This window comes from Streptomyces sp. ME19-01-6 (assembly GCF_033793745.1).
Taxonomy (GTDB): domain Bacteria; phylum Actinomycetota; class Actinomycetes; order Streptomycetales; family Streptomycetaceae; genus Streptomyces.
Window position 1 is genome coordinate 57,251 of record NZ_JARAXF010000012.1, and the last position, 57,671, is coordinate 114,921.

33 protein-coding genes and 2 pseudogenes (2 of these 35 running past the window's edge) are annotated in these 57,671 nt (G+C 73.2%); 20 read left to right on the top strand and 15 right to left on the bottom strand.

Annotated features, from left to right (window positions below; all coding sequences use genetic code 11):
• Positions 1 to 323 (bottom strand): annotated as a pseudogene (locus tag PV419_RS25765) (pectate lyase family protein); its annotated part reaches 766 nt to the left of the window's first position; the annotation flags it as partial.
• 283 nt (positions 324 to 606) lie between these two features.
• On the opposite strand from PV419_RS25765, the gene PV419_RS25770 reads away from it, so the two are divergent.
• The 7 genes from PV419_RS25770 to PV419_RS25800 all read left to right on the top strand — a co-directional run bounded on the left by PV419_RS25770 (position 607) and on the right by PV419_RS25800 (position 8,812).
• Positions 607 to 1,788, top strand: a complete 1,182-nt coding sequence (locus PV419_RS25770) for an ROK family transcriptional regulator (protein ID WP_319692662.1) — start codon at positions 607 to 609, stop codon at positions 1,786 to 1,788.
• Between the two features lie 191 nt (positions 1,789 to 1,979).
• Positions 1,980 to 3,518: a sugar ABC transporter ATP-binding protein gene (locus tag PV419_RS25775; RefSeq protein ID WP_319692663.1), complete on the top strand. Its 1,539-nt coding sequence runs from the start codon at positions 1,980 to 1,982 to the stop codon at positions 3,516 to 3,518.
• On the top strand, positions 3,512 to 4,600 hold the full coding sequence (locus PV419_RS25780; RefSeq protein WP_415925382.1) for an ABC transporter permease: 1,089 nt from the start codon (positions 3,512 to 3,514) through the stop codon (positions 4,598 to 4,600). Before PV419_RS25775 ends, PV419_RS25780 begins: the two co-directional genes overlap by 7 nt.
• The gene (locus PV419_RS25785) at positions 4,590 to 5,660 is read left to right on the top strand and encodes a substrate-binding domain-containing protein (RefSeq protein WP_319692665.1); all 1,071 of its coding nucleotides are present in this window, start codon (positions 4,590 to 4,592) and stop codon (positions 5,658 to 5,660) included. The genes PV419_RS25780 and PV419_RS25785 overlap by 11 nt, the downstream gene beginning before the upstream one ends.
• Positions 5,661 to 5,736: 76 nt before the next feature.
• Positions 5,737 to 6,951, top strand: coding sequence for a Gfo/Idh/MocA family oxidoreductase (locus tag PV419_RS25790; RefSeq protein WP_319692667.1), 1,215 nt, complete (start codon positions 5,737 to 5,739; stop codon positions 6,949 to 6,951).
• 11 nt (positions 6,952 to 6,962) lie between these two features.
• Complete coding sequence (locus PV419_RS25795; protein WP_319692669.1) at positions 6,963 to 7,970, top strand: sugar phosphate isomerase/epimerase family protein; 1,008 nt, start codon at positions 6,963 to 6,965, stop codon at positions 7,968 to 7,970.
• A gap of 173 nt (positions 7,971 to 8,143) precedes the next feature.
• Positions 8,144 to 8,812, top strand: a complete 669-nt coding sequence (locus PV419_RS25800) for a response regulator transcription factor (RefSeq protein ID WP_319692670.1) — start codon at positions 8,144 to 8,146, stop codon at positions 8,810 to 8,812.
• On the opposite strand, the pseudogene PV419_RS25805 reads toward PV419_RS25800, so the two are convergent.
• Positions 8,812 to 9,753, bottom strand: a pseudogene (locus tag PV419_RS25805) (alpha/beta hydrolase family esterase); the annotation flags it as partial. The gene PV419_RS25800 and the pseudogene PV419_RS25805 sit on opposite strands and share 1 nt — an antisense overlap.
• Positions 9,754 to 9,816: 63 nt before the next feature.
• On the opposite strand from PV419_RS25805, the gene PV419_RS25810 reads away from it, so the two are divergent.
• Complete coding sequence (locus PV419_RS25810; RefSeq protein WP_319692672.1) at positions 9,817 to 11,046, top strand: PucR family transcriptional regulator; 1,230 nt, start codon at positions 9,817 to 9,819, stop codon at positions 11,044 to 11,046.
• 19 nt (positions 11,047 to 11,065) lie between these two features.
• Here PV419_RS25810 and PV419_RS25815 read toward each other — a convergent pair whose 3' ends face one another.
• Positions 11,066 to 12,022, bottom strand: coding sequence for an alpha/beta hydrolase (locus PV419_RS25815; protein ID WP_319692674.1), 957 nt, complete (start codon positions 12,020 to 12,022; stop codon positions 11,066 to 11,068).
• A gap of 187 nt (positions 12,023 to 12,209) precedes the next feature.
• On the opposite strand from PV419_RS25815, the gene PV419_RS25820 reads away from it, so the two are divergent.
• Positions 12,210 to 14,222: a hypothetical protein gene (locus PV419_RS25820; protein WP_319692676.1), complete on the top strand. Its 2,013-nt coding sequence runs from the start codon at positions 12,210 to 12,212 to the stop codon at positions 14,220 to 14,222.
• A 168-nt stretch (positions 14,223 to 14,390) separates the two neighbouring features.
• Here PV419_RS25820 and PV419_RS25825 read toward each other — a convergent pair whose 3' ends face one another.
• From PV419_RS25825 to PV419_RS25845, 5 genes are all read right to left on the bottom strand, one after another.
• Positions 14,391 to 16,457: a glycoside hydrolase gene (locus PV419_RS25825; protein WP_319692678.1), complete on the bottom strand. Its 2,067-nt coding sequence runs from the start codon at positions 16,455 to 16,457 to the stop codon at positions 14,391 to 14,393.
• 77 nt (positions 16,458 to 16,534) lie between these two features.
• Positions 16,535 to 18,604 carry a beta-galactosidase gene (locus tag PV419_RS25830; protein ID WP_319692680.1) on the bottom strand — a complete coding sequence of 690 codons (2,070 nt, stop codon included), beginning with the start codon at positions 18,602 to 18,604 and terminating at the stop codon, positions 16,535 to 16,537.
• 128 nt (positions 18,605 to 18,732) lie between these two features.
• Positions 18,733 to 20,073: a sugar ABC transporter substrate-binding protein gene (locus PV419_RS25835; protein ID WP_319692682.1), complete on the bottom strand. Its 1,341-nt coding sequence runs from the start codon at positions 20,071 to 20,073 to the stop codon at positions 18,733 to 18,735.
• A gap of 31 nt (positions 20,074 to 20,104) precedes the next feature.
• Positions 20,105 to 21,046 carry a carbohydrate ABC transporter permease gene (locus PV419_RS25840; RefSeq protein ID WP_319692684.1) on the bottom strand — a complete coding sequence of 314 codons (942 nt, stop codon included), beginning with the start codon at positions 21,044 to 21,046 and terminating at the stop codon, positions 20,105 to 20,107.
• Between the two features lie 3 nt (positions 21,047 to 21,049).
• Positions 21,050 to 21,973: a sugar ABC transporter permease gene (locus PV419_RS25845; RefSeq protein ID WP_319692685.1), complete on the bottom strand. Its 924-nt coding sequence runs from the start codon at positions 21,971 to 21,973 to the stop codon at positions 21,050 to 21,052.
• Positions 21,974 to 22,174: 201 nt separating this feature from the next.
• Here PV419_RS25845 and PV419_RS25850 point away from each other — a divergent pair, with 201 nt between their 5' ends.
• Positions 22,175 to 23,293: a LacI family DNA-binding transcriptional regulator gene (locus PV419_RS25850; protein ID WP_319692687.1), complete on the top strand. Its 1,119-nt coding sequence runs from the start codon at positions 22,175 to 22,177 to the stop codon at positions 23,291 to 23,293.
• Here PV419_RS25850 and PV419_RS25855 read toward each other — a convergent pair.
• Positions 23,290 to 24,744, bottom strand: a complete 1,455-nt coding sequence (locus tag PV419_RS25855) for a PLP-dependent aminotransferase family protein (RefSeq protein ID WP_319692688.1) — start codon at positions 24,742 to 24,744, stop codon at positions 23,290 to 23,292. The two genes, PV419_RS25850 and PV419_RS25855, sit on opposite strands and share 4 nt — an antisense overlap.
• Before the next feature lie 120 nt (positions 24,745 to 24,864).
• Between PV419_RS25855 and PV419_RS25860 the strand changes: the two genes are divergently transcribed.
• The 3 genes from PV419_RS25860 to PV419_RS25870 are packed head-to-tail and all read left to right on the top strand — an operon-like array spanning position 24,865 to position 27,898.
• Entirely contained in the window at positions 24,865 to 26,181 is a 1,317-nt protein-coding gene (locus PV419_RS25860) for a four-carbon acid sugar kinase family protein (RefSeq protein WP_319692689.1), read from the top strand.
• On the top strand, positions 26,178 to 27,221 hold the full coding sequence (gene pdxA, locus PV419_RS25865) for a 4-hydroxythreonine-4-phosphate dehydrogenase PdxA (protein ID WP_319692691.1): 1,044 nt from the start codon (positions 26,178 to 26,180) through the stop codon (positions 27,219 to 27,221). The genes PV419_RS25860 and pdxA overlap by 4 nt, the downstream gene beginning before the upstream one ends.
• Entirely contained in the window at positions 27,218 to 27,898 is a 681-nt protein-coding gene (locus tag PV419_RS25870) for a hypothetical protein (protein ID WP_319692693.1), read from the top strand. The genes pdxA and PV419_RS25870 overlap by 4 nt, the downstream gene beginning before the upstream one ends.
• A gap of 49 nt (positions 27,899 to 27,947) precedes the next feature.
• Here PV419_RS25870 and PV419_RS25875 read toward each other — a convergent pair whose 3' ends face one another.
• From PV419_RS25875 to PV419_RS25885, 3 genes are all read right to left on the bottom strand, one after another.
• Positions 27,948 to 32,912: a polyketide synthase gene (locus tag PV419_RS25875; RefSeq protein ID WP_319692695.1), complete on the bottom strand. Its 4,965-nt coding sequence runs from the start codon at positions 32,910 to 32,912 to the stop codon at positions 27,948 to 27,950.
• Positions 32,905 to 45,177: a non-ribosomal peptide synthetase gene (locus PV419_RS25880; RefSeq protein ID WP_319692697.1), complete on the bottom strand. Its 12,273-nt coding sequence runs from the start codon at positions 45,175 to 45,177 to the stop codon at positions 32,905 to 32,907. The genes PV419_RS25875 and PV419_RS25880 overlap by 8 nt, the downstream gene beginning before the upstream one ends.
• Before the next feature lie 90 nt (positions 45,178 to 45,267).
• On the bottom strand, positions 45,268 to 47,052 hold the full coding sequence (locus PV419_RS25885) for an acyl-CoA dehydrogenase family protein (RefSeq protein ID WP_319692699.1): 1,785 nt from the start codon (positions 47,050 to 47,052) through the stop codon (positions 45,268 to 45,270).
• 520 nt (positions 47,053 to 47,572) lie between these two features.
• Between PV419_RS25885 and prcB the strand changes: the two genes are divergently transcribed.
• The gene (prcB, locus tag PV419_RS25890; protein WP_319692700.1) at positions 47,573 to 48,418 is read left to right on the top strand and encodes a proteasome subunit beta; all 846 of its coding nucleotides are present in this window, start codon (positions 47,573 to 47,575) and stop codon (positions 48,416 to 48,418) included.
• 63 nt (positions 48,419 to 48,481) lie between these two features.
• A complete protein-coding gene (locus PV419_RS25895) occupies positions 48,482 to 50,098 on the top strand; it encodes an FAD-binding oxidoreductase (RefSeq protein ID WP_319692702.1) in 1,617 nt (538 codons plus the stop codon).
• 5 nt (positions 50,099 to 50,103) lie between these two features.
• Here PV419_RS25895 and PV419_RS25900 read toward each other — a convergent pair whose 3' ends face one another.
• Entirely contained in the window at positions 50,104 to 50,709 is a 606-nt protein-coding gene (locus tag PV419_RS25900) for a phosphatase PAP2 family protein (RefSeq protein WP_319692703.1), read from the bottom strand.
• Between the two features lie 123 nt (positions 50,710 to 50,832).
• Between PV419_RS25900 and PV419_RS25905 the strand changes: the two genes are divergently transcribed.
• Together PV419_RS25905 and PV419_RS25910 are read left to right on the top strand one after the other, a co-directional pair.
• The gene (locus PV419_RS25905) at positions 50,833 to 51,210 is read left to right on the top strand and encodes a BlaI/MecI/CopY family transcriptional regulator (RefSeq protein ID WP_415925383.1); all 378 of its coding nucleotides are present in this window, start codon (positions 50,833 to 50,835) and stop codon (positions 51,208 to 51,210) included.
• Positions 51,207 to 52,130, top strand: a complete 924-nt coding sequence (locus PV419_RS25910; RefSeq protein WP_319692706.1) for a M48 family metalloprotease — start codon at positions 51,207 to 51,209, stop codon at positions 52,128 to 52,130. The genes PV419_RS25905 and PV419_RS25910 overlap by 4 nt, the downstream gene beginning before the upstream one ends.
• 14 nt (positions 52,131 to 52,144) lie before the next feature.
• Here the strand turns inward: PV419_RS25910 and PV419_RS25915 are convergent, their stop codons facing one another.
• Positions 52,145 to 52,426 carry a DUF1876 domain-containing protein gene (locus PV419_RS25915; RefSeq protein ID WP_319692708.1) on the bottom strand — a complete coding sequence of 94 codons (282 nt, stop codon included), beginning with the start codon at positions 52,424 to 52,426 and terminating at the stop codon, positions 52,145 to 52,147.
• A 93-nt stretch (positions 52,427 to 52,519) separates the two neighbouring features.
• The gene (locus PV419_RS25920) at positions 52,520 to 52,750 is read right to left on the bottom strand and encodes a hypothetical protein (protein WP_319692709.1); all 231 of its coding nucleotides are present in this window, start codon (positions 52,748 to 52,750) and stop codon (positions 52,520 to 52,522) included.
• Between the two features lie 326 nt (positions 52,751 to 53,076).
• On the opposite strand from PV419_RS25920, the gene PV419_RS25925 reads away from it, so the two are divergent.
• From PV419_RS25925 to PV419_RS25935, 3 genes are all read left to right on the top strand, one after another.
• Positions 53,077 to 55,293 (top strand): MMPL family transporter, encoded by a 2,217-nt coding sequence (locus tag PV419_RS25925; RefSeq protein WP_319692711.1) that lies wholly within the window; start codon positions 53,077 to 53,079, stop codon positions 55,291 to 55,293.
• Between the two features lie 123 nt (positions 55,294 to 55,416).
• The gene (locus PV419_RS25930; protein ID WP_319692713.1) at positions 55,417 to 56,604 is read left to right on the top strand and encodes a sensor histidine kinase; all 1,188 of its coding nucleotides are present in this window, start codon (positions 55,417 to 55,419) and stop codon (positions 56,602 to 56,604) included.
• A 135-nt stretch (positions 56,605 to 56,739) separates the two neighbouring features.
• Positions 56,740 to 57,671 carry the 5' portion of an FtsK/SpoIIIE domain-containing protein gene (locus PV419_RS25935; RefSeq protein WP_319692715.1) on the top strand. The gene runs 3,403 nt beyond the window's last position, so the window shows 932 of its 4,335 coding nt (coding positions 1-932); it begins with the start codon at positions 56,740 to 56,742; the stop codon falls past the right edge of the window.

Genomic DNA, 57,671 nt, shown 5'->3' on the forward strand with positions numbered 1-57,671 from the left:
GCCACCACGATGACGTACGGCTCGGCGGCTGTGGCGTACTTCTCCAGATCGGCGAGCGTCCGGACGGTCACGGTCGCCCCGCCGCGGCCGCCGTATGTGCCGTTCTGTCCGAGCGCGTTGACCGAGGCGAAACCGTCGGCGGCGTCATCGGCCCACGCCGCCGCGCTCGTCGCCGGCTCCGCCCGCGTCCCGGTATCCGCCCGTGCGAAGGTCCCGCCGTCCGCGAGACCGGCCGCGGCGCCCAGGGCCAGGACCAGTCCGGCCGTCAGGCCCAGCCTGCTCCGGCCCCTGCTCCGGCGCGCATTCTGCCGCTCGGCTTCCATCGCTACCTCTTCCACAGCTCGGGGGATGTCGTCCATGCCCCTGTCGCCGCCGCGGGCCGAGAGGTTGCCCGGTCGGGTCGGCGCCGCTCACGCGTACCGGGCGAGACAGCCACCCCCGCAGAGGGCACGGCCGCAAGGTCGGCGAGGCTTTGTCCTGAGGCAGGAGAAAGTCCGCATCGATTGCGGCGTAAGTTCTTCCCACACTGGACAACCGCTGCTACGTTCCCCGTGAAAGCCCGGCCAGTGGCATGCCGATGACGGCGGGAGGGGCAGTGTGAGGCGCATGACGGCACGACCCGCGAACGCCCATCAGGCGCGTCTGCTGCGCTTGCTGCGCGACGGAGGACCCACCTCCCGGGCGCAGCTGGGCGACCGGATGGACCTCTCGCGCTCCCGGCTGGCCGTGGAGGTCGACCGGCTGCTCGACACCGGGCTCGTGATCGCCGACGGGTTCGCCGCCTCCCGCGGCGGGCGCCGCTCTCACAACGTCCGTCTGGCGCCCACGCTGCACCTCCTCGGCGTCGACATCGGCGCCACCTCGGTCGACGTGGCCGTCACCAACGCGGAGCTGGAGGTGCTCGGCCACCTCACGCAGCCCATGGATGTGCGAGAGGGCCCGGTCGCGGTCTTCGAGCAGGTCCTGGCCATGGCGGCGAAGCTCCGGGGATCCGGTGTGGCCGAGGGGTTCGACGGGGCCGGGATCGGGGTCCCGGGCCCGGTGCGCTTCCCCGAGGGGGTGCCCGTCGCGCCGCCGATCATGCCCGGGTGGGACGGCTTCCCCGTACGGGAGGCGCTCAGCCAGGAGCTGGGCTGCCCCGTCATGGTCGACAACGACGTGAACCTGATGGCGATGGGAGAGCAGCAGGCGGGCGTCGCCCGCTCCGCGAAGGACTTCCTCTGCGTCAAGATCGGCACGGGCATCGGCTGCGGCATCGTGGTCGGCGGCGAGGTCTACCGCGGTACGACCGGCAGCGCGGGCGACATCGGCCATATCCAGGCCGAGCCCGACGGCCGACCCTGCGCCTGCGGCAACCGCGGCTGCCTGGAGGCGTACTTCGGCGGCGCGGCGCTCGCCCGCGACGCCGAGGCGGCCGCGCGGGAGGGCCGGTCCGCCGAGCTCGCCGCCCGGCTGGAGGCCGCCGGGAGCCTCGCCGCCACCGATGTCGCCGCCGCGGCCTCGGCGGGCGACGCCGCCGCGCTCGACCTCATCCGCGACGGCGGCACCCGCACCGGCCAGGTCCTCGCCTCGCTCGTCAGCTTCTTCAATCCCGGTCTGGTGGTGATCGGCGGCGGGGTGACCGGCCTCGGCCACACCCTGCTCGCCGCCATCCGCACCCAGGTCTACCGCCAGTCACTGCCGCTGGCGACCGGCAACCTCCCCATCGTGCTGGGCGAGCTCGGCCCCGTGGCCGGGGTCACCGGGGCGGCCCGCCTGATCAGCGACCACCTCTTCTCCCCGGCCTGACCCGACGCACCACACGCACGCACCACACGCACGCACCACACCGTACGCACCACACGCACCGCACACGCGTGAACCGCGCGACGCGCGCCACGCCCCGCACTCAGCACGACGCACCGCGCGCACCACACCACCCCCCGCCGCTCCGCGATCAGCCCTGCCCACTCACCGGCGCACCGCCGAGGAGGCCCGCCATGGCACCGCCCGCACCGCCACCACTGCTCACCATGTCCGCGATCGCCAAGTCCTTCCCCGGCGTACGGGCCCTCGACGGGGTCGACCTCGACGTCGAGGCGGGCGAGGTCCACTGTCTGCTCGGCCAGAACGGCGCGGGCAAGTCCACCCTCATCAAGGTGCTGGCCGGGGCCCATCAGCCCGACCGCGGCGAGATCCGCTGGCAGGGCCGCCCGGTGCGGCTCAAGTCGCCGGTCGCCGCCATGCGCCTGGGCATCGCCACCATCTACCAGGAACTCGACCTGGTGGAGGGGCTGTCCGTGGCCGAGAACGTCTTCCTCGGCCATGAGCTCGCCGCCGGCGGATTTCTGCGCCCCCGCTCGGCCCGCGCCGCCACGGCCGGCCTCCTCGCCCGCCTCGGCCACCCGGAGATCGACCCGGACGCGCTGGTCGGCACGCTCTCCGCGGCCGGACAGCAGATCGTCTCCATGGCCCGCGCCCTCTCCCATGACGTGGCCCTGATCGTCATGGACGAGCCGTCCGCCGCCCTGGACCCCGACGAGGTGGACAACCTCTTTCGCATCGTCGCCGACCTGACCGCGGACGGCGTCGCCGTCGTCTACATCTCCCACCGGCTGGAGGAGATCCGCCGCATCGGCGACCGCGTCTCCGTCCTCAAGGACGGCCGTGTCGCCGCCCGCGGACTGCCCGCCCGTACCACCCCGACCCGCGACATCGTCGCCCTGATGACCGGCCGCGACGTGGAGTACACCTTCCCGGAGCGGGCCGAAGGGGCCGCCGGGACCGCGGACCCCGGCGGCGGCGCGCCCGTGCTGCGGCTGGAGGGGCTGGCCAGGGCGGGCGAGTTCGAGCCGTTCGACCTGGAGCTGCGCCCCGGCGAGATCGTGGGTCTGGCCGGCCTCGTCGGCTCCGGCCGCTCGGAGATCCTGGAGACCGTCTACGGAGCCCGGCGGCCGACCGCCGGCCGCGTGCTCGTCGACGGGCGCCCGCTGCGCCCCGGCAGCGTCACCGCCGCCGTGCGCGCCGGGCTCGGCCTCGCCCCCGAGGAGCGCAAGGCGCAGGGCCTGCTGATGCTGGAGTCCGTCACCCGCAATGTCTCGGTGTCCTCGCTGTCCCGCTTCTCGCGCGCCGGGTGGCTGGACCGCAGGGCCGAACGGACCGCGGCCCGGGAGGCCGTACGGGATCTGTCGCTGCGCCCGGACGACCCCGAGCGCCCGGTACGGACCCTGTCCGGCGGCAACCAGCAGAAAGCCGTGCTCGCCCGCTGGCTGCTGCGCGGCTGCCGCGTGCTGCTGCTGGACGAGCCCACGCGCGGCGTCGATGTGGGCGCCCGCGCCGAGCTGTACGCCCTGATCCGCCGCCTCGCCGACGACGGCGTGGCCGTCCTGCTCGTCTCCAGCGAACTGCCCGAGGTCCTCGGCCTGGCCGACCGGGTGCTGGTGCTCCGCGAAGGCCGTGTCGTGCACACCGCGCCGGCGCGGGAGCTGGACGAACACCGCGTCCTCGACCTCGTGATGCAAGGGAGCCCGTCGTGCTGAATCAACCCGGGGGGCGGCCGGGGTCCGCCGCCCCCGCAGATGCCGTGCCCGAGCCCACCGCCACGCTCACCAAGGAGAGCCCGCCCGGAGCGCCCGCCGACCGTCCGGCGGCCGGCGGGGCCGCGGCGCGCGGCCGGCTGCGGGCGCTCGCCGACCTGCGCAACCTGTCCCTGGTCGGGGTGCTCGCGGTGCTGGTCGCCGTGGGCGGATTCACCAAGCCGGCGGAATTCCTGACCACCGGCAATCTGCAACTCGTGCTCATCCAGGCGTCCGTCATCGGCGTCGTCACCGTCGGCATGACCTTCGTCATCACCAGCGGCGGCATCGACCTGTCCGTCGGCGCGATGGTCGCCCTCGCCTCCGTATGGGCCACCACACTGGCCACCCAGGACTTCGGACTCGGCGGCATCCTGATGTGCGCCGTCCTCGTCGGCCTCGGCTGCGGTCTGGTCAACGGCGTGCTCATCGCGTACGGCGGCATGGTCCCCTTCATCGCCACCCTTGCCATGCTCGCCTCCGCCCGCGGCCTCTCGCTGCACATCAGCGACGGCAAAACGCAGGTCGTCACCGTGCAGCCGGTTCTGGACCTGGGGCTGCCCGACGCGTATGTGCTGGGCATCCCGCCGCTGGTGATGATCTTCGCCTTGGTCACCGTGGTCGGCTGGCTGGTGCTGAACCGTACGACCTTCGGCCGGCGCACCGTCGCCGTCGGCGGCAACGCGGAGGCCGCCCGGCTCGCGGGCATCGACGTCAGACGGCAGCGCCTGCTGCTGTATCTGCTGTCCGGGCTGTGCTGCGGCATCGCCGCGTTCATGCTGATCGTCCTCACCGGCTCCGGCCAGAACACCAACGGCAACCTCTACGAACTCGACGCCATCGCCGCCGCGATCATCGGCGGCACGCTGCTCAGCGGCGGCCGGGGCACCATCACCGGCTCCGTCCTCGGCGTCCTCGTCTTCACCACCATCACCAACCTGTTCGCCCTGAACAACCTGCAGAGCGATGTCCAGCAGATCGCCAAGGGCGCGATCATCGTCGCCGCCGTCCTGGTCCAGAAGGGTCGTACGAACCATGAGGGATAACCCGCGCACACCGGCCACCCCACCCATGAGCCCCAGCCGGAGAAACCTGCTCTTCGGCACCGCCGCCGCGGGCGCGCTCTTCGCCGCCGGCTGTACCAGCAACGAGAACAACGACGATTCCGACGACAGCCGGCAGGCCGCGAACACGGCCGACACCAAGCCCGGCAAGAAGGTGACCATCGGCTTCGCCGGCCCCCAGGCCGACCACGGCTGGCTCAACGCCATCAACGAGCAGGCCAAGCGGCGCGCCAAGGAGTACGAGGACGTCACTCTCCAGACCACCGAGGGCTCCAACGACACCGCCCAGCAGATCGGCCAGATCGAGACCCTGATCAACAAGAAGGTCGACGTCCTGGTCATCCTGCCCGCCGACGGCAAGGCGCTGACCCAGGTCGGGCTCAAGGCCATGAAGTCGGGCATCCCCGTGGTCAACCTCGACCGGATCTTCGCCTCCCCGCAGGCGTACCGGTGCTGGATCGGCGGCGACAACTACGGCATGGGGCTCAACGCGGGCCGCTACATCGGCGAGCAGCTCAAGGGCAAGAAGAACGCGAAGGTCGTCGAGCTGGCCGGTCTCGACAACCTGGAGCTGACCAGGCAGCGCAGCAAGGGGTTCGACGACGCCCTGAAGAACTACCCCAACATCGAGAAGGTCGGCCGCCAGGCCGCCGAGTTCACCGTCGAGTCGGGCCAGGCGAAGATGGCCCAACTGCTGCAGGCGCATTCGAAGTTCGATGCGCTCTGGAACCACGACGACGACCAGGGCGTCGGCGCCGAGCGCGCCATCCAGCAGGCCGGGCGGGACGACTTCCTCATGGTCGGCGGCGCGGGCGCCAAGCGCGCCATGAACGCCATCAAGGCCGACAACACCGTGCTGAAGGCCACCGTCCTCTACCCGCCGACGATGGCCGCCTCCGCCATCGACCTCGCCCGCGCGCTCGGCCAGGGCAAGGGCGTCGGCGGCCTCGCCGAGCTGGAGATCCCGGCCTCCCTGACGCTCTACTCCGCCGTGGTCACCAAGGACAACGTCGAGGACTACCTGCCCACGGGATTCAGCTGACCCCACCCCGTCGGCCCTGGACCGACCCCTGATCTGACCCCTGATCCCCCGAGAAGGACCCCAGAGAAGGAGTCCCATGCAACGTCCTGCGGAAACAACGAAGCCCGCCCTCGGTGTCGGCATGGTGGGCTACGCCTTCATGGGCGCCGCCCACTCCCAGGGGTGGCGCACCGCGGGCCGCGTCTTCGACCTGCCGCTGCGCCCGGTCATGTCCGCCATCTGCGGCCGCGACCCCGACGCGGTGCGGGCCGCGGCCGGACGGCACGGCTGGGCCGCCGCCGAGACCGACTGGCGCGCCCTGATCGCCCGCGACGATGTACAGCTCGTCGACATCTGCACGCCCGGCGACAGCCACGCCGAGATCGCGATCGCCGCGCTGGAGGCGGGCAAGCACGTGCTGTGCGAGAAGCCGCTCGCCAACTCGGTCGCCGAGGCCGAGGCCATGGTGGAGGCCGCGCGGCGGGCGCGGGAGCGCGGGCAGGTGGCGATGGTGGGGTTCAACTACCGCCGTACGCCCGCCCTCGCACACGCCCGCCGGATGGTAGGGGACGGGCGGCTCGGGGTGCTGCGGCACGTACGGGTGTCGTATCTGCAGGACTGGATCGTCGATCCGGAATTCCCGCTGGTGTGGCGGCTGCGCCGGGAGCACGCGGGCTCCGGCGCGCTCGGCGACCTGGGCGCCCACATCGTCGACCTCGCGCAGTATCTGGCGGGCGAGCCGCTGGTCGGGGTCTCGGCGCTGACCGAGACCTTCGTCCGGGAGCGGCCGCTGCCCGCCGGGGCGGCGACCGCCACGACGGCGACCACCGGCCTCGGCGGCCGGGCGGGCGGCGGGGCCCGCGGGCCGGTCACGGTCGACGACGCGGCGCTGTTCAGCGGGCGGCTGGCCTCCGGCGCGCTCGCGTCCTTCGAGGCCACCCGGTTCGCGGCGGGCCGCAAGAACGCGCTGCGGATCGAGCTCAACGGGGAGCGCGGTTCGCTCGCCTTCGACCTGGAGCGGCTCAACGAGCTGCACTTCCACGACCACACCGAGCCCGCCGCCGAGGCCGGCTTCCGCCGGATCCTGGTCACCGAGCCCGAACACCCCTACCTGGAGGCGTGGTGGCCGGCCGGCCACGCCCTCGGGTACGAGCACACCTTCGTCCATCAGGCGCGCGACCTGGTGCTGGCCATCGACGCGCGGACCGAGCCCGAACCGTCCTTCGCGGACGGGCTGCAGGTGCAGCGGGTGCTCGCCGCGGTCGAGGAGAGCGCCGAGAAGAACTGCGTCTACACGCCGGTACCCGCCTGAGGAGGCCCCCGATGCCCAGACAATTCACTCTCTTCACCGGACAGTGGGCCGACCTGCCGCTCGAGGAGGTCTGCCGACTGGCCCGCGACTTCGGCTACGACGGACTCGAACTCGCCTGCTGGGGCGACCACTTCGAGGTGGACCGGGCGCTCGCCGAGCCCGGCTATCTGGACGGCCGGCGGCAGCTGCTGGAGAAGTACGGGCTCCAGTGCTGGGCCATCTCCAACCACCTGGTCGGCCAGGCCGTCTGCGACTCCCCCATCGACGAACGCCACCAGGCCATCGTGCCCGGCCGGATCTGGGGCGACGGCGACCCGGAGGGGGTGCGGCGGCGGGCGGCGGCCGAGATGGCGGACACCGCGCGGGCCGCGGCCGCCTTCGGGGTCCGTACCGTCGTCGGCTTCACCGGGTCGTCCATCTGGCACCTGGTGGCCATGTTCCCGCCGGTGCCGCCGCATATGATCGAGCGCGGCTACGAGGACTTCGCCGAGCGCTGGAACCCGATCCTGGACGTGTTCGACGCGGAGGGCGTGCGCTTCGCCCACGAGGTGCACCCGAGCGAGATCGCGTACGACTACTGGACCACCCACCGTGCGCTCGAAGCGGTCGGCCACCGTCCCGCCTTCGGGCTCAACTTCGACCCCAGCCACTTCGTCTGGCAGGACCTCGACCCGGTCGGCTTCCTGTGGGACTTCCGGGACCGGATCTACCACGTGGACTGCAAGGAGGCGCGCAAGCGGCTGGACGGCCGCAACGGCCGGCTCGGCTCGCATCTGCCCTGGGGCGACCCGCGGCGCGGCTGGGACTTCGTCTCGGCCGGGCACGGGGACGTGCCGTGGGAGGACGTGTTCCGGATGCTGCGGTCCATCGGGTACGACGGACCGGTGTCGGTGGAGTGGGAGGACGCCGGGATGGACCGGCTGCAGGGCGCACCCGAGGCGCTGAAGCGGCTGAAGGCGTACGACTTCGACCCGCCGGCGGCCTCCTTCGACGCGGCCTTCGGCGGCGGGAACGGCTGAGGGGGCCGCCGGGGCCGTCGGGGCCGGGAGGGGAGGGGCCAGGGGCCGTCCGTGCGGGGGCCACGGGCGGTCCTGAGGCCGTTCCTACACCGGATGGCTCACCATGGTGACAGCAGGCCGGCCGATGCGCCGCCGCACCCCTGCGCCCCCGAGCCGGAAGAAGACCGCACCCCATGACCATCCGCGTCCTGCTCGCCGACGACCAGACACTGCTGCGGGCCACCTTCCGGATCCTGATCGACTCCTGCGAGGACATGGAGGTGGTGGCGGAGGCCGCCGACGGCGGGGAAGCGGCCGCGCTCACCCGTGCGCACGGCCCCGACGTGGTCGTCATGGACATCCGCATGCCCGGCACCGACGGCCTGGCCGCGACCGCCGCGATCTGCGCCGACCCGGAGCTGTCCGCCACCCGCGTGCTCATCCTCACCACCTTCGAGACGGACGAATACGTGGCCCAGGCGCTGCGCGCGGGCGCGAGCGGCTTTCTCGGCAAGGACGTGGGCGCCGATGAACTGCTCACCGGCATCCGCACCGTGGCCTTGGGAGACTCCCTCCTCTCCCCCGCGGCCACCCGTGCCCTGATCACCCGCTTCCTCGCCGCCCCCGACCTTGAGGCCCCCCTGGCTCCGAGCGAGCTCCTCGCCTCGCTCACCGCCCGCGAGCGGGAGGTGATGGCCCTGGCGGCCGAGGGGAAGTCCAACGCCGAGATCGCCGACGTACTCGTGGTCAGCCCCCTGACCGTACGCACCCACGTCCACCGCGCCATGACCAAGCTGGGCGCGCGGGACCGCGCCCAGTTGGTCGTCATCGCGTACCAGTCCGGGCTGGTTCGGCCCGCCTAGCCGGACAGGCCGAAGAAGGTGATGGCCCGGGCCGCCATGCCGGTGAGCGGGAGCGTGTGTCCCGCGCCCTGGATGCTGATGGCCTCCACGGGGGCCCGGTCACCGGTGGCTCCGTAGCGGGTACGGGTCCAGTTGGTCTGCGGACGGTCCGTGCTCGCGGGTGTCCGGCTCACCCCGAGGACGTCGGTCCACTGCTTGATCTCCTCACCGAAGTTCGGATAGCGCAGGGTGCCGTCCTCGGTGCCGTGCCACAGCTGCATCCTCGGCCGGGCGCCCGTGTATCCGGGGTAGGCGGCGCGGGCCAGATCGCCCCACTGCTGCGGTGTCTTGGTGATCGTGCCGTTGGCGCAGGCGGAGTTCCAGCTGGATCCGTCCGTGGTGGCGAAGCAGCCGAAGGGCACGCCCGAGAACGCGGCACCCGCCTTGAACACGTCCGGGTAGTCGCCGAGCAGGACGTTGGTCATCATGGCGCCCGAGGAGGCTCCGGTGACATAGACCCGGCTGGGGTCGGCGTTGTTGTGCTGCAGGACGTAGCGGACCATCGACACGATGCCCACCGGGTCGCTGCCCCCGTCGCGCCGCAGCGCCTGCGGTGAGGAGACGTCGAAGCAGGAGCCGCTGCGGGTGGCGGAGGGGTAGACGACGATGAAGCCGTAGCGGTCGGCCAGGGAGGCGAACTCTGTGCCGGAGAAGAACGCGGGACCCGAGCCCGTGCAGTAGTGCACCGCAACGAGGACCGCGGGCCGCGCCGCGACGTTGTTCGGTACGTACTGGTACATCCTGAGGTTGGACGGGTTGTTGCCGAATCCGGTCACCTCGGTGAGCGTGGCGGCCGCGGCGGGAGGCGGTGTCAGCAGGAGCAGCGACGCCAGCAGCGGCAGGATGCCGCCGAGTAACGCCGCGAGCACGGACCTGGGTGTCCTGCGCTGTCTTCCGGCCATGCCGGTGGTTCCCGCCGACGGGGGGCTGTTGGTCATGTCCCTGTCCTTTCTAGACTTGTGGCTGTGAAGGGCTTGCTGCTGCGGCTCTCGGCGCTCGACGCGGATGCCGCCACCGCGGTTCGCGTGATCGCCCACTTCGAGGCGCTGCTGGGCAGCGGCGCCCTCGATGCGACATCGCTGGCCCGGTCCACCGCGGGGCTCGCGGAGTGCGCGGCGGGCCTGGAGCTGCCCGACGGCCGCAGGGCCCGGTTCGGACCGGGCGGCGCCGCCCTCCCCGCTGAGCCCAAGGTGGTCTCCCAGGACGCGGAGCTCGGCCCGTCCGGGCGGGTGTGGCTGGAACGGCCGGGGCCGCCGGGACCGTTCGACGACCTGATCCTCGAGTGGATGGCCATCGCCGCCCGGACGCTGTGCGGCAGCCCGGCCCCGCCCCGCATGCCCCACGCGTCCCTGACGCCCCGTACACCCGGTTCGCGCGAGGTGGCCGATCCCGCGCTGATGGAGGTCGTGCTGTCCGAGCGCGAGTCCGACCATGACCGCGCCCGCGCCCTCCGGCTGCTGGGCCTGGCCCCCGAACTGCCGCTGCGGATGGTGGCGGTACGCGGCGACCCGGCCGTCGACGCGGGCCTGGACGCGGTCGCGCTGCTCGGCCGCGCCACCCTCGACGCCGTCGTCCGGGTCACCCGCACCGGCCCGTGGGGCACGGTCCTGGTGCAGCCCCCGGACGGGGCGGCCGACTCGCCTGCCGCGGCGTTGCGGGCCGCGGTGGCCGACCCGCTCCGCGGGGCGGTGGCCGACCCGCTCCGCGGCCCGGATGTGCCCCGCGACGCGGCGCGGCGGCTGCGGGTCGGCGTCGGGGGCCTGGCCCCCGGGCTGGCGGCCCAGGATTCCTGGCGCCAAGCGTGCACGGCGCTGCGGTTCGCGGTGGCGGGCAGCCCGCGCGAGGCGGTGGTCGACCATGACGCGCTCGGCCCGGTCGCGCTGCTGGCCGACATCCCGGCGGAGCGGCTGGGCGCGCTGCCCGAGGCACGGCAGCTGGACGCGCTGGCCACCCAGCCGAACGGGTGCCTCACCATCGCCGCGCTGGCCGCCTTCTGCCGTACCGGCTCGCTGCGCCAGGCCGCCGCGGAACTGCATCTGCACCACAGCTCCGTGGCCGCGCGGCTGGCGCATGTGGAGGCGGCGCTGGGCTGGCGACTGCGCGACCCCGAACACCGCTTCCAGGCCCAACTCGCCCTGTACGCCCGGCGCCTGGCCGCCGCGGAGGTGAACCGAGCCCTGAAAAGCAGCCCCTGAGCGCGAGCCGCCGGGGCGGTCATCGGCCGAGCGCTCGCCGCAGGACCGCGACCGTCTCGTCACTCATGCGCCGCGCCACCCCGGCGTACTCCACGGCCGCCGCGCCGTGGAAGGTACCCGGGAAGAGGTGCAGCTCGGTGGGGACACCGGCGGCCAGCAGGGCGCGCGCGTAGTCGATGCCCTCGTCGCGCAGCGGGTCGAACTCCATCACCGCGACATAGGCCGGCGGCAGCCCCCTCAACTCGGCCACGCCGGCCCGGGCGGGGGCCGCGTACGGCGACACGTTCCCCGTACCGGGCCCCCCGGCCCCCAGATACGCCTCCCAGCTCTGCCGGGCGAGCCGGCGGGTCCACACGGGCGTGTCGGTGAAGGCCCGCGCGCTCGGCGTGTCCAGCCGGTCGTCGAGCGCGGGGCTGCCCAGGAACTGGAACCGCACCCGGGGGCCACCGCGGGCGTCGGCGAGCATCGTCAGCGCGGTGGCCATGCCCGCCCCGGAGCTGTCGCCGAGGACCGCGATCCGGTCGGCCGCCACGTCCAGCCCCGCATCGCCCTTCGCCAGCAGGCACAGCCCGGCGTAACAGTCCTCCAGGCCGGCGGGGAAGGGGTGTTCGGGCGCCAGCCGGTGGTCCGGCGAGACCACCACGGCGTCGAGCTCGCGGCACAGCCGCAGGTTGAAGGCGTGGTCCACATCCGGCGAGCCCAGCATGAAGCCGCCGCCGTGGATGCTGTAGACGGCGGGCAGCGGCCCGGCGGCGCCCCGCGGCCGGTAGGTGCGCAGCGCCACGTCCGGCGCGCCGTCCAATCCGGGCGCCACCACCTGTCCGACCTCCACCCCCGCGCCGTCCACGGCCGCGAACCGCCCGGCGACCTCCCGCGCCTGCGTGGCCCGCGCGGCGGCCAGGTCGGAGAGGTCGACCGGGGGGATCAGGGCGACGGCCGCGGCGAGTTCGGGGTCGAACGGGTAGTCGTAGGCCATGTCCCACACCGTGCCACGGGGCGGCCGCGCGGGTCATCAGACAGGCGTCGGGACAACGGTCCCCGTCACCCGACTACCGTGCGGCCGCATGAGCCACATCCGCCCCATGGGTTCAGGGGTTCGCGGCTGGTCGGCTGCCGGGGGAAATCGCTCGGCGCCGGCCCCGTCGATCAGGCACCATGGCCCGGTGACCAGCAGCTCCCCGACGCATCCGGCTCCCCTGGAGCGGTTCCAGGCAGTCCTGTCCGACATCTCCGAGGTCAAGGAGGGCGCCATCGACGACCTGGTCGACGCCCTGACGCACCTCGACGCGACCGGCAACGCCGCCGACGCCACGGCGGCGCTGCGTATGCTCGGCGAGCGGCCGGGCGTCGTTCTGCGTCTGGACGGGCAGGTGCGGTGGGCGACGACGCCCACGCCGGAGTACGACCGCCCCGTGGCGCTGGCGTTCGCCTGCTCGCACAGCGACGGGCGGGTCCGCGAGCGCGCGGTCCGCAGGATCGTGGAACGGCCGAGCCCCGAACTCATGCCCTTCCTGGTGCTCCGCACCGGCGACTGGGTCCGTCAGGTGCGCGAGCGGGCCCGGACGGGCCTGACCGACCTGCTGTCGCGGGACCCGGCGCGGTTCGTCCCGGCCGCCGCGCCGACCGCGCTGCTCGCCGACCGCCGCCGGCGCGGCGACTTCGCCCGCCGACAGGTCCTCGCCGCGCTGCTGTCCGCCCCCGGAGCGGCCCTGTTGGAGGGGCTGCTCGCCGCACCGCTGCCCGAACAGCGGCGGTTCGCTCTCGACGTGGCGGGCGCGACGGGCCGCCTCCCCCTCCGGGCGCTGGTCTCCCTGGCGGAGGGCGACACCGATGTGCGGATACGGGCCCGGGCGGCCGAGGCGGCCGCCCGCGAGGCGGTCTGGACCGACCGGGCCGATCTGCTGCGGCGGCTGGCCGCCGCGCGCCACCGCGAGGTGCGGGCCACCGCCCTGACCGGGCTGATCCGCACGGGACACCCGGACGAGGCCACGGCGGCGCTGGACGACCCGGCGGGCCTGGTCCGGGCCGTGGCGCGGGACGCCGCCCGCCGCACCGGCGCCGACCCGCTGGCCCACTACCGCGCGGCGGTCCAGGCCCCGCAGCCGCTGACCGGGGCCGTCGACGGGCTCGCCGAGACCGGAAGCGCCGCCGACGCCCCGCTGCTGATCCCCCTGCTCGACCACCCACGGGCCCCGGTCCGCTCCCACGCGCTGCACGCGCTGCGGGTCCTCGGCGCGGTGCCGGCCGACCGCGTCGTCCCCCTGCTGCGCGACCCCTCGGCCAAGGTGATCCGCGAGGCCGTCACCGCGCTGCGCCCGCGGGCCGCGCGGCTGCCGCGCGGGCTGGCCGCCTCGCTGCTCACCGACGACCGGGCGGCCGTCCGCCGCGCCGGCCACCGGTTGTTGTCCGAGCCCGACCCCGTGGCCCAGTTGCGTACGCTCCTGTCGCTGGCCACCGACCCCGACCCCCGGCTGTCCGCCCGCGCGGCCGCGGACATCACGGGCCTGGCCTGCGGGGTGCCGTCCCTCGACACCACGGACGAGCAGCGCGGCGATCTGCTCGCCCTGACCGACGCGGCCTCGGCGGCCCTCCCCCACCGCACCCGCCAACTCCTGTACGAGGGTCTTGACCCGACCTCGTGGACGGCGGAGCTGCTCAGGGCCCGGCACGGCCCGCACCCCGATACGGTCAACCCGCTCCTCGAGCTGAGGGCCACGTACACCTCCCAGGACCCCTGGACCACGGCCGAGCTGATCCGGGAGGTGCTGCTCCCCGTCCTCGAACACGCCTCGGCCCCCGCCGGGGAGTGGCCGGCCGACGACGAGTGGCCGGCCCTCCTCCCCGAGTGGTTCGTCCGGCGCTGCGCCCCCGAGCCCCCACCGGGACGGACGGATCCCGACACCTGGCTGGCCTGGTGGCGGCGCCTGCCACAGCGTCAGCGGCAGGCCGAGGCGATGGCCGACGCCACGGCGGACTGGCGGCTCGCCGACTGGCTGGACCTCTTCGAGCCCGAAGGGCTGGCCGACTTCCGTAGCTGGCGCTTCTGGGACTGCGGCGCCATGACAGCGACCACCGGCTGGGTACGGGTCGGCGTGGACGGCCACCCGTACGGCGGCCGGAGGGCGCTGCTGTGGCTCATCGAGGCCGCCGGCGGGTACGACATCGACCTGCCGTGACGGGTGGCCGAAGACGGGTCAGGCGGCCGTGATCCAGGGGGCACCGGCGGCCGGGGCCGCGGCGGTGAACGGTGCGCCCTGGCCGCATACGACGCTGCCCCCGCCACGGGGAAACCCGCGACGGGGGCAGCGGTGTCGAATGAGCGGGTGTGCGTCCGCGGTGGGGCGCTACGCGGACGAGTCGGAACGGTCGGCCGTCACGTCGGTCACCTTCCAGCGCTGGTTGGCGCCGGAGTTCGGCTGCCAGGTGGAGACGGTGGCCCCGTCGTGCGTGGCCTGGCCGGAGACCTCCAGGAGGGTGCCGGTAGCGGCGTTGACGAGGGTCCAGGTGCCGTCGCCGGTCGTCGACATGATCCACTGGGTGGACTTGTCGCGGACGCCCTGGTCGGGCTCCAGGACCGCGGCGCCGTCACGTACGGCGAGGCGCTTGCCGTCCGTCGCGTTGGTGAACACATACCGCTGCCGGTTGCCCTCGCCGCTGATCTGACGGAGCTGCCAGCGCTGGGTGGTGTCGGCCGCGTCGGCGCTCGCGGTCTTGATGACGAGACCGGTGCCGCTGTCCGCGACGGTGAGGGCCTTGCCGCTCTGGGCGCCGGTCAGCTGGTAGGTGTGGCCCTTGCGCAGCAGGGCGGCGTCCTTCGCGGTGCCGGACACCCCGCTGACGAGGAAGGAGGTCACCGATTGGGCCGGGACGGTGAAGGTGGCGCGCCGGTCGGTGACCTCGATCGGGCGGTGCCGCTCGAGCTTGCCCTCGGCGCTGGTCACGACGGGGGTGACGGTGGCGCCGCGGGAGACGTCGGCGAACTTGGACAGGTCGATGGTGACCGTGCGCTCGGCGGTGGTGCTGTTGACGTGGACGACGGTGGCGCCGTTGCCGCGCTGGGAGACGGCGGCGGCACTGGAGGTGTCGTCGACCTTCACCAGCCGGTCACCGGGCTTGATGTAGTGAGTGAAGTTCCTGGCGGTGTCGAACTTGGTGTTGGTGCGGATGGGGCAGGTCTTGAGGGTGTCCTGGGAGGTGCAGCTGAAGGGAATCTGGATGCTGCCCCAGTTGCCGCCCTTGGCGGACTCGCCGCCGGGCTTCATGTTGTCGTAGTCCTCGACGGGCTGCCAGAAGACCCAGGCGCGGGGCTCGAGTTCGCGCAGGTCGTCGACGACGTGCTGGGCCAGTCCGAGGCCGGGCCGCATGTCCTGGAAGTCCTGGCCGTCGCCCCAGTCGCCGCCGACCTCGCTCATCCACAGCGGCTTGTCGGCCGCCTTGGCCAGGTCGCGCACGGTGGTGCGGCCGCCGGTGCCGTAGGTGTGCACGTTCATCTGGCCGACGAGGTCGCGCACCTGCTGGGGGTAGGTGTTCCAGTTCTTCGCGAAGATGCTGGGATTCGTCTCGTCCATCGCCGAGATCTTCGCCCCGGTCCTGGCCTTCTTCAGGGCGGCCGCCAGGGCGGGGATCACCTTCTGCTGGAGCTCGGGGCCGATGTGGGCCCCTTCCTGACGGCCGCCGACGGGCTGGCCGTCGGCGCCCAGGCGGGTGCCCCAGTAGCCGGTGTTGGGCTCGTTGAACGGGTCGACGGTGTCGACCTTGATGCCGTGCGCCTTCTCCAGCCGCTTGGTGGCGCCCGCCAGGTAGGCGGCGAAGTCGTCGACGGACTCGCTCTTGAGCTGGTCGGTGTTGGCGTCGAAGCCGCCGGACACATAGCCGCTGGTGGTCATGAACCACGGCGGGGAGTTGCTGAACGTCTCCCAGTGGTCGACTGCGCCCTTGATCCGGTCCACCCACCAGCGCTGGTTCGCGTCGGCGTCGGGGTTCCAGTCGGCGGGGTCGTCGGCGCTCCACCAGTCGGTGTCCTCGCGGGTGGTGCCCTCGGGCGCCTTCCACCAGCCCGGGACCGCCCCTCCGGCGCGAAGGTAGTTCTTGACGTCCGGGGCGTTGCCGCCGCCGATGTTGTAGCGGGCGATGTTCAGGGCCAGGCCGTTGTCGTCGAACAGGAGCGAGGCCAGCTTCTGGCGTATCTCCTCGGGGTAGCCGCCGGTGACATTGGCGAACCACACCAGGCTGGTGCCCCAGCCCTCGAACTTCTGCTGCTGGTAGGAGGGGTCGGGCCGGACGGTCACGGCCTGGGCCTGCGCCTGTGCCGCTGCCTGCGGGGACGGTGCGGTGATCAGGGCGGCGCCCGTGGCCAGGGCGGTGACGCCGATGGCCCCCAGGAGCCGTCTTGAGCGGGTACGTCGTTCCATCGTGTGCTCCCAACGCGTGTGTGGTCGCTTCGGTGGGACGGCATGCCGAGCGGACATGCCCGTGTGTGCGGGGGGTGTCAGGAGACGGGCTGTCGCACCACGGCGACCTCCCGCGGCCGCAGGGTGAGCGAGCCGTCGGCGGCCGCGGTGCCGCCGGTCAGCGGCTCCCCGGTGAGGCCGGGCAGGCTCACCTGCTCGTCGGTGCGGTTGACGAGGAACAGGTAGCGGGCGTCGGCGGTGCGGCGGACCGTCAGCTCGACGCGCCCGCGCACCTCGGCGGGCAGCTCGCTGTGGACTCCGGCGCCCTCCAGCAGGCCCGGCAGAAGGCGGGTGAGGCCGTCGGCGCCCAGCCGGGTGGAGACATACGCGGCCGAGCCCTGGCCCACCGCGCGGCGGGTGATGGCGGGGCGGCCGGTGTGGGTGCCGGTGCGGTAGTGGGCGAGGATCCGCACGTCGGGGTCGGTGACGGCGATCTGGTCGGTCCACAGGGTGCCGGTGGCCGAAGTGTCCCCACCGTCCAGGCCGTCCAGTTCCACGGTGTCCTCGGCGAGCAGCGGGCCGAACTCCTCGATGCGGATGCCCAGCAGTTCGCGCAGAGCGCCGGGGTAGCCGCCCAACCAGACGTGGTCGTTCTCGTCGACGACGCCCGAGAAGTACGTGGTGACCAGGTGGCCGCCCGACTCCACGTATCGCGTGAGCTCCTTGGCCAGGGCCTGGGGCACCACATGCAGCACGGGCGCGATCAGCAGTTGGTACGCGCCGAGGTCGGCCCGGGTGGTGATGACGTCGGCCCGGATGCCCAGCGCGAGCAGGGCGGAGTACCAGTCGAGGGCCTCTTGGCGGTAGTTGAGGCGGGAGCTGGGGTGGGAGTCCTGCTCGCTGGCCCACCACGAGTCCCAGTCGTAGACGATCCCGACCCGCGCCCGCTCGCGCTCGGCCCCGGCGACCGGTGCCAGGGCCTGCAGGGTGGCGCCCAGCTCGGTCACCGCGCGGAAGACATCGCTGTCGGCCCCGGCGTGCGGCACCATCGCCGAGTGGTACTTCTCGGCCCCGGCCGCCGACTGCCGCCACTGGAAGAAGCAGACCGCGTCGGCGCCGTGCGCCACATGCAGCAGGGAGTCGCGCGCGAGGTCGCCCGGGCGCTTGGCCAGGTTGACGGGCTGCCAGTTGACCGCGCTGGTGGAGTGCTCCATGAGGAACCACGGACGCCCGCTCGCGATGCCGCTGGTGAGGTTGGCGGAGAAGGACAGCTCGTCGCGGTCCTGGGGGCCGGGGTGGACGTAGTGGTCGTTGGAGACGAAGTCGATCTCGTCGACCCAGTCGGGGTAGTTCATCCCCTTGGTCTCGCCCATCACCATGAAGTTGGTGGTGACGGGCACACCGGGGGTGATCTCGCGCAGGATGTCCCGCTCCGCGCGCAGATAGTCCTTCAGCGCGTCGGAGGAGAAGCGCTTGAAGTCCAGCTGCTGGGTGGGGTTGGGGTGGGACGCGGCCAGCCGGGGCGGCAGGATCTGCTCCCAGCCGCTGTAGCGCTGGGACCAGAAGGCGGTGCCCCAGGCGTGGTTGAGAGCGTCGAGGGTCTCGTAGCGCGCACGCAGCCAGTCGCGGAAGGCGCGGGCGGCGTCGTCGGAGTAGTCGTAGACGTTGTGGCAGCCCAGCTCGTTGGACACATGCCAGGCCACCAGGGCGGGGTGGTCGGCGTAGCGCCGGGCCATCTCGGTCACCAGGCGCAGCGCGTGGTCGCGGAAGACCGGCGAGGTGGGGCGCCAGTGCTGCCGCGCCCCCGGCCACACCGTCTCACCGGAGGCGGTCACCGGGAGGATCTCCGGGTGCGCGGTGGTGAGCCAGGGCGGCGGGGAGGCGGTGGCGGTGGCCAGGTCGACCCCGATGCCGCCCGCGTGCAGGACGCCCATGACCTCGTCGAGCCACTCGAAGTCCCACCGGTCCTGGGTCGGCTGGATGCGGGCCCAGGAGAAGATCGCCACGGAGACGACGTTGACGCCGGCCTGGCGCATCAGCCGGACGTCCTCCTCCCACACCTCGCGCGGCCACTGCTCGGGGTTGTAGTCGGCGCCGAAGGCGAGGCGGGGGGAGGCGGGGTCACCGTCCGACCCGTGCGGCAGCCGGGAGAGGAGGGTGGAGATCATGGTGGTCCTTCCGGTGTACCGCGCGGGGCGGCGCGGCGATGGCGCTGGTGGTGCCGGCGGTGCTGGTGGCGCTCAGGGGCATGCGGCAGCAGGGCCCGCGGCGCCGCGGTCCCTGCTGCCGGACGGTCTTACTCCGAAACCGTGAAGCCCTGCTCCTTGCCGTACTTGACGGAGGCGTCCTGCCAGGCCTTCAGCCCCTTGGTCAGCGGGGTGCTCGAGACGTAGGCCTTGCCGACGCTGTCGTTGAAGATCGAGTTGGCGTACACCTGGTAGGGCAGGTACGACCAGCCGCTGCCGACGTTCGCGGCCGACTCAGCGAAGATCTTGTTGGCCTTCTGGCCGCCGAAGTACGGGAACGCGGTGTCCTGGAAGGCCTTGGACTGCAGGTCCGCCGTGGTCGCCGGGAAGGCGCCGCCCTTGAGCCGGGTCTGCACGCCCTTGCCGGCGTTGGCGTACTCGACGAAGGCGTAGGCGAGCTCCTTGTTCTTGCCCGCCGAGGGCAGGGCCAGCGAGCTGCCGCCGTTCTCCGCGGTCGTCTTGTCGCCCTTGGTCCACTGCGGCAGCGGGGCCACGCGCCAGTCGCCGGAGGCGTTCTTCACGCCGGAGACGAAGTTGGCGGGCATCCAGGCGCCGGTGGTCAGGGTGGCGATGTTGCCGTTGCCCAGCCCCTTGTACCAGTCGTCGGTCCAGCCGTTGACGGGCGAGAGGAGCTTCTCGTCGATGAGCTTCTGCCAGGTCTTGGTGTAGGTGGCGGCGCCCTTGTCCGAGAAGTTGATCTTCACCTTGGTGCCGTCGACCTGGTACGGGCGGGAGCCGGCCTGCCACAGCAGGCTGGTGGTCATGCCCGCGTCGCCGGTGTCGCTGGTGATGTAGACCTTCGGGTCGGCCTTGTGCAGCTTGCGCGCCGCGTCGACGTACTCGTCCCAGGTGGTGGGCACCGCGACCTTGTACTTGTCGAAGATCTTCTTGTTGTAGAACAGCGCCATCGGACCGGAGTCCATGGGCAGGGCGTAGATGGCGTCGCCGGACTTCACCGAGTTCCACGGGCCGGGCGAGTAGGTCTTGGAGAGCTTGTCGGCACCGAATCCGGACAGGTCGGTCACGGACTTGGTCAGCGAGAACTGGCCGAGCGCGTAGTACTCGATCTGCGCGACGTCCGGGACGCCCTTCTTCGCCGCTATGGCGTTCTGCAGGGCGGTGTACTGGTCCTTGTTGGTGCCCGCGTTGACGAGGTTGACGTGGACCTTGGGGTGTTCCTTCTCGAAGTCCTTGACGACCTGCTTGAGGGTGGGCTCCCAGGCCCAGACCGTGATGGAGCCGCCCTTCTTCAGGGCCGCCTGGATGTCCCCGGCGGACACCTTCTTGTCGCTGGAGCCGCCGTCGTCGGAGCCGCCGCAAGCGGTCGCTCCCAGGGCGAGGGCGCAGACGAGGCCGATGCCGCGCAGCAGGCGGCGAGTGTTCTTGGGCATGGTGCTTCCACTTCTTCGTGGTGGGGGAGGGTTATTCCTTGACGCTTCCGGCGGCGAGTCCGGACTGCCAGTACTTCTGCAGCAGCAGGAAGGCGGCGATCAGGGGGAGGATGGTGATCACCGAGCCGGTGATCACCAGGTTGAAGACGGGTTCGCCACCGGCCGTCTGGGCCTGGGCGTTCCAGCTGTTCAGCCCCAGGGTCAGCGGATACCAGTCCGGGTCCTTGAGCATGATCAGCGGCAGGAAGTAGTTGTTCCAGGTCGCGACCATCGTGAACAGCAGCACGGTCACGATACCCGGCGCCAGCAGCGGCAGGCTCACCCGGAAGAAGGTGCGCAGCTCGCTCGCGCCGTCGATGCGGGCGGCCTCCAGCAGCTCGTCGGGGATGGCCTCGGTGGCGAAGACCCACATCAGATACAGGCCGAAGGGCGAGATGAGCGAGGGGATGATCACCGCCCAGGGGGTGTTGGTCAGCCCCATGTTGCTGAACATCAGGAAGGTGGGGACCGCCAGGGCGGTGCCCGGCACGGCGACGGCCCCGATGACGACGGCGAAGATGGCGCGCTTGCCGGGGAAACGGAACTTCGCCAGGGCGTAGCCGCCCAGGACCGCGAGGAAGGTGGCGCCACCGGCGCCGAGCCCCACATACAGCAGGGTGTTCAGCAGCCAGCGGACGAAGACCCCGTCGTTGTAGGTGAAGGTCTCACGGATGTTGTCCCACAGGGCGAAGTGGTCGGCGAACCACAGCCCGGAGGAGTCGGCCAGCCCTTCCTGGGTCTTGGTGGAGCTGATGACCAGCCATATCAGCGGCACCAGGGAGTACACCAGGACCAGACCGGTCAGCACGGTCAGCAGCACACTGCGGCGCGGACGGCGCCGGTCGGCGGCTTTGCGGGGGGTGCGCAACCGGGGCGTGGACGCTTTGGTCCGCACGGGCGCGGGCTGGGAAGCGGTGGTGGCGGGGCTGCTCATGGTTCACGCTCCCTTGCGCATGCCGCGCAGCTGGACGACATAGGCGACGACCATCGTGATCAGCCCCATGACGATGGCGACTGTGGCGGAGTAGTTGTGCTGCTGGCCGTTGAAGGACAGCGTGTAGGTGTAGTAGTTGGGGGTGTAGTCGGTGGTGATCGCGTTCGGCGCCAGGGGCTTCAGGATGCTCGGCTCGTTGAACAGCTGGAAGCTGCCGATGATCGAGAAGATCGTCGCGATGACCAGGGCCCCGCGGATCGCGGGAAGCTTGATGGCGGTGATGACGCGCCACTGTCCGGCGCCGTCGATCTCCGCGGCCTCGTACAGGGAGTGCGGGATCACCCGCAGGGCCGAGTAGAAGATCAGCATGTTGTAGCCGACGAACTCCCAGGTCACGATGTTGCCGATCGACGCAAGGATCACGTCGGGCGAGAGCGGATCGGGCAGCGAGACGCCGAAGGTGTCGTTGATGTCGCCCACCAGGCCGAATCGGGTGCCGTACATGAAGGCCCACATCAGCGTGGCCACCACGGCGGGCACCGCGTAGGGCAGGAAGATCGAGATCCGGAAGAAGTTTTTGCCGTACAGCCGCCCGCTGTCCAGCGCGAGCGCGACGAGCAGGGCGATGCCCAGCATGATCGGCACCTGCACCGCCAGGAACAGCCCCACCCGGGTCACACCGGCCCAGAACTGGTCGTCCTGCAGCGCCTGCTGGTAGTTGTCCAGCCCGACGAAGGTGTTGCCGCCGATCAGCCTGTCCTGGAAGAGGCTGAGGTAGATCGAGTACCCGATGGGCGCCAGAAAGACCAGGGCGAAGACCGCCACGAAGGGGCCGACGAACCCCCACCCCGTCCAGGACCGTCGGTCCCGTTTCAGTGAAGGCCGTGCCGTGCGGCCCGCGGCCACCGGCGGTTGCAGCGTCGTCATGTCGATCCTCGTTCATCCCTCTCGGAGCCGGAGGCCCGGCGCCCAAGCAATGTTCACGTAAACACCGCGCCCCGGAAAAGGCCTTGATGGGTGTTATGTTTACGTAAACATCCAGTGGCGGCATGTCTACACTGCCCGAATGTCGACGGTCAAGGGTCGTCGTACGACGATTCCGCAACACTGCGGACGAAAGGGGGATACATGGACACAACGGACAGCGAGTCGGCGAGTGCACCGCAGACCCGGGCGGGGGCCGGGACGACGCGCGCCGACCGAAGGGTCCAGCGCGCTTCCATGGCGGACGTCGCCCGCCTGGCCGGTGTCTCCTCGCAGACCGTCTCCCGTGTCTCCAACGGCTACTCGGGGGTGACCGATGAGACCCGCCAGCAGGTGCTCGCGGCGATGAAGGAGCTGGGCTACCGCCCCAACAGCGCCGCACGGGCGCTCAAGCGGGGCGAGTTCCGCACCATCGGCGTCATCACCTTCAACCTCGCGACGACCGGCAACGTGCGCACCCTGGAGGCGATCGCCACCTCCGCGGCGCACGAGGGCTACGCCGTGACGCTCCTGCCCGTCGCCGTCCCCACCCAGGGCGAGGTGCGCGGCGCCTTCTCCCGGCTGGGGGAACTCGCCGTCGACGCCGTCATCGTCATCATGGAAGTGCATCTGCTCGACGTGGCCACCATCTCCCTGCCGCCCAACATCCAAGTGGTCGTGGCCGATTCGGACGCCGGCGACCGCTACAGCGTGGTCGACACCGACCAGGCCGGCGGGACCCGCGCCGCCGTGCGCCACCTGCTCGACCTCGGCCACCGCACGGTGTGGCACCTGGCCGGCCCGGAGGAGTCCTTCGCCGCCCAGCGCCGCGCCGACGCGTGGCGCGTCACCCTCACCGACGCGGGGTCCGCCCCACCGCCCCTGGTACGGGGCGACTGGTCGGCGGAGTCCGGCTACCAGGCCGGGCTCCGCCTCGCCGACGAGGCCGACTGCACGGCGGTGTTCGCCGCCAACGACCAGATGGCGCTCGGCCTGCTGCGGGCCCTGCACGAACGCGGCAGGAGGGTGCCCGAGGACGTCAGCGTCATCGGCTTCGACGACATCCCCGAGGCCGGCTCCTTCCTGCCTCCCCTGACGACCGTCCACCAGGACTTCGCCGAGGTGGGGCGGCGCTGTGTCGAGGGAGTGCTCTGGCAGATGCGCGCGGATGCGACGGAACCCGGCACCACGCTGGTCCCGACCCGCCTCGTGCTGCGCGGCAGCACCGCGCCACCGCCTTCCCCGACCGACCGTGGCACCAACCTGCCGGGACAGCGCAATTAGGTCATATCGGGCGTTGTGAGCCTGTCCAGGCGGGCCACCAGCCGGGTCAGGGTGGCGGGGGCCACGCCCGCGTAGTCGAGCAGCAGCCCCGTGGCGGCCGGTGGCCCGTACCAGTAAGTGCTGAGCCGGTCGACGAGTATCCCGTCCCGCAGCAGCGCCTCGGCGCACTCGGCCTCCGCCTGTGCGTCGGCTGTGTCGAGCAGCACATGGAGCCCGCCGCCGAGCCCGCGCGGCAGCGGCGGGTGTGCCGCCGCGCTCAGCGCCGTCCGCTGTTCGGCCACCAGCTTGCGGGCCCGCCGCAGCTGACGGGTGAGTTCGCCGGTGCTGAGCAGTTCGGCGACGGCCTGCTGGACGGGCAGGCTCAGGTACGAGTCGGTCTCGCCGCGCAGCCTCGCCACCGCGGCCGCCAAGGGACGCGGCGCCACCAAGTAGCCGGTGCGCAGCGACGGCGCCAGCAGCCGCGAGAGGGTGCCGACGTAGGCGACGACGCCCTGGTCGTCCGAGGCGGCCAGGGCGGGCGGGCCGGCCGCGGTGAACTCGCCGCCGTAGTCGTCCTCGACCAGCAGCACACCCTGTTCGCGTGCCCAGGACAGCAGTTGCCGCCGCCGGTCGCCCGACAGGGGCGCGGTCGTCGGGAACTGGTGGGCGGGGGTGAGCAGCAGCATCCGCGGCGGCGGGTCGAGGCGTCGTACCAGCTCCACCCGGATTCCGTCGCCGTCCACCGGGACCGGCACGACGACGGCGCCGCGCTCGCGGGCCATGCGGGTGAAGGGCGGATAGCCGGGTTCCTCGACGGCGACCCGGTCGCCGGTCCGGATCACCGCCCGCAGCAGGAGACCGAGCGCCTCGGCGGCGCCGCCGGTCACCACCACGTCGGCCGGTGCGGCGGCCACCCCCCGGCCGGCCACCAGGTAGTCGGCGAGCGCGGCGCGCAGCCGGCGGTCCCCGGCGGGGTCCCCGTAGCCGCTCGGCAGCCGCCGCTGGGCCGCGGCCTGCCACGCCCGGCGCCAGACCGCCGTGGGCAGCGCCGCCGCCGGGCGGGCGCGCAGCCGCAGATCGAGCACCGGCCCGGGACGGCCGGAGTCCTCCCGCACCGGGGTCAGCCGCTCCAGCCAGGGCGCGGTGTCCGGCACCGGCCGGGCCCGGCGCGGCCGGCCGTCGGCGCGGACGTAGCTGCCGCTGCCGTGCCGACCGGTCGCCAGACCGCGTTCGGCGAGCACGGCGTAGGCGGCGAGCACCACATTGCGCGAGACGTCGGCCGCGGCGGCCAGCGCCCGGGAGGACGGCAGCCGGGTGCCCGGCGCCAGCCGTCCGCTGTCGATCGCGGCGGCCAGCAGTCCGACGAGGGTGTCGGCCAGGCTCTCCGCCCCGCCCCGGGGCAGCGGCAGCGGGATGCCGGCGGCCACCACCGACTCCAGACCCCGCTCGACGCGGACCCGCCCGCGCTCCACGGCAACCTCCGGGTGAGTGGTCTGCCAGGTCCAAGGCCAAGTGGCTCTGCCGCAGCGTACCGGCCCGGCCGAGACTGAACGCGCCACCTCACCCGCCACCTCGCACGGAACGGACAGCGCATGACGACCACGACGACGGGCCCCTCGCCCTCCGCGCCGCCGGGCCCACGCTTCGTCGTGCTGGCCGACGATCTGACCAGCGCGGCGGAGGCGGCCGGCCACCTCGCCGACACCGGCCGCACCGCCACGGTGGTACTGGACCCCGACGCCCCGTCCGCCACCGACGGCGGCAGATGGCCGTGTGTGGACCTCGACAGCCGCCATCTGCCACGGGGCGAGGCCGCTCTGCGCCACCAGCGGGCGACCGGCCGGCTGCTCGCCCGGGCCAGGGGCGGTGACGGTCCTGTCGGCCCGGTCGGCATCTACAAGACGATGGACAGCTCCCTGCGCGGCAACTGGCCCGCCGAACTGGTCGGCGTCATGCGCGCCTCCGGCCGCACCGTGGCCGTGGTCGCGCCCGCGTGCCCCGCGTACGACCGGCGCACGGTGCGCGGCCACCAATACGCCGACGGCGTCCCGGTGCACCACGGCCCGGCCGGCCGGGACCCGGTGCGGCCCGTGACGGACTCCTCGGTCCTCGCCCCGCTGGCCGGGGAGGGGATGCGCGTCATCCCCGTCGCGCCCACCCGGGACGACCTGGCCGCGGCCCTGTCCTCCGCCCTCGCCCAACCCCCGGCAGCAGCGGGAGAGGTCGCGCCGTTGCGGGCCCTCGTGGTCGACGCCACCACCGGCGAGGACCTGGACCGGATCGCGGCGGCGGTCGTCGGCCACGCGGCCGACGTGGTGTTGTGCGGCAGCCCCGGCCTGTGGGAGGCGGTTGTTCCGTTCGATCCGCTCGGCCCGGACCGCTCCCCCGTACGCGCCCCCGTGACCGCGCCCGTGACCGGCTCCCGCGGGCGGGCACTCGTCCTCGTGGGCAGCCGCCACCCCACGACCCGCGCGCAGCTCGCCCGGCTGCGCGAGGACGGCGTCCCCGTCTTCGCCACCACGGACTTCGCCGGGCACGCCGACCCGGCCGACCACCTCACCCACCTCCTCGAAACACAGACCGCCGTCGCGCTCACCACCCCGGAGGCCCTGGAGGAGGACCCCGCGGCCGCGGCCCGGCAGCTGCGGGAGCTGGCTGCCCTGGGGGCCGCCTGTGCCCGCGCGCTGCCCGGCCTCGGACTCCTGCTGACCGGAGGAGACACCGCGCGCGCGGTCTGTGGCGCCCTCGGCGGCTCCGCCATCCACACGGTCGGCACCGTCGCCCCGGGTATCCCGCTCGGCACCCTGAGCGGCGCCCGGCCCCACCCCGTCATCAGCAAGGCCGGCGGCTTCGGCGATCCGGAGAGCCTGATCGCCGCCGTCGCCGCACTCACCCGGAGGACCGCATGACGACGTCCGCACAGGCGTCCACCGACCCGGCCCGGCCACGGCTCGCCGTCACCATGGGCGACCCCGCGGGCATCGGCCCCGAGATCACCGTCGGCGCCCTCGCCGATCCCCGGTCGCACGACGCCGACCTCGTCGTGGTCGGCGACGCCGCCCGGCTGCGGCAGGCCGCCCGGCTGCTGGGCCTGACCGTCCCCTTCGAGACCGTCGAGGACCCTGGGTCACCGGTCCGTCAGAAAGGTGCGGTCCGGGTCCTGCGGACCGGCGACCCCACCGACCACCTGCCCTTCGGCCAGGTCCGCGCCGAGGCCGGACGGGCCTCGTTCGGCTACCTGGAGACCGCCGTACGCCTCGCGATGGACGGCCGGCTCGACGGCATCGTCACCGCCCCCGTCCAGAAGGAGGCCTGGCACGCCGCGGGCATCGCCCACCCGGACCACACCGCGACCCTGGCAGCGCTCACCGGCGCCCGCCGCCACGCCATGATGCTGGCCAACGACGACCTGCGGACCGTACTCGTCACCACCCACCTGCCGCTGTCCAAGGCGCTCACCGAGATCACCACCGAACGGGTCCTGGACATCATCGAACTCGCCCACGACGAAATGCGCGCCCTCGGCATCGAGTCACCCCGCGTCGCGGTCGCCGGCGTCAACCCGCACGCGGGCGAGGGCGGGATGTTCGGCGACGAGGAGACCCAGGTCATCGGTCCCGCCGTCGAGACGGCCCGGGCCGCGGGCATCGACGCCTCCGGTCCGCACCCGCCGGACACCGTCTTCATGCGCGCCCGCCGCGGCGAGTTCGACATCGTCGTCGCCCAATACCACGACCAGGGGCTCATCCCCATCAAACTGCTCGGCGTCGAAGAGGGCGTCAACGTGACGCTGGGCCTGCCCTTCGTCCGCACCAGCGTCGACCACGGGACCGCCTTCGACATCGCCGGCACCGGCCGCGCCGACGCCGGAAGCCTCCGCTACGCCATCCGCAGCGCCCTCGACTTCGTACACGCTCGTCGCCGACCGTCCCGCAGGAGTACCTCTTGACCGAGTTCGTCTTCATGCTCACCCGCGACGACCGCACCGTCGCCGACGCCCACGCCGTCCTGGACAGCGTCAGCGGCGTCGGGCTGCGCCACATCGGCTTCAAAGACGTCGGCCTGCCCCACGGCGAGCTGCGCGGTCTCACCGGGCGCATCCACGAACTCGGCGCCCGCGCGTATCTGGAGGTCGTCAGCGTCGACGCCGCCGACGAGCTGCGCAGCATCGAGGCCGCGGTCGGGCTCGGCGTCGATGTGGTCCTCGGCGGCACCCATGTCGCCGAGGGTGTCAAGGTCCTCGACGGCGCGCCCGTCGAATACTGGCCGTTCCCCGGCCGCGTCGAGGGCCACCCCAGCGTGCTGTGCGGGGACGCCGCCGACATCGTGGCGAGCGCCGAGGAACTGGCCGGGACACCGGGGGTGCACGGCCTCGACCTGCTCGCCTACCGCTTCGCGGGCGACGCCGCGGCGCTGGCCGCCGCGGTGGTCGCCGCCGTCGATGTGCCCGTTCTGGCGGCGGGCAGCGTCGACCGGGCCGAACGGATCGCCGCGCTGTGCGGCGCGGGCGTCTGGGGGTTCACCGCCGGGACCGCCGTGCTGGACGGCAGTTTCCGCGTCGACGCCGCCTCGCGCGGGGTCGACGACCTGCTGAGGGCCGTACTCGACGCGAGCCGCCGGCGCTGAGCACCTGGCCGCCCGGACGCTCCGGAGCGGGGCGTCCGGGCGGCCGGGCTCAGCGGTCCGGGCCGTCCAGGGCCCGGCGCGCCTGGTGGGCCAGGGCCGAGGCGTGGGGCTCGGTCAGCATGGTCCAGTGCCTGCCCGAGCAGGGCAGGACGGTCAGTCCGCCGGGATGCAGGCCACTCAGCCAGGTGCGCAGCCGCGCCTCGGTCCGGTGGGTGAGACCGGCCTTGAACAGCACCGTACGGCAGGACACCGGCCTCGGCCGATAGCGCAGCATGGCCCGCAGATAGGCCCGGAAAACCCTGTTCACACCGGGCACCGACCGCACCGCCCGGCCCGCGGGCCCGATCTGGAGGGCGACCAGCGCCTGGTGCCACAGGCCCGCGGCGAGGTGCTGGGGAGCGGACCCCAGGGGGCGGCCGCCGCTGTCCGGGGCGAAGCCGTCGAGGAACAGCAGCAGTTCCACCCGCTCACCGGCCCGCTCCAGCTGCGCCGCCATCTCGTGGGCCACCAGGCCGCCCACCGACCAGCCGCCCACCGCGTACGGGCCGTGCGGCCGCACCGCGCGCAGCACGCGGATGTGGTGAGCGGCCAGGTCCTCCACGCGGTCGGGGGTGGGCGCGCCGCTCAGCAGCCCCGGGGCGTCGATCCCGTATACGGGCCGGTCCCCGCCGATGGCCCGGGCGAACTCCCGGTAGCACAGCGAGCTCCCGGCCGCGGGGGCGGCGAGGAAGAGGGGTGTGCCCCGGTCGCCCTCGTGGAAGCGGACCAGTTCGCGGGGCGCCGCGGGGGCCCGCTCCGACCGCTCTCCCCCGGCGGCTCCGGTGTCCCCGGCGCCTCCGGCGTCCCGGGTCTCCTGGGCCAGCGCGGCCAGTCGGCCGAAGGTCGGCTGTTCCAGGAAATCCGCCAGCGGTACGGCGATCCCCAGGTCTTCGTGGATGCGGCCGCGCAGCCGTACGGCCATGAGCGAATCGCCGCCCAGGGCGAAGAAGTCGTCCTCGTCGCGTGCCGAGGACGTCCCCAGGAGCTGGTTCCAGATGCCTGCCAACCCCGCGGCCGCGGCAGGTGCTTGGGCGGCCGCCCCCTCTGGCGAATCCTGGACGGCGGAAGGGCGCGGGCCGGGCGCCCCGGAAGGGACCGAGGGGGCGACCGCTTCGTCGACCGACGCCAGCAGCACCGCGTGGTCCGCCGAGGGCCGCTGCACCACGGCGACGTCCGAGAAGCCGGCGTCGTCGAGTGCCCGCCGCCACTCGTCGGCGGGCAGGTGGACGGAGTCGGTGCGCAGGTCGTCGGCGAAGTCCCACCAGCCGGGCGCCAGGCCCCACATGAAGTGGGTCCACAGCGCCACCCGCGTGACCTCGACGGCCCCCAGCCAGCCGCCCGCGGCCAGCAGCCCGCGCAGTCGGCGCAGCGTCGCGGGCAGGTCGGGCACCACGTGGAGGGCGTTGTAGGCGAGCACGATGTCGAAACCACGGGCGGGGAACCCCTGGGTGCCGAGGTCCTTGCTGAGGTCGAGCCGTGCGCACCGGACCTGTCCCCGGCCCCGCTCGGCCGCGCGCTCCCGGGCCCGGCTCAGGGCCAGGGCGCTGACGTCGGTGAAGGTGTAGAGGTCCTGGGGATGGGCCGGCCAGGACTCCAGCACCCGCCCGGTGAGCTCTCCGCTTCCGCCGCCGACCTCGAGCACGCGCAGCGGCCGGCCCGCCTCGCGCGGCCCCCGGCTCGCGGCCACGGCCGCCGCCAGCTGGTCCAGGCAGGGTCCCGCGTCGGCGACATCGACCGTGTTGTCGGTCAGGCAGGCGCGCAGAAACGTATCGCTGCCGTCCGGGTACAGCACGGAGACCGGCTCGCGCTCGCCGGCCAGCACCTCCGGATACGCGCCCGCGCAGTGGTCGAGCATCCGGCGCAGCCCGCGCGCCTCGTCGAGCCGGGCCGGGTCGAGCGCGGAGCGCAGCCGCTCCTCGATGTCGTCCGGGACCAGGAGGCGCTGGCCGCCCGGGGCCGCGTCTTCCGCATCCGTCGCACCCGTCGCCTCCTCGGTGAGGAAGCCGTGTTCGGTCATGGCCCGGACCATCAGCCGGGCCGGTCCGGCCAGCTCGCCGTGTCCGGCCAGGCGGTCCGTCAGTTCCCGTGCGCTCACGGCGTCGCCGGGCGCGAGGCGGCCGATCCGCAACCCGAGCCGGGTGGCCAGGGCCGCGGTGTACTCGTCGAGGCGGCGCACCAGGCCGGGCCGCTCGGACAGCGTGGGCCGGTCCGCGGCCGGCGGGGCCTGCAGGTCTTCGGCGATCCGCCGCGCGGTCGCCGCGTGCGCCGTCGCCGCGGGCGCGGCGCGCGGCAGGTGCGGGGCCGGTACGGCCGTGGCCGGGGCCGGGCCCGGCGCTGCCGTAGCCGGTACGGCCGGGGCCGCGGGCTGGTCGGTACCGGTGCCGCAGGGCCTGGAGTCCAGGGGGTGGGGCGGCAGGGAGCAGCGCTGCCGGGACCCGCCCGCGAACTGCCCGACCTCCACGCTCAGCCCGGCCTCCCAGAGCCTGCCGACCGCCTCCAGGACCCGCGCCTCGGCGTCGTCCGTCGCGCCGTCGAGCAGGGGGACCGTGAGGTGGCGCGCGGTGTGGCGGGGGTGGTCGCGGACCGCCCGGCTCATGGAGGCGCCCGGCCCGAGTTCGACGAACACCTCGGCGCCGCCCGACAACAGCGTGTCCAGACCCTGCCGCAGCCGCACGGTGTCCGTCAGCTGGGCGGCCCAGTAGTCGGCCGACGCCACCTCGCCGGGGGTGGCCCAGCCACCGGTGACGTTGGACACCAGGGGTGTTCGAGGTGCGTTCGCGGTCAGCCGCGCCACGCGGGCGCGCAGCGCGGCCGCGGCCGGGGCCATCTGCCGGGAGTGGAAGGCCCTGCTGGTCTCCAGCAGGCGGGCGGGCCGGCCCTCCAGCCGCTCGGCGAGTCGCTGGACCGCCTCCGGAGGCCCGGAGAGGACCAGGCGGTCGTGGCCGTCCACGGCCACCGCGGGCCGGGGCCCGGGCAGTTGCTCCAACGCCCGTGTCACGGCCTCGCGGTCGCCGTCCCGTACCAGCTCGACGGCGAGCATCCGGCCGGGAGCGGTGTCCCGGGTGGCCAGCGCCCGGGTGTGCACCAGGCGCAGCGCGTCGGGGAGCTCCCACACCCCGGCCGCCAGGGCGGCGGCGTACTCGCCGATGCTGTTGCCCATCACGGCGCTCGGCCGGATGTCCCAGCCGTCCAGGGTGCGGGTGAGGGCGTGTCCGAGGGCGAAGAGGCCGAGCTGCTGGTGAACGGGGTCGTGGTACCACTCCGGTGGTGTCCGCGGGCTCAGGAGTGGCGAGAGGTCCGTGTCGGCTTCTTGCCGGGCCCAGGCGCGAACCTCGTCGAAGGCCTCGGCGAACGCGGGCAGCACGGCGTACGCCCCGGCGGCGGCTCCGCCCGGGCACAGGGTGCCCTGGCCCGGGTAGAGGAAGGCGACGCCGGTCGGCTCGGCTGTCGCCGGGCCGTCCGGCAGGGGCTCCCCGAGGTCGCTCAGCGCTTCGGCGGCCCGCGCCACATCGCGGGCGACGACCGTGGCGCGGTGTGCGTAGCGGCGCCGGCCGTCGGCCAGGGTGCGCGCCACCTCGTCCAGGCGCGGGGGGCGGTCGTCCCGCAGCCGCTGGGCCAGGTCGCTCCGGGCGGCGCGCAGCGCTTCGGGAGACGAGGCGGACAGCGCCAGCAGGCGGGGCCCGCGCGCCCCGGCGCCGGTGGCGCGTGGTGTCGGGGCGGCTTCCAGGACGGCGTGCGCGTTGGTCCCGCCGACGCCGAAGGAGCTGACGCCGGCGAGCGCCGGCCGGCCCTCGGGCCAGGGGCCATGGCGGTCGGCGACGGTGAACGGCGTGGTTTCCAGCTTCATCAGCGGGTTGGGCCGTCGGAAGTGCATCGTCGGCACCAGCTCCCGGTGCCACAGCAGCAGCGCCGTCTTGATCAGGCCGCTGACGCCGGAGGCCGAGCCGGTGTGTCCGATGTTGCCCTTGACCGCGCCCAGGACACAGGACCCCACCGCGTCCGTGGTGGTGCGGAACGCGGCGGTGAGCGCGGCCACTTCGACGGGGTCGCCCAGTCGGGTGGCGGTGCCGTGTGCCTCGACGTAGCCGACGTCCGCCGGGTCGACGTCGGCCCGGCCCAGGGCCGCCAGGATGACATCGCGCTGCCCGCCCGGCGAGGGCGCGGTGAACCCGGCCTTGTCTCCCCCGTCGTTGTTGACCGCCGTGCCGCGGATGACGGCCACCACCCGGTCGCCGTCGCGCAGCGCGTCCTCCAGCCGGCGCAGCACCACGACGCCCGCGCCCGAGCTGGAGACGGTGCCCGCGGCGTCGGCGTCGAACGGGCGGCAGTGGCCGTCGGGCGACAGGATGCCGCCCTCCTCGTACACATAGCCCGTCACCTGCGGGAAGAACAGCCCCACGCCCCCCGCGAGGGCGGCGTCGCACTCGTATCCGAGCAGGCTCTGCACCGCCTGGTGCACCGCGACCAGCGAGGTGGAGCAGGCGGTCTGCACCGTCAGCGCGGGCCCGGTGAGCCGGAGTTTGTACGCGGCCCGCGTCGCCAGGAAGTCCTTGTCGCGGCCGAGGGTCTGGCTGACGAGCTCCTCCTGCGAGGCGCCCAGGGGCACGGCGTCGCACCCGGCGAACACCCCGATCGGGCCCGGGAAGCGGTGCGGGTCGATGGCCGCGTCGTCCAGGGCGGTACTCGCGCACTCCAGGAACACCCGCTGCTGGGGGTCGATGCCACGGGCCTCGCCGAGGCTGTAGCCGAAGAACGACCAGTCGAAGCGGTCGGCTCCGGCCACCACTCCGCGCGCGGCCACGAAGTCCGGCCGCTCCGCGAGCCGCCGGTCTGTGCCCGCGGCGGCGAGCTGGTCCGGGGTGAAGCGGGAGACGGTGTCCCGGCCGGCCACCAGGTTGTCCCAGAACGCGCGGACGTCCCCGGCGCCCGGCAGCCGGCAGGCCATGCCGACGATGGCCACGGCGTCCTCATGCATCGGTTCCCTCCTTCCGGTCGGTCGCCGGGCGTCGGTCGCGTTGCCTGGCCCGGCGTCCCTTCCGGGCCCGCTCGCGGAAGTCCTTTGCCGCCGAGGCCGCGTGTTCGCGCTCGTCCGGCCCGTCGATCGCCCGGGCCATGGCGTGCACCGTGGCGTGTTCGAAGAGCCGCTGGACAGGCAGTTCGATACCGAAGGCGCCCTCCAGCCGGCGCTGCAGGGTGGCCAGGCGCAGCGAGTCGCCGCCCAGGTCGAAGAAGTTGTCGTGGACGCCGACGGTGTCCACGCCCAGCACCTCGCGCCACAGGGCCGCGATGCGCCGCTCCCGGTCGTCCTGGGGCGCCACGGCCGGGGCCGCGCCCACCAGGTCCGCGCGGCCGGGCCGGGGCAGGGCCGCGTGGTCGACCTTGCCGTGCGGGGTGAGCGGCAACGCGTCGAGCCACACCAGAGCGTCCGGGACCAGTGGGGGCGGCAGCGTCTCGCGCAGCGCCCCGAGCACCGCCTGGGTCGCGGTCGCGGTCACGGTCGCGGAGGCCGCGTCGGCGCTGGGCACCGCGTACGCCACCAGGCGCGCGGACGCGGCCTCGAAGGCGCGTACGGCGGCCTGGGCGACCAGCGGGTGCGCGGCCAGCCGGGCCTCGATCTCCTCCGGCTCGATGCGGTGTCCGCGCACCTTGAGCTGACGGTCCGCCCGGCCGATGAACTCCAATGTTCCGTCGGGCAGCCAGCGCCCCAGGTCCCCGGTGCGGTAGACGGGGCCGGGCGCGCCTTCGGGACCGTCGGGAAGAAACCGCTCGGCGGTCAGTTCGGGGCGTCGCCAGTAGCCGAGCGCCACTCCGCTGCCGCCGATGAGGATCTCGCCCTTGACGCCGACGGGGCAGCGGTGGCCCGACTCGTCGACCACGTGGACGCGGACCCCGGCCGCCGGGCGGCCGACGCGCCCCGGGCGGAAGTCCGCCTCGCCGGGGGTGAGGATGTGGCTGGCGGCGGTGACCGTTGCCTCGGTCGGCCCGTAGCAGTTGACCAGCCCGTACGGCAGGCCGGGCGGCGGGGCGGAGCCGAGCGCCGCGCCACCGTGGACCAGCCGGCGCAGCGCCCGGGGCGGCTCGCCGTGGGCCCAGATGGTCTCGACGAGCGCCGCGGGCACGACGGCGACGGTCACCTGGTGGGTGTCCAGCCACGCGGACACCTCGCCGGGGAACACGGTGCCGGGGTGCGGAACGAGTGCCGCGCCCGCGGTGAGGGTCGGCCAGATCTCCGAGACGGCGGCGTCGAAGCCGACGTTGATGAGCTGGCTCACCCGGTCGGCCGGCCCCAGGGCGAGCAGGTCGGCGAACCACTGGGCGTGCTGGGCGAGCCCGCCGTGGCGGACGACGACGCCCTTGGGCAGGCCGGTGGATCCCGAGGTGTAGACGACGTACGCCGGGTCGTCGGGGCTGGGCAGCCCGGTCGCGGCGGCCACGGGGCCGCCGTCCGCCGTGTTCTGGGTCTCCTCGGTCACATGGAACGCGGTGACCTGGTCCGGCAGTTGGTGTCCGCCGTCGGTGAGGACCACCCGCGCGCCCAGGTCGTCGAGGATGTACGCGACGCGCTCGGGCGGGTATCCGGGGTCCACCGGGCAGTACGCGCAACCGGCGTACCACGCCGCCAGCATCGCCACGACCAGGTCGGGCCCCCGGTCGAGCAGCACGGCCACGACCGGTTGCCCTTGGCCCACCGGTCGCTCGATGCGCGCCGCGAGCCGGCGGGCGCGGGCGTCCAGTGCGGCGTAGCCGAGCGGGCCCTCGGGGGTGTCGATGGCCGTGGCGTCCGGTGTGGCCCTCACGCGCGCGGCGATCAGGTGCGGCACCGTCGTGGGCGGCGCGGCGGCGGGCCCCTGCTCAAGCACGGCGAGCGCGGCGCGCTCGTCGGCGCCGACGCGGGGCAGCGAGGCCAACGGGCGGTCGGGCCGGTCCACGAGATCGGCGAGCACCGCGGCGGTCAGCGCCGCCAGCCGCTCGGCCTCCGCGCGGCCGATGCGGTCGCCGCGGTAGGCCAGCAGTCCGCGCAGGGTGCCGTTCTGCTCCTGGAAGGACACCGTCACGGCGCCCTTGGCGGCCCAGTCGGCGCCATCGCCGCTCAGCGCGAACCGCCGCAGGCGGTGGCCGCCGAGCGACGGGGCCCGGGTCTCGGGGACGACGGGGGTCAGGGCGACGTCGGCGTAGGGGGTGATGCCGTAGCGGCGCTCGGGGTTGAGCGCGGCGACCACCTGGTCGAACGGCACATGCTGGTCCTCCAACGCCTCCAGCACCCGCTCCCGCATTCCGCGCAGCAGCGAAAGCGCCGTCGTGTCCTCGTCCACCACGGACCGGATCACCACCGTGTTCGTGCACGGCCCCACCACCGAACCGAACCGCTCACCCCCACGATTCGCCACCGGACACCCGAACGTCACATCCCGCTCACCACTCCACCGGTGCAACGCCCCCGCGAACCCCGCCGCCACCGCCATGAACCACGACACACTCTCCCGCTCCGACACCCCGCGCAACCGCTCCAACACCCCCACCCCCAACGGAACCTCCACCACACCCGACGGCTCCACCACCCCAGGCTCCGGCCACGACACATACGCCGGAGCCCCCGCAAGCCGCCCACACCACCGCTCCACCCCCGCACGACCCGCCACCGAACCCACCAACTCACCCTGCACCCGCACAAACTCCCGATACTGCACCACCCCGGCGGCAGCGCTCTGTCGGAGTACGGGGGTGTGCGCGGTGTCGGCCAGGGCGGTCAGCAGCTCGCGGAGCAGCCCGGCGAGCTCCTCGGCGTCCCGTCGGCTCAGCTGGTCGCCCCGGTACGACAGGCCCACGCGGTCCGTCCCGTCCTCGCGGAAGACGGTGACGGTGACCGGGAACTTCTGCTCCGCGGCGAGCTGACTGCTCATCACCGGAGTCAGGACGGTGCCGCCCAGGGGGTAGCCGTCGTCCACCGGCGCCAGGTTGAGGACCGCTCCGGCGTAGGGGGTGATGCCGTAGCGGCGCTCGGGGTTGAGCGCGGCGACCACCTGGTCGAACGGCACATGCTGGTCCTCCAACGCCTCCAGCACCCGCTCCCGCATTCCGCGCAGCAGCGAAAGCGCCGTCGTGTCCTCGTCCACCACGGACCGGATCACCACCGTGTTCGTGCACGGCCCCACCACCGAACCGAACCGCTCACCCCCACGATTCGCCACCGGACACCCGAACGTCACATCCCGCTCACCACTCCACCGGTGCAACGCCCCCGCGAACCCCGCCGCCACCGCCATGAACCACGACACACTCTCCCGCTCCGACACCCCGCGCAACCGCTCCAACACCCCCACCCCCAACGGAACCTCCACCACACCCGACGGCTCCACCACCCCAGGCTCCGGCCACGACACATACGCCGGAGCCCCCGCAAGCCGCCCACACCACCGCTCCACCCCCGCACGACCCGCCACCGAACCCACCAACTCACCCTGCACCCGCACAAACTCCCGATACTGCACCACCTCATCGCCCAGCCCCGCGCCCTCGTACACCGCGTTCATGTCCTGGACGAGGGGCACCAGGGACGGGCCGTCGCACACGAGGTGGTGCAGGCACAGCACGAAGAGCTGGCCGTGTTCGCCCAGGTCGATCAGGGCGGGCCGCAGCAGTCGGCCGGAGGCCGGGTCGAAGGGTGCCCCGGCGACCTCGCGGACCCATTCCCGCCACCGCCCGTCCTGCTCGGCCGGGTCCACACCCGACAGGTCCACCTCTTCCAGGGGCGGCGACCAGGGTTCCCCGATCCGCTGCCACAGCCGGCCGCCGCGCTCCACGAACCCGGTGCGCAGCGCCTCGTGGCGGGCCACGACGGCGTCCAGGGACCGGCGCAGCCGCCCGGGTTCCAGGCGTCCGCCACGCACCCGCCACACCAGGGGCATCGCATAGCGGTCGGGGCCGGAGGAGAGCTGCTCGTCGAGGGCGATACGGCGCTGGAAGTCCGACGCGGGCACGAGCACCCCGTCCGCCGCGTCCGCCGCCCGTTCCGTATCCCGTCCGTCGTGGGCGGCGGGCCCGGCCGGGCCCGGGGGGCGGTGTCCGCGCGCCGCGAGCGCCTCGTCGATCCGGTCCGCCAGGTCCCCCAGCCGCGGGTGCTCGAACACCGTGCGCACCGGCAGGTCGACGCCGAAGCGCGTCGACACCTGGGACAGCAGGGTGGCGGCCAGCAGGGAGTGTCCGCCCGCCTCGAAGAAGGAGGTGTCGGCGAAGATCTCCGGCACGGGCAGCAGGTCGCCCCACAGCGGGGCGAGGGCCCGGGCCGTCTCGGTGCGCGGGGCGCTGCCCGCCCCGTCCGTGAGCACGGTGCTCCGGGCGGCCAGCTCGGCGAGGTCCACCTTCCCGTTGACCGAGAGGGGGATACGGTCCGCCACCTTGAAGACCGAGGGCACCATGTATGCGGGCAGCCGCTCGGCGAGCCGGGCGCGCAGCTCTCCCGCGTCGGGCGCGTTCGTGGGGCACCAGAGGTGGGCCACCAGGCGGTCGGTGTCCGCCTCGTCCACAGTGACCTGGGCCTGCGCGACATCGGGGTGCCCGGTCAGGCAGGTCTCGACCTCGGCGGGCTCGATGCGGTAGCCGCGCACCTGCAGTTGGTCGTCCATCCGGCCCAGGTACTCAAGCGTGCCGTCGGGCCGATAGCGGCCCAGGTCACCGCTGCGGTAGAGGCGGCCGGAACCGTACGGGTCGGGCACGAACCGCTCACGCTCCAGCTCCGGCCGTCCCACATACCCGGCCGCCACCCCCTCGCCGCCGACGCAGATCTCCCCCACCGCGCCGACCGGCAGCATCCGGTGCCGCCCCGCGGCGGGGTGCGGGTCGAGGAGGCGGACGGTGGTGGTCGGGAGGGGCGTGCCGATCGGGCTGCGGTCGGCCGCGATGTCCTCGGCGGTGATGGTCCGGGCGGTGACATGCACGGTGGTCTCAGTGATCCCGTACATGTTGACCACCTCGGTGCCGGGGTGGCCGGTGGGCCAGTCGCCGAGGGTGGCCGGGGCGAATCTGGCCCCGCCGAGGATGACGTACCGCAGGCTCGCCATGCGTCGCTCCTCGGTGTCCGTGACCCGGACCAGCTGCGCGAACATGCTCGGGGTCTGGTTGAGGACCGTCACCTGGTGGCGGCGCACCAGCTCCGCCACGCGCCGTGGGTCGCGCAGCTCGTCGCCGTCCGGCACCACGAGCCGGCCCCCGTGTACGAGGCAGCCGAAGATCTCCCAGACGGAGAAGTCGAAGGCGTACGAGTGGGCAAGGACCCACACGTCGTCGGGCCCGAAGCGGAACGGCAGCCGGTCGCCCGCCACCAGCCGCACCACATTGCGGTGGGTGACCCGCACCCCCTTCGGGCGGCCGGTGGTGCCCGAGGTGTAGATGACGTAGGCCAGGTCGTCCGGGGCGGGCTCGGGCAGGGTCTCTCGGTGCGGGGGCGCGGCGGTGTGGTCGATCTCGTCGAGGCGTACGGTCGGGCCGGCGAAGCCGGGATCAGCGGTGTGCGCAGTGTTCGTGAGCAGCAGGGTCGCCGCGCTGTCGGTGAGGATGAAGGCCGCGCGGTCCGCCGGTACGGCCGGGTCGATCGGCACGTACGCCGCCCCCGCCAGCAGCACGGCCAGGACGGCCTCGATCTGCGCGGTCCCCCGCTCGACGCGCAGTCCGACGGTGTCGCCCGGTCGTACGCCGTGGTTCACGAGGACCCGGGCCAGGCGCTCGGCGCGCTCGACGAGCTGCCGGTAGGTGAGCGTGCCGTCGCCGCCGGCCAGGGCCACCCGGTCCGGGTGACGCGCGGCCCGCTCACTCACCAGGCGGGCAAGCGTGGTGTGCGGGTAGTCGGCGGCCGTGTCGTTCCACTCCTCGATCTGGCGGTGGCGCTCGGCCTCCGTGAGCGGTTCGAAGGCGCCGAGGAGGGTGTCGGGCCGGGTGGCCGCGTCGCGCAGCAGGCGCTGCCAGTGCTCCGCGAAGAGCCGCATCCGGGCCGGGTCGTAGTACAGGCCGTTGAACACCAGCCGCCCGCCGACCCCGTCGCCGTCCCCGCCGCCGGCCGTGGGGCGCAGCGTCAGGAGCAGATCGCATTTGCCCAGGCCGACGGCAGGGGTGGACGGTTGGCCTTCGGGCGCGTCGTGCTCGAAGTCGAACACCACGTCGAAGAGAGCGGTCCGGCTCATGTCCTTGGGCGGGGCGACACGCCGCGCCACCTCGTCGAAGGGGGCGTGCCCACAGGCGCGCACCTCCCTCAGGCCCGCCTCGCACGCCCGGGCCCAGGACGCGAAGGACTGCTCGTGGCCGCCGCGCAGCCGCAGCGGCAGGAAGTCGTCCATCGGGCCCACCACATGGGCCGTGGCGGTGTCACGCCGCGGGTTCGCCACGCCCACGGTGAGATCGGTCTGCCCCGAGTACCACATGAGCAGGGTGGTGTACGCCGCGAGCAGAGCGGCCTCGGTGCTGACGCCCTCGCGCCGCGCGAGCCCGGCGAGGCCCGTACCGTCCGGGAGGTCGACCGGCAGGGAGTGTTCCTCGTAGATGTGGACGGCGGCCCTCGCCCGGTCCTCGGGCAGTCGCAGGGCTCCGCTTCCGCCGTCGAGCAGCTCGGCGAGGCGGGCCGTCTGACGCTCTTCGGCCTCGGTGTCCCGCGCCTGCCACCACTGGGTGAACGAGGATGGCGCGGGCGGCAGTTGGCCGCCGTCGAGCAGGGTCGCGAGCTCCTGGCCGACGGTCCGCAGCGAGGCCCGGTCGGCCACGGCGAGATGCGCGACGAGCACAAGGGCGCACCCCTCGCCCGTGCCGCCCCGCGGTGCGACCGCGACCCGGAACAGCGGCCCCTCGGCGAGGTGGAAGGGGCGGCGCAGCCAGGCGGCGACCCCGTCGGGGGCGGTGTCCGTGAGGGTTGCACACTCGACGGGCACACGCTCGTGGACGCGCTGGGTGCAGGTCCCGCCGGAGAGTTCCACCGTGGTGCGCAGCGCCGGGTGGCGATCCAGGACCGCCGCGACCGCCTGGCGCAGCTCGCCTTCTGCGGGGATGGCGTCCAGGGCGAGCAGCTGGGACACGTTGTGGTAGACGGGGGCGTCCTCGTACACCGTGCCCCGCTCGAAGTGTTCGACGAAGGCCATGCGCTGCTGGTGCGGGGTGGCCGGGTACTCCTGATACGGGGCCGCCTGGACGGCCTGCCCCACGCACTCGGCGTAGGCCCGCTCCAGGTCGCGCAGGAAGACCGGTTCGGAGCCGATGTCCCACACCAGATGGTGCAGAGCGCACATCAGCAGCTGGTCCCGGCCGTCCTCCTCCAGGTCCACCAGCATGACGCGCAGCAGCCGTCCCGAGGCGATGTCGAAGGGCTCCTGAGCGAGGGCGTCCAGTGCCGCGCGGGCGTCGGCCAGGCGGCTCTCGCCGGTGGCGCCCTCGGCGACGCGGTGCACCACCTCCGGGACCCACGGCTCTTTGACGACCTGCTGCGGCCTGCCGTCCGGCTCCCGTTCGACGAAGCGGGTGCGCAACGCCTCGTGCCGCGCCACGACCTGGCCCAGCGCGCCGCGCAGGGCGGTCGGGTCAAGCCCGCCCCGGACCCGCCAGGCGAGCGGCACGTTGTAGAACGAGCCGGTGCCGCGCAGCCGCTCGTCCAGCCAGATCCGCTCCTGGAAGCCGGACGCGGGGAAGCGGTCCCCCGGTGTATCGGACGCCTCCCCGGATACGTCCCCGGGCACCTCCTCGGACACCTCAGCGGGGGCGCGGCGCGCGTCGAGCTCCTGGGCCAGGGACGTCAGGCGCGGCTTCTCGAAGACGGTGCGCAGGGAGATGTCCACGCCGAGCCGCGCCGAGACCCGCGAGACGAGGCGGGTGGCGAGGAGGGAGTGTCCGCCCAGCGCGAAGAAGTCGGGGCCTTCGGCCGGATCGACCTCGGTCCGCAGCAGGTCGGACCAGATGGCGGCGAGTTCGCGCTCGGTGGGGGTGGCGGTGGCGGTGACCCCGGCGTCCGTCTCGTCGGCGGGCTCCGGCGGGGCCCCGGCCGGGTCCGCCACCGGCGGGAGCTCGGCGCGGTTGACCTTGCCGTTGACGGACAGCGGTAGGTGGTCGAGCACGACATATGCGGACGGCGTCATGTAGTCGGGCAGCTGGTGCTGTGCGTACGCCTCGATGGCCGCGGCCAGTTCGGGGTGCGGCTCCGGCCGGATCGGCTGGTTGGTGAACGCCTCCGCCGGAGCGTCCGCGGCAAGCGTACGGCGCCTGGGGTAGGCGTCCGAGACGAAGTCCGGCGCCTTCGGCCCGACGCTCTCGGGCAGCGCAGTGGGGTCCAGGAACAGCACGTCGAGACTGCCGTCCGCCGCCTTTGCCCAGGTGAGGACGGTGCGCAGGCCAAGGCCCCGGCCGAGCGCGGCGAAGTCCTCGGGGTCGGGGCAACCGCCGTCGTCGAAACCGTCGTCGAAGACACCGCCGTCGAGGGCGTCGCGGGCCGCGGCGACACCGGTGCCCGCGCACACCTCGTGTTCGGCCCGCAGCAGCGGAAGCACCCTGGCGTTGGGCACCCCCGCGAGCCGCAGCGCGGACGGCTGCTTGTCGCGCAGGTAGCGGCCCACATCGGCCAGGTCGGCGACGTCGTGGCCCCAGCGCGCCACCGTCGCGTCGGCGCACGAATAGGGCTCTGCGCCGGCGGACACCTTGCGCAGCACGGCCTCGTAGCGGAACTGCGTGAGTTCGTTGTGCGCTCGGCCGCGCTTGACCCGCACATCGACACCGGCGACCTCGGGCAGCGCGCCCAGGTGTTCGGTGAAGAACTCCGGCTCCACGAGGAGTTCCTTCTCGTGCAGCACCGCGCGCTCCACCGCGCGCTTCAGCCCGGCGAGGTCTTCGTGGCCGTCCTCGGCCGCCGGGCGCCGGAGTTCCACTCCGGTGCGGAACTCCCGCAGCAGCCTCTTGGGCCGTACGTCTCCGACGAAGAGGTGTCCGCCGGGCGTCAGGGCGTCCAGCGCGCCGCGCAGCGCCGTGGACAGGTAGGCGGCGCTCGGCAGGTACTGCACCACCGAGTTGACGACGACGCAGTCGAAGTGTTCCAGCGGGATGCCCGACAGGTCCCGGGCCTCGCGCCGCAACAGCCGTAATCGGTTTGCGAGCCGTTCGTCCTCGCGCACCTTCGCCGCCAGCCGGGAGACGGCGCGCTCGGAGAAGTCGGTGGCCCAGTACTCCGCGCAGTGCGGGGCCAGGCGGGCGAGGAGCAGCCCGCTGCCGACCCCGATCTCCAGGATGCGGCGCGGGCGCAGCGCGAGGACGCGGTCGGCGGTGCGGTCGCGCCACTCCCGCATCTCGTGCCGTGGGATGGGTGTGCCGCGGTAGCTGTCCATCCAGCCGCCGAAGTCCTCGCCGAGCGCGGCCTGGTCGCCCTCGCGGTACATGTCCTCGTACACGTCCTGCCACTCGCGGACGCGCTCGACCTCGTGGGCTTCCCCGCCGCCGCTCTCCGGCGCGGCCGTGTCCGGCGCGGCCGTGTTCTGCTCTGCCGTGGGCACCAGGTAGGCCACCAGGCGCCTTCCACCTCCCGCGGCCAACTGGGGCACGACGACGGCCCGCGCCACGTCCGGGTGGCGTTCCAGGCTCAGTTCGATGTCGTGCGGCTCGATTCGGAAGCCGCGGATCTTCACCTGGTCGTCGGCGCGGCCGAGGAAGAAAAGAGTGCCGTCGGGGGCCAGGCGCACCAGGTCGCCGGTGCGGTACATGCGGCCCGGGTGGAAGGGGTTGGCGCGGAAGCGCTCGCGGGTGGATTCGGGGCGGTTGACGTAACCGGCCGAGACATGCGCGCCGCCCACCCACAGCTCGCCCGGGGCACCCTGGGGCACGGGACGCCCGTCCGCGTCGAGCACGTACAGGGTGGTGTTGTCCATCGCCCGGCCGATGGGGACCGGGCCCCGCGGTGCCCGGGTCATCCGGTGGCGGGTGGCGAATGTCGTGGTCTCGGTGGGGCCGTAGCCGTTGACGACGACGATGCCCGGGCAGGTGTCGAACACCCGGGCCACGGCCGCCTGGGACACCACGTCACCGCCGGTCCACACCTCGCGCAGGCCGCGCAGAGCGTCGGGCTCCTCCTCGGCCAGGGCGGCGAAGAGCCCGGCGGTCAGCCACGCCGCGGTCACGCCGTGGCGCGCGATCGCCCCGCGCAGCGTGGCCGGGAGCAGCGCCCCCGGCGGCGCCACGCAGATCTGCCCGCCGGACAGCAGGGGCACCCACAGTTCGTACTGCACGGCGTCGAAGGCGTGCGGCGAGTGCCACAGGACCCGCTGGTGCGCGCCCCCCGACCAGCAGCGGTCGTGGGCGAGGGCGACGAGGTTGCGGTGGGTGATCTGGACGCCGGAGGGCACCCCGGTCGAGCCGGAGGTGTACATCACACAGGCCGGCGCGTCCGGGGACACCGGCTCGTCCGGCGCCGGCGGCACGGGCGGCGCGGTCAGTGCGAGCTCGGCCACGTCGGCGACGGGCAGGCCCGCGCCGTCCTGCTCGCGCACCACGGGCAACTCGCGCGTGGCGCCGTCGACCAGCAGCAGGTCGCCGTCGGCCTCGGCGATCAGCGTGCGCAGGCGGGTGGCGGGCTGCCGCTCGTCCAACGGCACATAGGCCGCACCGGTCTTGAGGACGGCCAGCAGGGCGACCAGCAGCTCCACGGACCGCTCCATGAACACCAGGGCGGTGGAGCCGGAGCGTACGCCCCGCTCGCGCAGCAGCCCGGCGAGCCGGTCGGACCGCGCGTCCAGCTCCCGGTAGCTCAGCTCCGTATCGCCGCCGACCACGGCCACCGCGTCCGGGGTACGGGCGGCCTGCTGCCGGAACAGCTCGCCCAGGGACGCCTCGGGCAGGGGCCGCGGAGCCTCGTTCCATGTGTCGAGGAGCCGGGCGCGCTCGCGGGGGCCGGTGCACCCGGAGCCCGCCACGGGGCGGTGGACGGTGTCGGGGCCGAGCCCGTCCAGCAGAGTGACCAGCCGCTCGTGGTGGTCGGCGAGGGCGGCGTCGTCGCACCGGTCGGGGTGCGCGTCCAGGGTGAGCCGCAGATCCTCGCTGCCGGTGCTGCTGGTGTGCTGGAAACAGCACAGGGTGAGGTCTTCGGTCGGCATGATGGAGAGGTTGTGCAGGGTGCCCGACGCACCACCGAGGTCGATCGTGCCCAGCGGCGGTATCAGGTTGACCAGCGGTCCGGCGACACGTCTGCGCTCGGGCCAGCCGAGCTCCCGGCGCAGGTCCTCGCCGCGGTAGCGCTGGTGCGCCACCGCCTGTGCCACGGCCTCGTGGGTGTCGGCGAGCAGCCCGGCCCAGCTCGTGGCGGCGGTGATCCGCAGCCGCAGCGGAAGGACGTCGGACATCATCCCGGGGAACCGCTCGGCGGTGGGCGTGGCGCGGCTGCGGCTGGCCAGGCCCACCACGATGTCCTCACGGCCGGTCATACGGGCGGTGTACGCGGCGACGGTGGCGATGAGCGCCCGGGGGAAGTTGGTGCCCGCCTCCCGTGCCGCCGCGCGCAGGGCCCGGTGCCGTTCGGCGGGCAGCGTGAAGGCCGCCCGCCGCACCTCGTGCGCGGCCAGTGCCGTGCCGCTCCCCTCGGTCAGGGCCGTACGGCTCCCTTCGGTCAGCTCGAGGGGGGCCGGGCGGTCGGCGAAGCGGTCGAGCCAGTAGGCCCTGCTGGCCGCGTACTCCGCCGAGGTGCGATAGTGGGCCGCCTCGTCCAGGGCCTCGCCGAGGGTCTGGAACCGGGCCAGGGGGACCGGGCCGCCCGCCCGCAGCGCGCGGTAGACCTCGGCGACACGCTGGGCGATGAGGTTGAAGGCGTATCCGTCGGCGACCACGTGGTGGTAGCGCTGTGCCCATAAGGTGCGCCCGGGGGCGACTTCGAGGATCGCGAAGTCGCTGACGTGGCCCGCCTCCAGGTCGAAGGGGATGCGCAGGAACCGCTGCAGCCAGGTGTGCGCCGCGGCCATCGGGTCCGGCTCGGCGGTGAAGTCGTGCACAGCGATGTGCGGCGCGTTGGGTTCCAGCAGGATCTGCCCCGGCGGGTCCGACCGGCCGTCGAAGCGGACATGCAGGCCGTCGACCTCCATGACTACGCGTTTGATCGCGTCGATGAGCAGGGCGGTGTCCACCGCTCCCTGGATGTCGAGGTATTGCAGGCAGTTGTAGACGGGGCTGGTCGGATCCAGGTTCTGTGCGTACCAGATGCCGGACTGGGACGGGGACAGGGGATGGGTCGGACGGGAAACCATGGCTGTTCCTGCTTCCTCTTCCTGCGTTCCTGCGTTCCTGCGCGCCGGGGTGCGGGTGCCTGGTGCGGGTGCCTGGGCCTGCCGGTCCGGCTACGGCACGTCGGGGCCGGACACGCCGGGGTCGGACACGTCGGTGACGACGTCGTCGAGCAGCCCGCCGTGGCCGTCCCCGGTGATCCACCGCCGGGTCACCCTGCCGGTGTCGGGCCGCTCCTCCTCCTGCGCCTCGCGCGCGTGTCCGGCGATCCGGAGCAGCGCCCCGGTGCAGTAGATGTCGGCCAGGTCCTGCGCCTCGGTGTCGTGTTCGGCGGTGCGCCGCGCCGCCCGCGCGAGGACCAGGCTCGCGGCCATGATCTCGGTGGCCCAGCGGGCGACGGCGATCAGCGTGTGCTCCTGCGCGAAGAGCGTCTGATCGTCCGGGTAGGCCTCGGCCAGCGCGGCGCAGCGGGCACGGAACTCCTCGACGGAGTCGTGCAGTTCGGCCAGGTGGCGCTGGTTGCGCGGGGTGAGCGCGGCGGTCAGGCGCTCCCGTGCCCCGGCGGCCTGCTCGGTGCCCTGGCCGTCGTCGAGGGCGCCCGCGCGATGGTAGGAGAAGATCGCCAGCTTGGAGAGCCAGTAGTCCAGCTGGAAGTCCACCCCACCCGAGATCCGCAGGTTCCTGGCGTCGCGGAAGGAGCGCTCCAGGGGTACGGGCGGCGCGCCGCGCGCCGCCTTGCTGGCCGCGGTCTCATAGCCCTCCGCCGCGAACAGCGACATGGTGCGGTCCACGACGCCCCAGCACAGCAGCGAGCACAGGTTCTTCGCCACGGCCTGTTCGAAGAGCGGGTTGAGGCCCGCGTCCTCGCACAGCAGGCTCCACTCGGCGACCGCCTCGAGCGCGAAGGTGTCGGCGAGGGACTGGCCGATGAGGTGCTGGATCTCCTCGTACTCCCCCAGCGGGACGCCGTCCACCCGGCGTCGCCGCACGAAGCCGCGCGACCACTCCAGGCACAGCTTGGCGATCGCCAGGGACGGCGCCGCGATGAGGTACATCCGGCCCAGGATCGCCAGCCCGCCGGCCTGGGCGGTGATCCGCACATCGTGGGCGCTGGGCTTCTCCACGAAGACGTGGTCCCGGGGCACGCGCACCCGGTCCAGGGTGAACCCTCCGTTGGGGAAGCCCTTGATGCCCATGAACTCGTGCTCGGCCGACCGCCGCACGCCGGGCGCGTCCGGGTCGACGACCACCAGTCTGCGCAGCTCCCGGCCGTCCTCCTGGACGGTGGCCACCACTCCGAGCAGCTCGGCGAAGGGCGCGTTGCCGCTGAACACCTTTTCGCCGCTGACCAGGTAGGCATGGCCGTCCTCGGTGGGGACGGCGACGGTCTCCCTCCGGTGATTGGCCGCGCCGGACGGTTCCGTATCGGCGAAGCTGGATATCAGCCCACGCGCGACGCGCTCGCTGAGCATGTCGCGCAGTGGGCCCTCGGGAAGAATCTGGACCAGCGGGGCGAAGCCGATCGAGTTCTGCACCGCGACCACCAGACCAAGCGGAAGCGACCAGCTGGAAATGGCCTGAATGACGCGGAAAGCATTGAGGTCGGACAGGGCGAGGCCGCCCAGGTTCCGGGGACTCTGCAGTTTCAGGTAACTGCTCTCCCGTAGCCGTTTGATGGCCTCCCGGGGCAGTTCTCCGGTCTTCTCCACAAGGGCGGGATCCACTAACCCGCGGGCGAACTCCTTGGCATCGGCGACTAGCGCGTCGCCCTGTTTACGGTCACTCTCCGGCTGCACCGGAAACGGATGAACGAGATCCAGCCGCATTGAGCCGCGGAGGATCTCTTCCAGGAAGCTGGTCCTCCCCGGCACGTTCATGCCGTTGAGCGGACGAGACATGAGGCATCCCTTCTGCGAAAAGACAAAATCAAGCCATCGCGCGGGCGCGCGCTCGGTGACGTGATCAGGAGTAAGAAGTAATGGGGAAAGGGATCGCAGAACCGGACAGGGGTACGCGCATCGGGAACCGGCGCGGGTGGGCGGTGCTCAGCCCGGACCGGCACCTCCCGGCTCATGGGCGACGCGTCGGCCCGGGCGGCCGATACGCGGTGACAGGATTGTCGGACACCCCGGATAACGGGCCGGACCAGGGGAAACGCGATGCCACATGCGCAGCCGACCTGCCACAGCCTCCCCCTCGTGCCGGACTTCGGAAATCACCCTCACCCTGATACGGCCGGGCGCCCGAGGTCAACACCTCGGGTATGGCAGGCAAAGGACAGCTTCCCCCGGCAGCCCCGTCCCACGGCAGTAGTTTTCGGGCACAACTACCGTGAGTCTCTTCATGGATTGCCCGGGGCGGGGGTGGGGTAATGTGCGGCCAGCAGGAGCCGCCGACGCCTCTCGGGAAGGAACGTGCATGACCTTCGACGCGCGAAAGACCGGCGGCCTGCCGCCCGCTTTCCTGGCCGCCGAGACCTCCTCCTTCCTGGATTTCCTGAAGGCACAGGCTCCCCAGCTCCTGCCCGCGAAGCGGCAGCTGCCGCCCGCCCGGGGCGACTTCGAGGCGCCCCACGGCACGACCGTCATCGCGGCGACCTATGCGGACGGCGTGCTGGTGGCCGGAGACCGGCGCGTCACCATGGGCAACCTCATCGCGCACCGCGAATACGAGAAGGTCTTCCCGGCCGATGAACACTCCGCCATCGCCATCGCCGGCACCGCGGGCCTGGCGGTGGAACTCGTCAAGCTCTTGCAGCTGGAACTCGAGCACTACGAGAAAATAGAAGGCACGGCCCTCTCCTTGGACGGCAAGGCCAACCGGCTGACCAGGATGGTCCGGGACAATCTCGCCATGGCCATGCAGGGCCTGGCGGTGGTCCCGCTCTTCGCGGGCTATGACGTGAACAAGGGCGTCGGCCGTGTCTTCTCCTACGACGTCACCGGCAACCGCACCGAGGAGCGGGGCTTCGCCACCACCGGTTCCGGCTCGGTCCACGCCCGGGGCTCGTTGAAGAAGCTCTACAAGGAGGGCATGCCGGAGCGCGACATCGTCACCGCCGTCGTGCAGGCGCTCTACGACGCCGCGGACGAGGACTCCGCCACGGGCGGCCCCGATCTCACCCGGCGGCTGTTCCCCCTCATCGCCCTCATCACCGAGGACGGGTACCGACGGCTCGACCAGGACGAGGTCGCGGCGGTCGCGCAGGCCGTCGTCGAGCGGCGCCACTCGGCGCCCGACGGTCCTCAGGCACCGGTCCTGTAGAGCGCGCACACCGCTGTCCGGCGGTGGTTCCGTTCCTGTTTCACACCGCGAGGAGACACGACCATGTCCGGGGTCAACCGCCGTCAGCTTCTGCGGAACGCCACCGCCGCCGCGTCCGGGGTCATCGGGGGGCTGGCCCTGGACACTCCGGCCAGTGCGGCCGAGGGCACCGCGGAGACCGGCTGCACACCCCCGCTCGGCCCGGTCAAGGCCGGCCCCGACGACGCGCGCTACGCGTATTTGGTGCGGCGCGGCCAGCAGCGCTGGGTGGGCACACCGGACCACGCATGGGTGGTCGGCTCGACCGAGCAGGTCGTCAAGGCCGTCCAGGAGGCCGTGGACTCCGGCAGGCGGATCGCCGTGCGCAGCGGCGGGCACTGCGCGGAGGGGTGGGTGGACGACCCGGCCGTGCGGGTGCTCATCGACATGTCCGGGATGACGCAGGTCTCGTACGACCCGGCGCGCCGCGCCTTCGCCGTGGAGCCCGGCGCCACCCTGGGCGAGGTGTACCGGCGGCTGGTGCTGGGCTGGGGTGTGACGATTCCGGCCGGGTGGTGTCCCGGCGTCGGGGCGGGCGGCCATATCTGCGGGGGTGGCTACGGTGTGCTGTCCCGTGCCATGGGGCTGGTCGTGGACCATCTGTACGCCGTCGAGGTCGTGGTGGTCGACAAGGACGGCAAGGCGTCGGCGGTGGTCGCCACGCGTGATCCGGCCGACCCGAACCACGAGCTGTGGTGGGGCCATACCGGGGGCGGTGGTGGAAACTTCGGCGTGGTGACCCGGTACTGGCTGCGCACGCCGGGCGCGGAGGGCTCCGACCCGGGGCAGCTGCTGCCCCGGGCGCCCAAGAGTGCGATCGCCTTCTCCACCCAGTGGCCATGGCAGGCCCTGAAGCTGGACGAGACGAAGTTCACCCGGCTGATCCGCAATCACATGGACTGGTGCGAGCGCAACAGTGCGGTCGGCGCGGCGGCCACCCGGCTGTACGCCGACCTGACGGTGGGCCGCAAGGCCAACGACCTCAACCTCGCCAGCGGCCAGGTGTTCGGCCCCGACGCCGCCGAGCTGCTGGACGACTATCTCGCCGCCCTCGGCGCCGGGGTGGGCACCCCGGTCAACGTGGTCAGGACCGAGCAGCCGTGGCTGGCCGCGGCGCTGGACGGTCCGAACTCGGACATCTACCGGCTCAAGATCAAGTCCGGCTATCTGCGCAAGGGCTTCTCCGACGCCCAGCTCGCCGCCGTCTACGAAAACCTCACCCGCGAACAGGATCCGAAGCTGCTGTTCGGCTCGGTGGGCATCGCCAGCTACGGCGGGCAGATCAGCTCGGTGGCCCCGGATGCCACGGCGTTTGCGCACCGCGACGCGGTGCTGCGGGTCCAGTACACCGCGGCATGGGACGACCGCGGCCAGGACGCCACAAACGTCGAGTGGCTGCGGAGGCTGTACCGCGAGATCTACGCCGATACACACGGGGTGCCGGATCCGAAGGACGGCGCCTACATCAACTACCCGGACGACGACCTGGCGGACCCCTCCGTGAACACCTCGGGTGTCCCCTGGTCCACGCTGTATTTCAAGGACAACTACCCGAGGCTGCGGCAGGTCAAGGCCGCCTGGGACCCGAAGAACATCTTCAGCCACACGCTGGGCATCGAGCCCCCGAAATCCGCCCGATGAGTCGTTCAGGACGCGGTCAGCAGCGGCCGTAGCCGCGTCGCCGCCAGGCGCTGGGCGAGCGCGTGCGGCCAGTGGCGCAGCGCCCCGGCCAGGGCCATCGCCACCGCCGCCCCGACCACGAGCCCGGCGGCGACATCGTGCGGGTAGTGCGCCCCCACCCACACCCGGGACGCCGCCATCGCCAGCGCGGCGACGGTCGCCACGGCCCCGAGCCGCGCCGAGACGAACCACAGCGCCGCCGCCGCGGCCGCGGCCAGCGCCGCGTGGTTGCTGGGGAAGGACCAATCGCCCGGCGCAGGGCAGGCCTCGAGGACGGCCCGGTGCAGGGTCTGGCACGGCCGGTCCTCGCGCACCACCTGCTTCAGCCCGTCGTTCACCGCGTACGCCAGCGCCACGATCACCGGGGCGGCCAGGGCCTGCACGGCCGCCTCCGGACCGGAGCGGCGCGCGCGCCACCAGCCGGCCACCATCAGCACCGCGAACAGCGCGAGCCCGTAGGTCGACCACGCGAAGACCACGCTGTCCAGCCAGCCGGGAGTACGGTGCGCCAGATCGACCACCGCGGTGTACGCGGAGCCGTCGATGCCGGAGCCGTCGTAGGCAGGGATCATCGGCAGGCCTCCGGTCGGAACGTGACGAACAGCAGGGAGACAGAGCACGGCCCTCAGTCCGCGCAAGCGACTACAATCCAGTAGACCGTCTACGATACTGTAGACGAAGAGAGAAGAGGTGGCATGCCGATGGTCGGCAAGCAGCCCGAACGCAGACCGGCGGGTGAACTGGAGGCCGGTGTGATGGCCGCGCTGTGGGCTGCCTCAGGGCCGCAGAGCCCCGGTCAGGTGCAGCGGAGCCTGGAGACGTCCCTGGCCCGTACAACGGTGACCACGATCCTGACGCGGCTGTACGACAAGGGGGTCATCGGCCGTGAGCGGTCCGGGCGCGGCTTTGTCTACTTCCCCCTGCAGGACTCCCACGGGCTGACCGCCCAGCGCATGCACCGCGAGCTCGACCGCGACAGCGAGCGCGAGGTCGCCCTGGCGCGCTTCGTCGACCAGCTCAGCGACGACGACGAGCGCCTGCTCAGGGAGCTGCTCGAAGCGGGTGATCAATGATCGCCCCGCTTCTGGTCCCGCTGCTCGTGCCCTGCGCCCTGCCGCCGCTGGCCCGGCGCGCCACCGCGCGCCTGACCCCCGTCGCCGCGCTGTGGTGTCTGACCTCGACGACGCTGGTGCTGGCCGTATGCTCGCTCGCCGCGCTCGGCACACTCACGCTGTACGGCCTGCTGGCCCTCCCCGCGTTCGCCGCCCTCGGGGATCTGATCCATCCGCTCAGCGCCGCGCCCGCCCTGCTGCCGCTGGCCGGGGCCGCCACCGGGGCGCTGGCCGTCTGCGCCTGGGCGCTGCTGCGCTCCGCGGTGCGGCAGATCGGCGAGTACCACGCGGCCAAGGAGACGGCGGACGCCCAGCCCACGACCGGTGACCTCTGCGTGATCGACAGCCCGGACCCGGACGCCTACGCCCTGCCCGGCAGCCCGGGCCGGATCGTAGTGACCACCGCCATGCTCCGCAGCCTCAATCCCGCCGAACGCGAGGCGCTGTTCGCCCACGAGCGGGCCCACCTCAGCGGCCGCCACCACTACCACCTCGCCGCCATCGGACTCGCCGCCCACTGCCACCCCGGGCTGCGGCCGGCCCGCGCCGCCGTACGGCTGGCCGCCGAGCGCGCCGCCGACGAGGCGGCGGCCACCGCCACCGGCGACCGGCAGCTCACGGCCCGGGCGATCGGCCGGGCGGCCCTCGCCGGCCGCGCGGCCCGCGGCCGCCGCCCCACCGTCGCGCCCGCCGCCACCTCCGGGCCGGTGCCACAGCGGGTCGCGGCGCTGCTGCGCCCGCCGCTGCGCCGCTGCCTGGTGTCCGTCGCGAGCGTGCTCCTCGCGCTCTGCGCCTGCCTCTCCCTCGCCGGAGCGGGGGCCGGGGCGCTCACCCTCCACCGCACCATCGAGATCGCCCAGGGGGAGCGGCCGAGCGGGTGAGCCCGTGCAGCGGCTCAGTGGTTCAGCTGCAGCGGATGCGATGTACGACCGGACGCCGCGTCGATCTCTCCATGCGCCTTCTCCAGCAACTTCGTCGCCAACTCGTTGAGCGCCCTGGCGCCCGCGATCTCCTCACCGACCCGCGGCTGATTGGCGTCGGCGGGGGCCCGGTTGGCGGCCCCGTGGCCCCGCACCTCGCTCCCGTCGGCGAGCCGGACCAGGGCGGCGGCGCGGGTGTGGCGGCTGTCCTCGTCAAATTCCAGTTCGACATGCCAGCCCACAGTGGTCTGTGGCATGACGATCACCTCCGGAAACACTCCTGCCGGCAAGTATCCACTCCCAGCGTGCATCCACTCCCCCACGCCCGCACCACCTGGCGCGTGCCGCGATCAGGTGGCGAAGATCAGCCAGAGATCCCAGCCGCCGTCCTTGGCCCGGCACTCGTAACCGTCGGCCCCGCGGGTCAGGAAATCCTCGCCGACGGCCACGCAGTCGTCATGGGCCGTGTAGTGGTCGTAGTACTGGTAGTAGTCCATGACACTGGAGCTCGTGGCCACGGTGTGGTGACCGGCCGGCGCGGCCGCCGCCGGGCCGCCGACGAGTACGAGACCGACTGCCACGGTCGCGCCGACTCCTAGCGCCCATAAGCGAGTTCTCATGGTGATCCCTCCCTGGAAACGGTCGGTGCCCCTCATTCGCCCCTCATTCAAGGAGAGATTCACCCACCCGACAAGACCCATGCGCGGCCGCGGCCGGGCTGCTGAACCTGACGGTGTTCACGGCTGAGGCCGGTGCAGGCCGGAGGTCATGCTCGAGGACGACCCGGTGGGCCCCGGGTACTGCGTTCTCAGTACCCGCGATTGTCTGCAGCCGCACGACGACGTACGGGCCACGCGCCGGGAGCCTGGAGAGGTATCCCGAGATCAGATGTGGAGACCTCCGTCCCGTGGCTGCTTTTCTCTTTTCGCTGGGCCGACTGGCCTTCCGACGACGCTGGGGGGTCACCCTGCTGTGGGTGGCCGTGCTGGCCGCCGTCGGCTTCGGTGCGGCCAAGGCGCCCGCCGCCCCCGACACCGGGGACTCCATGCCCGGCATCGAGTCCCAGAGGGCGTTCGACCTGATGGACCAGCGCTTCCCCGGCGCCAAGGCCGACGGGGCGAGCGCCCGGATCGTCTTCGTCGCCCCGGACGGTCAGCAGGTCACCACGGCCGACAACCGCGCGGCCGTCGAAAAGGTCGTGCACGAGGTGGCCGACGGCCCGCAGGTCGCCGGCGCGGTGAACCCCTTCCGGGCACGGGCCGTGAGCAAGGACGCGGGAACGGCGTACGCGACCGTCACGTACAAGGTGAAGGCCGACGACCTCACCGACGCGTCCAAGAAGACCTTGGAGGACGCCGTCCGGCAGGCCCGGGACGCGGGGCTGACCGTCGAGGTCGGCGGGAGCGCGCTGGCGACCCGGCCCGCGGCGGGCGGGGCGGCCGAGGGCATCGGCATCGCCATCGCCGCGGTCGTACTGCTGATCACCTTCGGCTCGCTGGCCGCCGCCGGGCTTCCGCTGCTCACCGCGGTCGTCGGCGTCGGCATCAGCATCGCCTCGATCATGGCCCTGGCCGGCGCCTTCGGTCTGTCCGGCACGACCGGCACGCTCGCCTCGATGCTGGGGCTCGCGGTCGGCATCGACTACGCCATGTTCGTGGTCTCCCGCTACCGCGAGGAGCGGGGCCGGGGACACGAGCCCCAGGAGGCGGCCGGGCTGGCCGCGGGCACGGCCGGGTCGGCGGTGGTCTTCGCCGGACTGACCGTCGTGATCGCGCTGGCCGGGCTCTCGGTGGTCGGCATCCCGATGCTGACCAAGATGGGCCTGGCCGCCGCGGGCGCGGTCGTCGTCGGTGTCCTCATCGCGCTGACCCTGGTCCCGGCGCTGCTCGGCTTCCTCCCGCGGGCCGTGCTGTCGCGCTCCGCCCGGCGGGGCGCGAAGGTCGAGGAAGGCGGCGAGCACAACGGGGGCAGCCGCTGGGCCCGGTTCGTGCTGCGCCGTCCGCTGCCCGTGCTGCTGGCCGCCGTGGCGGGGCTCGGGGTGATCGCGGTACCGGTGACGGGCCTGCAGCTGGGCATGCCCGGGGACGAGGCCAAGCCCACCTCGACCACCGAGCGCCGCGCCTACGACGCGCTCGCCGAGGGCTTCGGCCCCGGCTTCAACGGACCGCTGACCATCGTCGTCGACGCGAAGGGCGCCGATGTCCCGAAGGCCGCCGCGGCCACGATCGTCGAGAGGATCGGCGCCACCAACGATGTCGTCTCCGTCTCGCCGCCCCGGTTCAACGCCGCGGGCGACACCGCGGTCTTCTCCGCCACCCCGGCCACCGCCCCCACCGACGAGAAGACCAAGGACCTGGTGCGCACCATCCGCGCCGAACGGCCCGCGCTGGAGTCCGCCACCCACGCGACCTTCGAGGTCACCGGCACCACCGCGGTGAACATCGACGTCGCCCAGAAGGTGCAGGACGCGCTGGTCCCCTATCTCGCGGTCGTGGTGGGCCTCGCCTTCCTGCTGCTGCTGGTGGTCTTCCGGTCCCTCCTCGTGCCCCTCAAGGCAGCCGCCGGCTTCCTGCTGTCGGTGCTCGCCGCGTTCGGCGCGGTCGTCGCCGTCTTCCAGTGGGGCTGGGGCGCCGACCTCCTCGGCGTCGAGCAGACCGGCCCGATCATGAGCCTGATGCCGATCTTCCTGGTGGGCATCGTCTTCGGTCTCGCCATGGACTACGAGGTCTTCCTGGTCACCCGCATGCGCGAGGCGTACGTCCACGGGGACCGGCCCGGCCAGGCGATCGTCACCGGGTTCCGGCACAGCGCCCGGGTGGTGGTGGCCGCCGCGCTGATCATGATGGCCGTGTTCTCCGGGTTCGTGGGCTCCGCCGAGTCCATGGTCAAGATGATCGGGTTCGGCCTGGCCACGGCCGTCCTGCTCGACGCGTTCGTGGTCCGTATGGCGCTCGTGCCGGCCGTTCTCGCGCTGCTCGGCGACCGCGCCTGGTGGCTGCCGCGCCGGCTGGACAAGGTGCTGCCCAATCTCGACGTGGAGGGCGAGGCGCTCAGCCGCCGGTCCCCCGTCGCCGCGGTCCCGGCCCCCGACACCACGTCGGAGCGGGAATCGGCCCGCGTCTGACCCGACGCCGTGCCCCGCGCCGCGCCCGCAAGGACCGCCCGTGGTCAGGTACCCGGGCGGCCCCGTCGGCCGTTCCCGCGCGGCGTCGTCCACCATGGACCAGACCCCGACCGAAAGACCCCGATGACCACCAGCTTGGAGCGCTACACGGAGCGCCATCACCACGCCCTCGACCTGATCACGGCCGTGGTGCTGTTCGGCGTCGTCATCCTCGGCGCCGCGCTCAGCTGGCCGGGTACGGCCCGGCCGGCGTTGGGTCCGGCCCTGCTCCTCGCGGGCATCTCCTGCGCCGCCCTGGTGGGATGTCGCAGCCACCCGCGCACCGCCGTCGTCGTGACGGCGGTCTGTATCGCGGCCGCGAGCGCGGTCGGGTATGTGCTCACCCCCCTGCTGCTGGCCCCGGCCATGATGAAGCTCTACTGGCTGGCGACGCTCACCGAGCGGAAGATCACCTACGCCTACTGCCTCGGCACCATCGCCACGCTGGTGACCACCGCGATGATCGCCGACCCGGGCCACCACGCGCTCGTACTCAAGACCATCGGCCCGGCCGTGTGGCTGCTGCTGCCCGTCGCCGCCGGCCGCGCGGTCCGGATGCGGCGTGCGTATATGGAAGCCGTCATGGAAGCCGCACAGGCCCGCGCCGAACACGCCGAGCACACCCGCGAGGAGGAGGCGCGGCACCGGGTCGCCGAGGAGCGCATGCGCATCGCCCGCGAGCTGCACGACGTCGTCGCCCACCACCTGGCCCTGGCCAACGCCCAGGCCGGCACCGCCGCCCACCTCGTCCGGAACCAACCCGACCAGGCCCAGAAGATCCTCACCGGCCTGGCCTCCACCACCTCCTCCGCGCTGCGTGAGCTCAAGGCCACCGTCGGCCTGCTGCGCCGGACGGACGACCCGGACGCACCCCTGGAGCCCAGCCCCGGACTCGACCGGCTCCCCGAGCTGACCGACGCCTTCGCCTCCGCCGGGCTCCCGGTCACGGTCACCACGCGCGGCGAGCCGCGGCGGCTCTCCCCGGGAGTGGATCTGACCGCGTTCCGGATCGTGCAGGAGGCCCTCACCAACGTCACCAAGCACGCCGCCGCGCACACCGCGCACGTACGGCTCATCTACTCCCGCGAGTTGCTGACCATCAGCGTCACCGACGACGGAACCGCCACGGCCACCGCCGCACCGGCGCCCGGACGCGGCTTCGGCCTCATCGGCATGCGCGAACGCGCCCACTCGGTGGGCGGCGCTCTCACCGCGGGCCACCGCCCGGAAGGCGGCTTCGAGGTCACCACCGAACTGCCGCTGCACCCCTGACCCGACCTCGGCCGAGTCACCCGCATTGCGCGCAGGGTCAACGACTGTGCGCTCGCCGTCAATGCCTTCCGGCCGGCCCTCCGGCAGACTCGACGCGCCCCTTCGCCATCTGACCCACTTTGGAGGGACTGCGCGGTGCGGATCGTCTATGCCGACGGCAAGACCGAGCGGGAAATGGAACTGCGCGTCGGCCGGCCGAACGCCATGCTGGCCGACCTCGCCGCGGCTTTGGACATACCGGCCAGCGGACTGAGCATCGACGGCCGGACGGCGCCGCCGGAGACGGGGCTGGGCGAGTCCGGGCTCGCCCACGGATCGCGGGTGGCCCGCGCGGACTGGGGCTCCGCGGGCGGGCCGCGGGTGGCGGCCGCCGTACTGCGGGTGGTCGGCGGGCTCGAGGCCGGGCGCAGCGTTCCGCTGCGGGTGGGCAGTACGGTCATCGGCCGGGGTGCCGAGGCGGATGTACGGGTCGTGGCCACGGGGGTGTCCCGGCTGCACGCCGCGCTGGAGATCTCGGCCGACGGGCAGGCGCACATCATCGACCTGAACTCGGTCAACGGCACCGACGTGTGCGGCGAGCGCATCTCCAAGGCCGTCCGGATTCAGCCCGAGGACCTGGTCTCGCTGGGTGGTGAGGTGATGCTGCGCGTCCTGCCACCGGACCGCCTCGGCCCCGTACAGCGGGTCAACCCGGTCCGGGAGGTGGGGCCCGGTGGCACCCTGCCGTTCAACCGCCCGCCACGCGGCGGCAGGCCGGGCGAACCGCCGCGGATCGCCGCCCCCCCGCCGCCGCCGAGCGCGAACAAGGCTCCGTTCTCCATCTCCAGCATGCTCGGTCCGCTGGTCCTGGCCGGTGCGATCGTCGCCCTCACCCACGACATCCGCTACGCGGCCATCGCGGCGCTCACCCCCCTGATGTTCCTGGGGAACTTCATGGAGGAGCGGCTGCGAGGCCGCTTCACCCTCCGGCGCGGCATGCGGGACCACACCGCCCGGGTCCAGGAGTTCGAGCAGACCGTGGCCGCGCGCCACGCGGCCGAGATCCGTACCCGCCGGGCGGCCCATCC

What these genes read in the sequence shown, in the direction of transcription:
- PV419_RS25785 (WP_319692665.1), top strand. Translation starts at nt 4,590, where the DNA reads ATGAGGGATAACCCGCGCACACCGGCCACCCCACCCATGAGCCCCAGC.
- PV419_RS25775 (WP_319692663.1), top strand. Translation starts at nt 1,980, where the DNA reads ATGGCACCGCCCGCACCGCCACCACTGCTCACCATGTCCGCGATCGCC.
- prcB (WP_319692700.1), top strand. Translation starts at nt 47,573, where the DNA reads ATGACCTTCGACGCGCGAAAGACCGGCGGCCTGCCGCCCGCTTTCCTG.
- PV419_RS25790 (WP_319692667.1), top strand. Translation starts at nt 5,737, where the DNA reads ATGCAACGTCCTGCGGAAACAACGAAGCCCGCCCTCGGTGTCGGCATG.
- PV419_RS25875 (WP_319692695.1), bottom strand. Translation starts at nt 32,912, where the DNA reads ATGCATGAGGACGCCGTGGCCATCGTCGGCATGGCCTGCCGGCTGCCG.
- PV419_RS25880 (WP_319692697.1), bottom strand. Translation starts at nt 45,177, where the DNA reads ATGGTTTCCCGTCCGACCCATCCCCTGTCCCCGTCCCAGTCCGGCATC.
- PV419_RS25930 (WP_319692713.1), top strand. Translation starts at nt 55,417, where the DNA reads ATGACCACCAGCTTGGAGCGCTACACGGAGCGCCATCACCACGCCCTC.
- PV419_RS25910 (WP_319692706.1), top strand. Translation starts at nt 51,207, where the DNA reads ATGATCGCCCCGCTTCTGGTCCCGCTGCTCGTGCCCTGCGCCCTGCCG.
- PV419_RS25915 (WP_319692708.1), bottom strand. Translation starts at nt 52,426, where the DNA reads ATGCCACAGACCACTGTGGGCTGGCATGTCGAACTGGAATTTGACGAG.
- PV419_RS25795 (WP_319692669.1), top strand. Translation starts at nt 6,963, where the DNA reads ATGCCCAGACAATTCACTCTCTTCACCGGACAGTGGGCCGACCTGCCG.
- PV419_RS25815 (WP_319692674.1), bottom strand. Translation starts at nt 12,022, where the DNA reads ATGGCCTACGACTACCCGTTCGACCCCGAACTCGCCGCGGCCGTCGCC.
- PV419_RS25885 (WP_319692699.1), bottom strand. Translation starts at nt 47,052, where the DNA reads ATGTCTCGTCCGCTCAACGGCATGAACGTGCCGGGGAGGACCAGCTTC.
- PV419_RS25770 (WP_319692662.1), top strand. Translation starts at nt 607, where the DNA reads ATGACGGCACGACCCGCGAACGCCCATCAGGCGCGTCTGCTGCGCTTG.
- PV419_RS25845 (WP_319692685.1), bottom strand. Translation starts at nt 21,973, where the DNA reads ATGACGACGCTGCAACCGCCGGTGGCCGCGGGCCGCACGGCACGGCCT.
- PV419_RS25840 (WP_319692684.1), bottom strand. Translation starts at nt 21,046, where the DNA reads ATGAGCAGCCCCGCCACCACCGCTTCCCAGCCCGCGCCCGTGCGGACC.
- PV419_RS25905 (WP_415925383.1), top strand. Translation starts at nt 50,833, where the DNA reads ATGCCGATGGTCGGCAAGCAGCCCGAACGCAGACCGGCGGGTGAACTG.
- PV419_RS25830 (WP_319692680.1), bottom strand. Translation starts at nt 18,604, where the DNA reads ATGATCTCCACCCTCCTCTCCCGGCTGCCGCACGGGTCGGACGGTGAC.
- PV419_RS25900 (WP_319692703.1), bottom strand. Translation starts at nt 50,709, where the DNA reads ATGATCCCTGCCTACGACGGCTCCGGCATCGACGGCTCCGCGTACACC.
- pdxA (WP_319692691.1), top strand. Translation starts at nt 26,178, where the DNA reads ATGACGACGTCCGCACAGGCGTCCACCGACCCGGCCCGGCCACGGCTC.
- PV419_RS25850 (WP_319692687.1), top strand. Translation starts at nt 22,175, where the DNA reads ATGGACACAACGGACAGCGAGTCGGCGAGTGCACCGCAGACCCGGGCG.
- PV419_RS25860 (WP_319692689.1), top strand. Translation starts at nt 24,865, where the DNA reads ATGACGACCACGACGACGGGCCCCTCGCCCTCCGCGCCGCCGGGCCCA.
- PV419_RS25825 (WP_319692678.1), bottom strand. Translation starts at nt 16,457, where the DNA reads ATGGAACGACGTACCCGCTCAAGACGGCTCCTGGGGGCCATCGGCGTC.
- PV419_RS25835 (WP_319692682.1), bottom strand. Translation starts at nt 20,073, where the DNA reads ATGCCCAAGAACACTCGCCGCCTGCTGCGCGGCATCGGCCTCGTCTGC.
- PV419_RS25800 (WP_319692670.1), top strand. Translation starts at nt 8,144, where the DNA reads ATGACCATCCGCGTCCTGCTCGCCGACGACCAGACACTGCTGCGGGCC.
- PV419_RS25895 (WP_319692702.1), top strand. Translation starts at nt 48,482, where the DNA reads ATGTCCGGGGTCAACCGCCGTCAGCTTCTGCGGAACGCCACCGCCGCC.